At 68.2% G+C, this 56108-nt stretch carries 54 protein-coding genes (2 of these 54 running past the window's edge); 26 read left to right on the top strand and 28 right to left on the bottom strand.

Features of this window, described 5'->3' with window-relative positions:
* The 4 genes from K9D25_RS04455 to K9D25_RS04440 all read left to right on the top strand — a co-directional run.
* A protein-coding gene (locus K9D25_RS04455; protein WP_244379678.1) for a fumarylacetoacetate hydrolase family protein crosses the window boundary here: on the top strand, positions 1-651 show its 3' portion. The gene continues 195 nt to the left of window position 1, outside the view; 651 of the gene's 846 nt are visible here — the last part of the coding sequence; its start codon lies off the left edge, out of view; it ends in the stop codon at positions 649-651.
* A 95-nt stretch (positions 652-746) separates the two neighbouring features.
* Complete coding sequence (locus K9D25_RS04450; RefSeq protein ID WP_244379676.1) at positions 747-989, top strand: BON domain-containing protein; 243 nt, start codon at positions 747-749, stop codon at positions 987-989.
* A 202-nt stretch (positions 990-1191) separates the two neighbouring features.
* Positions 1192-3510 (top strand): propanediol/glycerol family dehydratase large subunit, encoded by a 2319-nt coding sequence (locus K9D25_RS04445; RefSeq protein WP_244379675.1) that lies wholly within the window; start codon positions 1192-1194, stop codon positions 3508-3510.
* Positions 3507-3938 (top strand): diol dehydratase small subunit, encoded by a 432-nt coding sequence (locus K9D25_RS04440; RefSeq protein ID WP_244379670.1) that lies wholly within the window; start codon positions 3507-3509, stop codon positions 3936-3938. The genes K9D25_RS04445 and K9D25_RS04440 overlap by 4 nt, the downstream gene beginning before the upstream one ends.
* A 27-nt stretch (positions 3939-3965) precedes the next feature.
* On the opposite strand, the gene glpK is transcribed toward K9D25_RS04440, so the two are convergent.
* The 8 genes from glpK to glpD all read right to left on the bottom strand — a co-directional run bounded on the left by glpK (position 3966) and on the right by glpD (position 13304).
* Positions 3966-5468, bottom strand: coding sequence for a glycerol kinase GlpK (gene glpK / locus K9D25_RS04435; protein ID WP_244379664.1), 1503 nt, complete (start codon positions 5466-5468; stop codon positions 3966-3968).
* Between the two features lie 199 nt (positions 5469-5667).
* Positions 5668-7425: an ABC transporter substrate-binding protein gene (locus tag K9D25_RS04430; RefSeq protein ID WP_244379663.1), complete on the bottom strand. Its 1758-nt coding sequence runs from the start codon at positions 7423-7425 to the stop codon at positions 5668-5670.
* Positions 7426-7483: 58 nt separating this feature from the next.
* Positions 7484-7801, bottom strand: a complete 318-nt coding sequence (locus K9D25_RS04425) for a DUF2160 domain-containing protein (RefSeq protein WP_244379661.1) — start codon at positions 7799-7801, stop codon at positions 7484-7486.
* An 11-nt stretch (positions 7802-7812) separates the two neighbouring features.
* A complete protein-coding gene (locus K9D25_RS04420) occupies positions 7813-8634 on the bottom strand; it encodes a carbohydrate ABC transporter permease (protein ID WP_244379659.1) in 822 nt (273 codons plus the stop codon).
* The gene (locus K9D25_RS04415; protein WP_244379658.1) at positions 8631-9533 is read right to left on the bottom strand and encodes a carbohydrate ABC transporter permease; all 903 of its coding nucleotides are present in this window, start codon (positions 9531-9533) and stop codon (positions 8631-8633) included. The genes K9D25_RS04420 and K9D25_RS04415 overlap by 4 nt, the downstream gene beginning before the upstream one ends.
* Entirely contained in the window at positions 9533-10636 is a 1104-nt protein-coding gene (locus tag K9D25_RS04410; RefSeq protein WP_244379657.1) for an ABC transporter ATP-binding protein, read from the bottom strand. Before K9D25_RS04410 ends, K9D25_RS04415 begins: the two co-directional genes overlap by 1 nt.
* Before the next feature lie 11 nt (positions 10637-10647).
* Entirely contained in the window at positions 10648-11757 is a 1110-nt protein-coding gene (locus K9D25_RS04405) for an ABC transporter ATP-binding protein (protein WP_244379651.1), read from the bottom strand.
* Positions 11754-13304, bottom strand: coding sequence for a glycerol-3-phosphate dehydrogenase (gene glpD, locus K9D25_RS04400; RefSeq protein WP_244379645.1), 1551 nt, complete (start codon positions 13302-13304; stop codon positions 11754-11756). The genes K9D25_RS04405 and glpD overlap by 4 nt, the downstream gene beginning before the upstream one ends.
* Before the next feature lie 512 nt (positions 13305-13816).
* Here glpD and K9D25_RS04395 point away from each other — a divergent pair.
* The 17 genes from K9D25_RS04395 to K9D25_RS04315 all read left to right on the top strand — a co-directional run bounded on the left by K9D25_RS04395 (position 13817) and on the right by K9D25_RS04315 (position 29964).
* On the top strand, positions 13817-15088 hold the full coding sequence (locus K9D25_RS04395; RefSeq protein ID WP_370874096.1) for an ABC transporter substrate-binding protein: 1272 nt from the start codon (positions 13817-13819) through the stop codon (positions 15086-15088).
* Between the two features lie 214 nt (positions 15089-15302).
* Entirely contained in the window at positions 15303-16271 is a 969-nt protein-coding gene (locus tag K9D25_RS04390) for a carbohydrate ABC transporter permease (protein ID WP_244379642.1), read from the top strand.
* A complete protein-coding gene (locus tag K9D25_RS04385) occupies positions 16268-17221 on the top strand; it encodes a carbohydrate ABC transporter permease (protein WP_244379635.1) in 954 nt (317 codons plus the stop codon). The genes K9D25_RS04390 and K9D25_RS04385 overlap by 4 nt, the downstream gene beginning before the upstream one ends.
* A complete protein-coding gene (locus K9D25_RS04380; RefSeq protein ID WP_244379627.1) occupies positions 17218-17439 on the top strand; it encodes a hypothetical protein in 222 nt (73 codons plus the stop codon). Before K9D25_RS04385 ends, K9D25_RS04380 begins: the two co-directional genes overlap by 4 nt.
* A 4-nt stretch (positions 17440-17443) precedes the next feature.
* Positions 17444-18556 carry an ABC transporter ATP-binding protein gene (locus tag K9D25_RS04375; RefSeq protein ID WP_244379625.1) on the top strand — a complete coding sequence of 371 codons (1113 nt, stop codon included), beginning with the start codon at positions 17444-17446 and terminating at the stop codon, positions 18554-18556.
* Positions 18549-19565 carry an ABC transporter ATP-binding protein gene (locus K9D25_RS04370; RefSeq protein ID WP_244379623.1) on the top strand — a complete coding sequence of 339 codons (1017 nt, stop codon included), beginning with the start codon at positions 18549-18551 and terminating at the stop codon, positions 19563-19565. The genes K9D25_RS04375 and K9D25_RS04370 overlap by 8 nt, the downstream gene beginning before the upstream one ends.
* Positions 19566-19634: 69 nt before the next feature.
* Positions 19635-21269: a dihydroxyacetone kinase subunit DhaK gene (locus tag K9D25_RS04365; RefSeq protein ID WP_244379621.1), complete on the top strand. Its 1635-nt coding sequence runs from the start codon at positions 19635-19637 to the stop codon at positions 21267-21269.
* 24 nt (positions 21270-21293) lie between these two features.
* Entirely contained in the window at positions 21294-21908 is a 615-nt protein-coding gene (gene dhaL, locus K9D25_RS04360) for a dihydroxyacetone kinase subunit DhaL (protein WP_244379619.1), read from the top strand.
* A complete protein-coding gene (gene dhaM / locus K9D25_RS04355; protein WP_244379618.1) occupies positions 21905-22306 on the top strand; it encodes a dihydroxyacetone kinase phosphoryl donor subunit DhaM in 402 nt (133 codons plus the stop codon). Before dhaL ends, dhaM begins: the two co-directional genes overlap by 4 nt.
* Positions 22306-22653 carry an HPr family phosphocarrier protein gene (locus tag K9D25_RS04350; protein WP_244379617.1) on the top strand — a complete coding sequence of 116 codons (348 nt, stop codon included), beginning with the start codon at positions 22306-22308 and terminating at the stop codon, positions 22651-22653. The genes dhaM and K9D25_RS04350 overlap by 1 nt, the downstream gene beginning before the upstream one ends.
* The gene (locus K9D25_RS04345; protein ID WP_244379614.1) at positions 22637-24271 is read left to right on the top strand and encodes a putative PEP-binding protein; all 1635 of its coding nucleotides are present in this window, start codon (positions 22637-22639) and stop codon (positions 24269-24271) included. Before K9D25_RS04350 ends, K9D25_RS04345 begins: the two co-directional genes overlap by 17 nt.
* Before the next feature lie 2 nt (positions 24272-24273).
* On the top strand, positions 24274-24684 hold the full coding sequence (locus K9D25_RS04340; protein ID WP_244379603.1) for a hypothetical protein: 411 nt from the start codon (positions 24274-24276) through the stop codon (positions 24682-24684).
* Between the two features lie 108 nt (positions 24685-24792).
* Positions 24793-25782, top strand: a complete 990-nt coding sequence (locus tag K9D25_RS04335) for a dihydroxyacetone kinase subunit DhaK (RefSeq protein ID WP_244379601.1) — start codon at positions 24793-24795, stop codon at positions 25780-25782.
* A 102-nt stretch (positions 25783-25884) separates the two neighbouring features.
* Positions 25885-28065 carry an FUSC family protein gene (locus K9D25_RS04330; RefSeq protein WP_244379599.1) on the top strand — a complete coding sequence of 727 codons (2181 nt, stop codon included), beginning with the start codon at positions 25885-25887 and terminating at the stop codon, positions 28063-28065.
* A gap of 1 nt (position 28066) precedes the next feature.
* Entirely contained in the window at positions 28067-28300 is a 234-nt protein-coding gene (locus tag K9D25_RS04325) for a DUF1656 domain-containing protein (RefSeq protein WP_244379597.1), read from the top strand.
* Positions 28297-29163 (top strand): efflux RND transporter periplasmic adaptor subunit, encoded by an 867-nt coding sequence (locus K9D25_RS04320; RefSeq protein ID WP_244379595.1) that lies wholly within the window; start codon positions 28297-28299, stop codon positions 29161-29163. Before K9D25_RS04325 ends, K9D25_RS04320 begins: the two co-directional genes overlap by 4 nt.
* A gap of 72 nt (positions 29164-29235) precedes the next feature.
* Positions 29236-29964, top strand: a complete 729-nt coding sequence (locus K9D25_RS04315; protein ID WP_244379593.1) for a GntR family transcriptional regulator — start codon at positions 29236-29238, stop codon at positions 29962-29964.
* Positions 29965-29982: 18 nt separating this feature from the next.
* Here K9D25_RS04315 and K9D25_RS04310 read toward each other — a convergent pair whose 3' ends face one another.
* The 4 genes from K9D25_RS04310 to K9D25_RS04295 form a co-directional block, all read right to left on the bottom strand.
* Positions 29983-31239: a hypothetical protein gene (locus K9D25_RS04310; RefSeq protein WP_244379591.1), complete on the bottom strand. Its 1257-nt coding sequence runs from the start codon at positions 31237-31239 to the stop codon at positions 29983-29985.
* 199 nt (positions 31240-31438) lie between these two features.
* Positions 31439-31597: a hypothetical protein gene (locus K9D25_RS04305; RefSeq protein WP_244379589.1), complete on the bottom strand. Its 159-nt coding sequence runs from the start codon at positions 31595-31597 to the stop codon at positions 31439-31441.
* Positions 31598-31707: 110 nt separating this feature from the next.
* On the bottom strand, positions 31708-31884 hold the full coding sequence (locus tag K9D25_RS04300) for a hypothetical protein (protein WP_244379587.1): 177 nt from the start codon (positions 31882-31884) through the stop codon (positions 31708-31710).
* Positions 31885-31955: 71 nt separating this feature from the next.
* Entirely contained in the window at positions 31956-32111 is a 156-nt protein-coding gene (locus tag K9D25_RS04295; RefSeq protein WP_244379582.1) for a hypothetical protein, read from the bottom strand.
* Between the two features lie 176 nt (positions 32112-32287).
* Here K9D25_RS04295 and K9D25_RS04290 point away from each other — a divergent pair, with 176 nt between their 5' ends.
* Together K9D25_RS04290 and K9D25_RS04285 are read left to right on the top strand one after the other, a co-directional pair.
* On the top strand, positions 32288-33352 hold the full coding sequence (locus tag K9D25_RS04290) for a nucleotidyltransferase family protein (RefSeq protein ID WP_244379577.1): 1065 nt from the start codon (positions 32288-32290) through the stop codon (positions 33350-33352).
* 69 nt (positions 33353-33421) lie between these two features.
* Positions 33422-34741, top strand: coding sequence for an SLC13 family permease (locus tag K9D25_RS04285; protein WP_244379576.1), 1320 nt, complete (start codon positions 33422-33424; stop codon positions 34739-34741).
* Positions 34742-34753: 12 nt separating this feature from the next.
* On the opposite strand, the gene K9D25_RS04280 is transcribed toward K9D25_RS04285, so the two are convergent.
* The 11 genes from K9D25_RS04280 to K9D25_RS04230 form a co-directional block, all read right to left on the bottom strand.
* Positions 34754-37111: a Tex family protein gene (locus K9D25_RS04280; RefSeq protein WP_244379575.1), complete on the bottom strand. Its 2358-nt coding sequence runs from the start codon at positions 37109-37111 to the stop codon at positions 34754-34756.
* 109 nt (positions 37112-37220) lie between these two features.
* Entirely contained in the window at positions 37221-38939 is a 1719-nt protein-coding gene (locus K9D25_RS04275) for a nitrilase-related carbon-nitrogen hydrolase (protein ID WP_244379574.1), read from the bottom strand.
* A 138-nt stretch (positions 38940-39077) separates the two neighbouring features.
* Positions 39078-40070 (bottom strand): acetamidase/formamidase family protein, encoded by a 993-nt coding sequence (locus K9D25_RS04270; protein WP_244379573.1) that lies wholly within the window; start codon positions 40068-40070, stop codon positions 39078-39080.
* Between the two features lie 31 nt (positions 40071-40101).
* Complete coding sequence (locus K9D25_RS04265) at positions 40102-40815, bottom strand: ABC transporter ATP-binding protein (protein ID WP_244379567.1); 714 nt, start codon at positions 40813-40815, stop codon at positions 40102-40104.
* On the bottom strand, positions 40808-41554 hold the full coding sequence (locus K9D25_RS04260) for an ABC transporter ATP-binding protein (RefSeq protein ID WP_244379561.1): 747 nt from the start codon (positions 41552-41554) through the stop codon (positions 40808-40810). The genes K9D25_RS04265 and K9D25_RS04260 overlap by 8 nt, the downstream gene beginning before the upstream one ends.
* Positions 41554-42618 carry a branched-chain amino acid ABC transporter permease gene (locus K9D25_RS04255; RefSeq protein WP_244379559.1) on the bottom strand — a complete coding sequence of 355 codons (1065 nt, stop codon included), beginning with the start codon at positions 42616-42618 and terminating at the stop codon, positions 41554-41556. The genes K9D25_RS04260 and K9D25_RS04255 overlap by 1 nt, the downstream gene beginning before the upstream one ends.
* 19 nt (positions 42619-42637) lie before the next feature.
* A complete protein-coding gene (locus tag K9D25_RS04250; RefSeq protein WP_244379556.1) occupies positions 42638-43510 on the bottom strand; it encodes an ABC transporter permease subunit in 873 nt (290 codons plus the stop codon).
* 460 nt (positions 43511-43970) lie between these two features.
* A complete protein-coding gene (locus K9D25_RS04245) occupies positions 43971-45209 on the bottom strand; it encodes an urea ABC transporter substrate-binding protein (RefSeq protein ID WP_244379549.1) in 1239 nt (412 codons plus the stop codon).
* Positions 45210-45228: 19 nt separating this feature from the next.
* On the bottom strand, positions 45229-45885 hold the full coding sequence (locus K9D25_RS04240) for an ANTAR domain-containing response regulator (RefSeq protein WP_244379541.1): 657 nt from the start codon (positions 45883-45885) through the stop codon (positions 45229-45231).
* The gene (locus tag K9D25_RS04235) at positions 45885-47006 is read right to left on the bottom strand and encodes a transporter substrate-binding domain-containing protein (RefSeq protein ID WP_244450793.1); all 1122 of its coding nucleotides are present in this window, start codon (positions 47004-47006) and stop codon (positions 45885-45887) included. Before K9D25_RS04235 ends, K9D25_RS04240 begins: the two co-directional genes overlap by 1 nt.
* A gap of 215 nt (positions 47007-47221) precedes the next feature.
* Complete coding sequence (locus K9D25_RS04230; RefSeq protein ID WP_244379540.1) at positions 47222-48163, bottom strand: LysR substrate-binding domain-containing protein; 942 nt, start codon at positions 48161-48163, stop codon at positions 47222-47224.
* Between the two features lie 150 nt (positions 48164-48313).
* Here K9D25_RS04230 and choX point away from each other — a divergent pair, with 150 nt between their 5' ends.
* The 3 genes from choX (at position 48314) to K9D25_RS04215 (ending at position 51408) form a co-directional block, all read left to right on the top strand.
* Entirely contained in the window at positions 48314-49255 is a 942-nt protein-coding gene (gene choX / locus K9D25_RS04225) for a choline ABC transporter substrate-binding protein (protein WP_244379539.1), read from the top strand.
* A 64-nt stretch (positions 49256-49319) separates the two neighbouring features.
* Positions 49320-50858 carry a choline-sulfatase gene (gene betC, locus K9D25_RS04220; RefSeq protein ID WP_244379538.1) on the top strand — a complete coding sequence of 513 codons (1539 nt, stop codon included), beginning with the start codon at positions 49320-49322 and terminating at the stop codon, positions 50856-50858.
* A gap of 250 nt (positions 50859-51108) precedes the next feature.
* Positions 51109-51408, top strand: a complete 300-nt coding sequence (locus tag K9D25_RS04215; protein ID WP_244379537.1) for a hypothetical protein — start codon at positions 51109-51111, stop codon at positions 51406-51408.
* 100 nt (positions 51409-51508) lie between these two features.
* On the opposite strand, the gene K9D25_RS04210 is transcribed toward K9D25_RS04215, so the two are convergent.
* The 5 genes from K9D25_RS04210 to K9D25_RS04190 form a co-directional block, all read right to left on the bottom strand.
* Positions 51509-52243 carry a DUF1028 domain-containing protein gene (locus K9D25_RS04210; protein ID WP_244379536.1) on the bottom strand — a complete coding sequence of 245 codons (735 nt, stop codon included), beginning with the start codon at positions 52241-52243 and terminating at the stop codon, positions 51509-51511.
* Between the two features lie 9 nt (positions 52244-52252).
* Complete coding sequence (locus tag K9D25_RS04205; RefSeq protein ID WP_244379535.1) at positions 52253-52951, bottom strand: ABC transporter ATP-binding protein; 699 nt, start codon at positions 52949-52951, stop codon at positions 52253-52255.
* Positions 52948-54774, bottom strand: a complete 1827-nt coding sequence (locus K9D25_RS04200; RefSeq protein ID WP_244379534.1) for an ABC transporter permease subunit — start codon at positions 54772-54774, stop codon at positions 52948-52950. The genes K9D25_RS04205 and K9D25_RS04200 overlap by 4 nt, the downstream gene beginning before the upstream one ends.
* Positions 54767-55603 (bottom strand): branched-chain amino acid ABC transporter permease, encoded by an 837-nt coding sequence (locus tag K9D25_RS04195; protein ID WP_244379532.1) that lies wholly within the window; start codon positions 55601-55603, stop codon positions 54767-54769. Before K9D25_RS04195 ends, K9D25_RS04200 begins: the two co-directional genes overlap by 8 nt.
* A gap of 205 nt (positions 55604-55808) precedes the next feature.
* Positions 55809-56108 carry the final stretch of a substrate-binding protein gene (locus K9D25_RS04190; RefSeq protein WP_244450792.1) on the bottom strand. Its footprint extends 834 nt past the window's final position, so 300 of the gene's 1134 nt are visible here — the last part of the coding sequence; its start codon lies off the right edge, out of view; the stop codon is at positions 55809-55811.

Below are 56108 nucleotides of genomic sequence, written 5' to 3'. Positions count from 1 at the left end.
TGCGTCGGCGCGGTCGGCAAATTCGTCTGCATCGGCCTCAATTATCTCGACCATGCCGAAGAGGCCGGCATGCCGATCCCCGCCGAGCCGGTGATCTTTCTCAAGCCCACCAGCTGCATCAGCGGGCCGAACGACGCGGTGGAGATTCCGCGCGGCGCGACCAAGACCGATTGGGAGATCGAGCTCGGCATCATTATCGGCAAGCCGGCTAAATATGTGGCGGTCGAAGACGCCTATGACCATGTCGCGGGTTACTGCATCGTCAATGACGTGTCCGAGCGCTCCTTCCAGCTGGAGCGCGGCGGCACCTGGGACAAGGGCAAGGGTTGCGACACCTTCGGCCCCATCGGTCCCTGGCTGGTGACCACGGACGAGATCCCCGATCCGCAGGCGCTCGACATGTGGCTGGAGGTGGACGGGGTGCGCCGGCAGACCGGCTCCACCCGCACCATGATTTTCGACGTGCCGACGCTGGTGTCCTATGTCAGCCAGTTCATGAGCCTGCAGCCGGGCGACATCATCTCCACCGGCACGCCGCCGGGCGTCGGCCTCGGCATGAAGCCGCCGGTCTACCTCAGTCCCGGACAGACGATGCACCTGTCCATCACCGGGCTCGGCGACCAGCGCCAGACCACCGTCGCGGCGGGGTGAAGCCGCGCCGGTTGCGGCAGATCAAGGCGCCGCGCGCGCCGCTGTGCTGATCTTTTCCCGTTCACGTCCGCCCGTGGTCGACGTGGGAGGGTGCCATGCCGGATGCCGAGCTTAACCGCCGCCTGCGCGACGCCGTGGAGCGCATTCTGAGGGATGCCGAGGTGGAAGTCGGCATCTGCCGCGACAAGCGCATCATCACCCTCACCGGGCGCGTGCCGACGCGCGGCCTGCAAATCAGCATCGAGGATGCGGTCGGCCGCCTCGCCGGCGGGTTCACCATCGTCAACCAGGTGAAGGTCGAGCCACCGCTCTATTGTCGGACCGTGCGGCTGCATTGAGCGCGGCGCCGATCGACGCGCTCCCTTTGAAGCGTCGAGACGCGGATCGACAGGCAGGCCGGGCAAGGCGACGCAGGCCGTCTCCTTTTTTGTCGATCGCCGCGGTTGCCATCGGACACGCGGCCGCCTTCTCCTTTATCCTGCTCCCCGTCGTCACCATCCTGACGCTGGTCCCGTCGCGGACCATGAGGGACGTCCGAGCATGACCGATATGCCGCCGAAAGCCGAACCCCAAAGCTCCAATCGCTGGCGCCGCTTCGCGGAATGGGACGAGCGCCCGCTGCGTTACGACCTGTTCGCGGCGGAAAACCCCGAGGCCGGCTTCTCCGTGTTCCGCAGCCCCTATGACCCCGCGCCCTCGCTCAGCATCGAAGGCGGCCGGGTGACGGTCATGGATGGCAAGGCGGAAGCCGATTTCGACATTTTGGACGCCTTCATCGCCGCCCATCACATCGACCCCGTCATGGCCGAGACGGCGATGGCGATGGACCCGGGCGAGATCGCCCGCAGGCTGGTGGATATCAACGTGCCGCGTCAGGAACTTGAGGCACTGGCGCGAGGCCTGACCCCGGCGCGCCTTGCCGAGGTCGTGGGCCGGCTGTCCGCGCTGGAAATCGCCTTCGCCTATTCCAAGATGCGCCAGCGCCAGACTCCCGGCAATCAGGCGCATGTGACCAACGCCAAGGACGACCCGCTGCAGCTCGCCGCCGATGCCGCCGTCGCCGTGGCGCTGGGTTTCGACGAGATCGAGACCACGATGCGCGTCTCCTCCAATAGCTGGGCCAATGCGCTGGCCTGTACGGTGGGAGCGGCGGTGGGGCGCGGCGGGGTGCTGTTCCAGTGCTCCATCGAGGAAGCGGAGGAGTTGCAGATCGGCCTTGCCGGTCTCGCCTCCTATGCCGAGACGGTCTCCGTCTACGGAACCGAGCGCGCCTTCATCGATGGCGACGACACGCCGTGGTCAAAGGCGCTGCTCACGGCCGCCTATGCCTCGCGCGGCATCAAGGCGCGCTGCACCTCCGGCGCGGCGGCCGAGCTTCTGATGGGCTTTCACGAGCAGCGCTCGCTGCTTTATCTCGAAGCGCGGTGCCTGTGCCTGCAGCGGGCGATGGGCGTGCAGGGCACGCAGAATGGCGGCATTGACGGCGCCCCGCTCACCGCCTCCATGGCCGGCGGGGTGCGCGAATTGATGGCGGAGAACCTCATCGCCGTCTGGCTCGGGCTCGAATGCGCCTCCGGCAATGATTGCCGCACCAGCGAGTCGGAAATCCGTGTCGGCGCCAAGATCACGCCCTATCTGCTGGCCGGCTCCGACCTCATTTGTTCCGGCTTCGGCTCGATCAAGAAGTACGACAATTCGTTCAACCCCTCGCTGTTCAATGGCGAGGAGATAGAGGACTACCTGCTGCTCCAGCGCGATTTCCAGACCGATGGCGGCCTCACCCCGGTGGAGGAGGACCAGGTGCTGGGCCTGCGCGTGCGGGCGGTGGAAGCGCTGGCGGCGGTGATGGACGAGCTGGGCCTCGGCACCGTGCCGCGGGCGCGGATGATGTCCGTCGTGTTCGCCTCCGGCTCGGAGGAGACGCAGAGCTACAGCGCTGGCGAGGTGACGCCGATCAGCGCCGCCATCAAGGCGCGCGGCATCACCGCGCTCGATGTGGTGCGGGCGCTGGCGCGGCGCGGCTACACCGAGGAGGCGGAAAACCTGCTCCTCATGCTGCGCCAGCGCATTTCCGGAGACTATCTCCAGACCTCCGCTTTGGTGCGCGACGGGCGGGTGCTGAGCGCGATCAACGACCCCAACGATTATCGCGGCCCCGGCACCGGCTACCGCATGCCCGAGCCGCGCTGGCAGGCCGTGCAGGGCATCCGCAACGTGCTCACCCGCGAGCGGGTGCTGGCGGCGGAAAATGTCGTTGGCGAGGCGGTGGGCCAGGCGGCGGGCGAGGCGGACTGGCTGGTGCCGGCTGGCGTCGCGGCGAAGGGCAGCGATCCGCATGAGGTGGTGATCGGCGTCAGCCCGGCCTTCGCCCGGCAGCTGCACCAGACCACGGCCGGCCATGCGCTCGCCGACGTGGTGGCGGCGCTGGTCGGCGGCATCGAGGCGGGAGGCGGCACGGCGCGGCTGGTGCGGATGATGCACACCGCCGATACCTCCTTCCTCGGCCTCGCCGCCGCAAGACTGTCGGGCTCCGGCTTCGGCATCGGCATACAGGCCAAGGGCACGACCGTGCTGCACCAGGCCGACCGCATGCCGCACATGAATCTCGAACTGTTTTCCAATGCCCCGCTGACCGGGTTGGAGCATTACCGTGCTCTCGGCCGCAACGCCGCCCGCCACACCTACGGCGAGGCGCCCGAGCCGGTGATGGTGCCCACCCATGGCGAGGCGCTCGGCGCGCGCTTCCATGTGCGGGTGGCGCTGCTCTATGCCATCGAGACCGGTCTCATCGATCTCACTGTCCACCCCATCGAACTCGACTACCGCCCCGCCCGGCCGGCGACGGAGGCTGCCCAATGAGCGCGAAACCCTTGAGCGATCTCGACCTCTACCCCGTCGCCGAAAAGGCCCCGGAGCGGGTGACGACGCCCACCGGCAAGCCGCTTTCCGCCCTGACATTGGAGGCCGTGCTCGCCGGCGAGGTCGGCAATGAGGACATCGCCATCACCCCTGAGGCATTGATATTGCAGGCGAATATCGCCCGAGCGGCGGGGCGCGCGACACTGGCGGAGAATTTCGAGCGCGCCGCTGATCTGGTGCGCGTGCCGCAGGACCTCATCCTCGACACCTATGAGCTGCTGCGTCCCGGCCGCGCCCGTGATGCCCAGCAGCTTCTCGACCGGGCGGTGCTTCTGCGCCGCGACTACGGCGCCACCCGCGTCGCCGCCCTCATCGAGGAAGCCGCCGCCGTTTATGCCAAGCGCGGCCTCTTCGTGAAGAGATACTGAGCCTTTTCAAAGGCTTGGTAGTGGCGTTCAGGGCAGGGTGAGACGGCGCACGGCGTCGCGCCAGCCGGCGAGCTTGGCCTCACGCGTCTCGGCCGGCATGACCGGATCGAAGCGGTGGTCGAGCCGCCAGGAATCGGCGAAGCGCCCCGGCGCCGGCATGATGCCGGCCTGGTGCCCGGCGAGATAGGCGGCGCCGAGGGCCGTCGTTTCGCGAATCACCGGCCGGTCGACCGGCGCGGCGAGCAGATCGGCTAGGCGCTGCATGGCGAAGTTGGAGGCCACCATCCCGCCATCGACACGCAACACCGGCGTGCGATGGCCGCCGGCCCCCGAGCGCGCCCAGTCGGCATTCATCGCGGCGATGAGATCGGCGGTCTGGTAACAGACGCTCTCCAGCGCCGCGAGGCAGAATTCGGCGGGCCCGGAATTGCGGGTGAGGCCGAACATCGCGCCGCGCACATCGGGGTTCCAGTGCGGCGCGCCGAGGCCGACAAAGGCCGGCACGAGATAGACCTGCTGGGCCGGATCGGCGGCATCGGCCAGCGCTTCGCTCTCGGCCGAGTTATTGATGATGCCGAGCCCGTCCCGCAGCCACTGTACCGCCGCGCCGGCGACGAAGATCGAGCCTTCGAGCGCATAGGTCCGCTTGCCACCGAGCTGATAGGCGATGGTGGTGAGCAGCCGGTTCTCCGAGACGACGGCGGTGGTCCCGGTATTGAGCAGGGCGAAGCAGCCTGTGCCGTAGGTCGATTTGATCATGCCCGGCTGGAAGCAGGCCTGGCCGACGGTGGCCGCCTGCTGGTCGCCGGCAATGCCGCCAATGGCGATGGCGCCGCCGAGCAGACGAGGGGCCGTGGTGCCGAAATCGGCGGCACAGTCCTTCACCTGCGGCAACATGGAGCGCGGCACGCGCAGAAGCGCCAGCAGGTCGTCGTCCCAGCCACCGGTGTGGATGTTGAACAGCAGGGTGCGGGCGGCATTGGTGGCGTCGGTGGCATGCACCGCACCATCCGTGAGCTTCCACAGCAGCCAGCTGTCCACCGTGCCGAAGGCGAGTTCGCCGCGCTCGGCGCGGGCGCGCGCGCCCGGCACATGGTCGAGAATCCAGCCGATCTTGGTGCCGGAGAAATAGGGATCGAGGATCAGCCCGGTGCGCTCGCGCACCAGCGCCTCATGACCTTCCGCCTTCAGCTTCGCGCAGAGTTCGGCGGTGCGGCGGTCCTGCCAGACGATGGCGCGGTGGATGGCCGCGCCGGTCTTGCGATCCCACACCACGGTGGTTTCGCGCTGATTGGTGATGCCGATGGCGGCGATGTCGGCGGCGGTGAGGCCGGCCTGTTCCATGACCGCGCGGCAGGTGGCGAGCGTCGTCTGCCACAGGTCTTCCGCCTCATGCTCGACCCAGCCGGAAGCGGGGAAATGCTGCGGAAACTCCTGCTGCGCCTGTGCCGCGATGGAGGTGTCCGGCCGGAACAGGATGGCACGCGAGGAGGTCGTCCCCTGGTCGATCGCGAGAAGATGGGTTGTCACGAGGCGCTCCGCTAAAAGGCGTCATCCCGGCGAGGACGGCGCGTGCAAGGTGCCACCTCTGCGGAACGTGGTCTATGTCGGGCGGCATGCCGTCCGCGACGGCGGCGGGCGAGACAACGTCCCGGACGGCGGGGGCGTCCGGGACGCAGAAGCCGGGGCGCCCTTTTGGGCGCTCCGGCATTGGATCAGCGGACCCGCATCAGTTCTTGTTCGGCGGGGTGGCCGGCCAGGAGTTGATCAGGGTGTCATAGTCGATGGTCTCGCCCTGGGGCTTCTCGTTGGCGAGCTTGGGCTGCGGAGCGAGGTTGCCGGATTCCTTGGCGAGCTTCACCCAGTATTCCATCGGCTGCTTCGCGTTCAGCTTCGGGCCGCATTCGCCCTGCACGCCGGAACGCTCCAGACGCTCCATCACCGATTCCTGCGCCTGGGCGAGCGAGTCCATGGCCGCCTGCGGGGTCTTGGCGCCGGAGGAGGCGTCACCGATGGCCTGCCACCAGAGCTGGGCAAGCTTCGGATAGTCCGGGACATTGGCGCCGGTGGGCGACCACTGCACGCGGGCCGGGGAGCGATAGAACTCGATCAGACCGCCGAGCTTGGGCGCGCGTTCGGTGAAGCTCTTGTCCCAGATGTCGCTCTCGCGGATGAAGGTGAGGCCGACATGGCTCTTCTTCAGCGAGACGGTCTTGGAGGTGACGAACTGGGCATAGAGCCAGGCCGCCTTGCGACGGTCGACCGGAGTGGACTTCAGCAGGGTCCAGGAACCGACGTCCTGGTAGCCGAGCTTCATGCCATCCTTCCAGTAGGCGCCCTTCGGCGAGGGGGCCATGCGCCACTTCGGCGTGCCGTCGGCGTTCATGACGGGCAGGCCTTCCTTCACCATGTCGGCGGTGAAGGCGGTGTACCAGAACATCTGCTGCGCGATGTTGCCCTGGGCGGGCACCGGGCCGGCTTCGGAGAAGGTCATGCCGGCGGCCTGCGGCGGCGTGTACTTCTTCAGCCACTCGATATACTTGACGATGGAGTAGACGGCCGCGGGGCCGTTGGTGTCGCCACCGCGCTCGACGGTCGAGCCGGTGGGGCGGCAGCCTTCCATGCGGATGCCCCATTCGTCGACAGGCTTGCCGTTGGGCAGGCCCCGGTCGCCGTTGCCGGCCATGGAGAGCCACGCATCGGTGAAGCGCCAGCCGAGCGAGGGGTCCTTCTTGCCGTAGTCCATGTTGCCATAGACCTTCACGCCGTTGATTTCCTTCACGTCGTTGGTGAAGAACTCGGCGATGTCCTCATAGGCGGACCAGTTCAGGGGCACGCCGAGCTCGTAGCCATACTTGGCCTTGAACTTGGCCTTGATGTCCGGGTTGGTGAACCAGTCGTAGCGGAACCAGTAGAGGTTCGCGAACTGCTGGTCCGGGAGCTGGTACACCTTGCCATCCGGCGCGGTGGTGAAGGAGATGCCGATGAAGTCCGCGAGGTCGAGCGTGGGGGAGGTCACGTCCTTGCCTTCGCCGGACATCCAGTCGGTCAGCGGCACGGCCTGCTTGTAGCGGAAATGCGTGCCGATGAGGTCGGAATCGTTCACCCACGCATCGTAGATGTTCTTGCCCGACTGCATCTGCGTCTGGATCTTCTCGACCACGTCACCTTCCTGGATCAGGTCGTGGGTGAGCTTGATCCCGGTGATTTCGGAGAACGCCTTGGCGAGGACCTTCGCCTCATATTCATGAGTGGTGATGGTCTCGGAGACGACGTTGATCTCCATGCCCTTGAACGGTTCGGCAGCCTTGATGAACCATTCCATCTCCTTCATCTGCTCGTCCTTGGAGAGCGTGGAGGGCTGGAATTCGCTGTCGATCCACTTCTTGGCGGCGGCCTCGTCCGCGCGCACGGGCGCGGCGAAGGCGATCAGCGCCATGGCGCTGGCGGCCAGCAGAAGCCGGCCTCGGCTCATTGTCGGCAACATGGGTCTTTCCTCCCGTTCATTCCCAGAAATCACGCGGCTTTCTGCCGCTTAGGCGACTTCACACGAGGCGGAACACCGCCAGCGCGTAGACAAGGCAGAGCGCGAGCGCCCAACCGAGATGAGGTCCCACCAGGGCGAGCCAGGCGAGGTTGATAAAGGCGCTGCCGAGCAGCGTGATGAACAGCCGGTCGCCGCGCGTGGTGGGAATGCCGAGCACGCCGACACGCGCGCGCTCCGGCCGCCACAGCGCCAGCACGGTGAAGATGGCGAGCAGGCCGGCGATGGCGGCGAAGAACGCCGCCGTCGGCCAGGTCCACGCCATCCAGGCCGTGTTCTCGGCGAGCCGTTCCATGAAGGGCGACGAAGCGTTTTCCATGCCGTCCTTCCTCACACCCGCCCGAGGGCGAAGCCCTTGGCGATGTAGTTGCGCACGAACCAGATGACGAGCGCGCCGGGGATGATGGTGAGCACGCCGGCGGCGGCGAGCAGGCCCCAATCCATGCCGGCGGCCGAGACGGTGCGGGTCATCGTCACCGCGATCGGCTTGGCGTTGGTGGCGGTGAGCGTGCGCGCCAGCAGCAGTTCCACCCAGGAGAACATGAAACAGAAGAAGGCCGCGACGCCGATGCCGCTGGCGATCAGGGGCATGAAGATCTTCACGAAGAAGCGCGGGAAGGAATAGCCGTCGATGGCCGCCGTCTCGTCGATCTCGCGCGGCACGCCGGACATGAAGCCTTCGAGAATCCACACGGCGAGTGGCACGTTGAACAGGCAGTGCGCCAGCGCCACGGCCCAGGGCGTGTCGAACAGGCCGATGGCCGAATAGAGATTGAAGAAGGGCAGGGCGAACACGGCCGGCGGGGCCATGCGGTTTGACAGCAGCCAGAAGAAAAGGTGCTTCTCGCCGACGAAGCTGTAGCGCGAGAAGGCATAGGCCGCCGGCAGCGCCAGCGTGATCGAGATCACGGTATTCAGCGCCACATAGGTCAGCGAATTGATGTAGCCCGAGTACCAGCTCGAGTCGGTGAAGATCTTGATATAGTGCTCGAACGTGATGTCGTTCGGCCACAGGGTGACGCCCGAATTGATCTCGAAATTCGTCTTCAGGCTCATATTCACGAGCCAGTAGATCGGCAGGATCAGGAAGGCGAGATACAGCACCATGACAAGGGTGCCGCCGCGCGAGGAGGCGTGGGACGAGGCGCTCATGCCGGGTTCTCCTCCTGCCGGCGCTCGGTGCCGGCATGCGTCATCACGGTGTAGAAGACCCAGCACAGGGCGAGCACGATGAGGTTGTAGACGAGGCTCATCGCCGCCGCCTTGCCGAGATCGAACTGGCCGAGGGCAATCTTCACGAGGTCGATGGACAGGAAGGTGGTGGCGTTGCCAGGCCCGCCGCCGGTGAGCACGAAGGGCTCCGTGTAGATCATGAAGCTGTCCATGAAGCGCAGCAGAACCGCGATCAACAGCACCCGCTTCATCTTCGGCAATTGGATGGTGGTGAAGATCGCCCAGCGCGAGGCGCCGTCGATCCGCGCGGCCTGGTAATAGGCGTCCGGGATCGACTTGAGGCCGGCATAGCACAGGAGCGCGACCAGGCTGGTCCAGTGCCACACATCCATCACCACGATGGTAATCCAGGCCGCGAGCGGGTCGCCCGTGTAGTTGTAATCGATGCCGAGAGCGTTGATCGCCCAGCCCGCAAGGCCGATATCGCCGCGCGCGAACACCTGCCAGATGGTGCCGACCACGTTCCACGGGATCAGCAGCGGCAGCGCCATGATGACCAGCGTGGCGGCCACCTTCCAGCCCTCACGCGGCATGGACAGCGCGACGAGGATGCCGAGCGGCACCTCGATGGCAAGGATGATGGCCGAGAACAGCAGATTTCGCCACAGCGCGTCGAGGAAGCGCCCGCCGAGCTCGGTCGAGGGATCGAGCAGTTCCTGGAACCAGCCAAGACCGTTCCAGAAGAACTGGTTGTTGCCGAACGTGTCCTGCACCGAATAGTTCACCACCGTCATGATCGGCACGATGGCCGAGAAGGCGACGATGAGGAAAACCGGGGCGACCAGCAGCCAGGCGCGGTTGTTGACGGGCTTGTCCATCACAGGGCTTCCTCGCGGCCGGCGGGCGCGCCGGGCACCAGCACGCCATTGGCGTAGATGTGGATCTGCCGGGGATCCAGCGTCAGGCCGGCGCTATCGCCGTCGAGCGACAGCTCTTCCGGGACCATGGCTGCCGCCGGGTTGCCTGAAATCTCGATGCGGGCGATGCGGGCGCGCCCGATATCCTCGATACGCGTCACCTTCACCGGCAGGCCGTGGCCCGGCTTGGCAAGCGTGGCGAATTCTGGCCGCACGCCGAGTTCGATCCGTTCCCCTGCCGGCAGGGAGGGATAGGCCCGTTCCAGCGCGATGGCGGTGCCGCCCACATGGGCGGTGCGGCCCTCGACCTTTGCCGGCAGCACATTCATGCCCGGCGAGCCGATGAAATGGCCGACGAAGGTGTGGGCGGGGCGCTCGAACAGCTCTTCCGGCGTGCCGGTCTGCACCACCGCGCCGTCATGCATGACGACGACGGTGTCAGCGAAGGTCAGCGCCTCCGTCTGGTCATGCGTCACATAGATCATGGTCAGGTCGAGCGCCCGGTGGAGCTCCTTCAGCGACGAGCGCAACTGCCATTTGAGATGCGGGTCGATGACGGTGAGCGGCTCGTCGAACAGGATGGCGGCGACATCCTCGCGCACCAGCCCGCGCCCGAGCGAAATCTTCTGCTTGGCGTCGGCGGTGAGGTTGGACGCCTTGCGGTCGAGCACCGAGCTCATGTCGAGCCGGCTGGCGATCTCCTCGACGCGGCGGGCGATCGCCTCGCGCGGCATCTTGCGGTTCTTCAGCGGGAAGGCGAGGTTCTCGCGCACCGTCATCGTGTCGTAGACGACGGGGAACTGGAATACCTGGGCGATGTTGCGCGCCTCGGTCGGCAGCCGCGTGACGTCGCGGTCGTCGAACAGGATGCGCCCGCGCGTCGGGATGACGAGGCCCGAAATGATGTTCAGCAGCGTGGTCTTGCCGCAGCCCGACGGCCCGAGCAGCGCATAGGCGCCGCCCTGCCGCCAGACATGGTTGATCTCTTTCAGCGCGTAGTCCTGCGGGCCGCGCGGGTCAGGCCGGTAGGCATGGGCGAGACCGTCGAGGGTGATGCTGGCCATGATGCTCTCCCTCAGGCCGCCGCCGCATCGCGGACGGGCGCGACGCTCCGGCCCTCGGCGTCGAACAGCAGGATGTGGCGGGCGTCGATCAGCACTTCCACCGGCGCGTCGGGTTCCAGGCGCCGCACGCCGGGAACCAGCGCGGTGAGGCGTTCCGCCCCCATATCCATGTGCAGGAAGCTCTCCGAGCCGGTCACCTCGGTCACCGCGATGGTGGCGCCGAGCCGGATGAGGCCGTCGCCGGCGATACGCTCGGCGGTGGCAACATCTTCCACTTCGAGATGGTGCGCGCGCACGCCGATCGTGTAGGCGCCGTTCGAGGCGTGAGCCAGCGGGCCATGTGCCGGCAACACGGTGCCGTTCTCCATCAGCACCGTGTGCCCCTGCTTGGTGACGCGCAGCGCATTGAGCGGCGGGTCGGAAAACACCCGTGCCGTGGCGAGGTTGGCGGGGCGGCGATAGACTTCGGCGGTCGGGCCGAACTGGGTCATCGCGCCTTCCAGCAACGTGGCGGTGTGCCCGCCGAGCAGCAGCGCCTCGGTCGGCTCGGTGGTGGCGTAGACGAACACCGCGCCGGTCGAGGCGAAGATGCGCGGCAGCTCTTCGCGCAGTTCCTCGCGCAGCTTGTAGTCGAGATTGGCCAGCGGCTCGTCGAGCAGCACCAGATCGGCGCGCTTCACCAGCGCTCGGGCGATGGCGGTGCGCTGCTGCTGGCCGCCCGAGAGCGCCAGCGGCGTGCGCTGGAGATAGGGATCGAGCTTCAGCAGTTTCGCCGCCGAAAGCACGCGCTCCTCGATCTCCGCGCGCGGCAGTCCGGCCACCCGCAGTGGCGAGGCGATGTTCTCATAGACGGTAAGCGCGGGATAATTGATGAACTGCTGGTAGACCATGGCGACGCTGCGCTTCTTCACCGACAGCCCGGTGACGTCGCGCCCGTCCACCAGCACCCGGCCGGAGGTCGGGGCGTCGAGGCCGGCCATCAGCCGCATGAGGCTGGTCTTGCCTGCGAGGGTGGCGCCCAGCAGCACATTCAGGCTGCCGCGCTCCAGCCGCAGCGACACGTCGCGAATGAAGGGAACGCCGCGCACGCTGCGCGAGACATGGGCGAGTTCGAGTGTCATTGCGCAATCCCCCGCAGCGAGGCCGATGCTGCGGCCGGGGCCACGCATTCGGCCATGAAGGCATCAAGCGCGGCCGTCTCCTCAGCGGAGAAGCGCAGGCCGAGCTTGGAGCGCCGCCATAGCACATCCTCGGCGGTACGTGCCCACTCCTCCCGCATCAGGTAGCGGACCTCCGCCTCGGTCAGGTCGGCGCCGAACACGCGCCCGAGATCGCCAGCCGACCGGGCGCCGTCGAGGATCCGCATGGCGCGCGTACCATAGGCGACGACCAGGCGGCGGGCGAGGCGTTCATCGAGCCAGGGATGTGCACGCAGCAGCTGGGCGACGATGCGCGGTTGGTCATGCACGCCGAAATCCCCGCCCGGCAGCGGCGCCGTGCCGGTCCAGGAGGTCTTGGAGGCGCCCGGCAGATAGGGGGTCAGCTTTTCGATGGCGTGCTCGGCGAGGCGGCGATAGGTGGTGATCTTCCCGCCGAAGACGGACAGAACCGGCACCCGCCCGTCCTGGTCGTCCAGTTCCAGCACATAATCGCGCGTGGCTTCCTGTGCCTTGGACGCGCCATCGTCATAGAGCGGCCGGACGCCGGAATAGGTCCAGACCACGTCGCCAGGCGTCACCGGGCGACTGAAATACTCGCTCGCAGCGGCGCAGAGATAGGCGATCTCCTCTTGGCTGGCGACGGGCCGGCTCGGCGTGCTGCCGAAGTCGCGGTCGGTGGTGCCGATGAGGGTGAAGTCCTGCTCATAGGGAATGGCGAAGATGATACGACCGTCCGCATTCTGGAAAATGTAGGCCCGGTCATGGTCGTAGAGCCGGGGCACGACGATGTGGCTGCCCTGCACGAGCCGGACATTGGCGGGCGAATTGGCACGCAGCACATGCGCCAGCACGTCATGCACCCAGGGGCCGGCGGCATTGACCAGCGCGCGCGCATTGACCACCCGGTGTGCGCCGCCTTCCTCGAACTCGATACGCCAGAATTCCGGCTCGCGGCTGGCGGAGACGACGCGGGTGCTCCGGCGTATGTCGGCGCCGCGCTCGGCCGCGTCGAGTGCGTTCAGCACCACTAGCCGGCTGTCCTCCACCCAGCAGTCGGAATATTCGAAGGCGCGGCGATAGCCCTCGCGCAGCGGCCGGCCGGCAGGGTCGCGCGCCAGATCGAGCGAGCGCGTGGCCGGCAGAAGCTTGCGCCCGCCGAGATGGTCGTAGAGGAACAGCCCAAGCCGGAGCAGCCAGGCGGGGCGCAGGCCGGCGTGGTGCGGAAGCACGAAGCGCAGCGGCCAGATGATGTGCGGGGCAATCGCCCACAGCACTTCGCGTTCGGCCAGCGCCTCGTGCACCAGCCGGAACTCGTAATGTTCGAGATAGCGCAGCCCACCATGGATCAGCTTGGTGGAGGCGGAAGAGGTCGCGCCGGCGAAATCGCCCTGTTCCAGCAGGACGACGGAGACGCCGCGCCCGGCAGCATCGCGGGCGATGCCGCAGCCATTCACGCCCCCGCCAATGATCGCAAGGTCGTAAATCTCGTCCCGAGTGCGAGCGTTCAAAGGCGTCTCTCCCGATGCGCTGCTTTAGGTCAGTAGCGCTTTCGTTTTTATCTTCATATCGACGCTATACGAAAGTGTTTTTGGTCGCAATAGCGTCAAATCGAAAGAAGCGAACCTTCGATTGGGTGCATTGCAGCAATTCCGTGGCATATCGCTGGCATGCCAACCGAGCCGCTGGTCGCCCTCGGCGACGCTGCGCATCGGCGGGGGTGCGACATCCCGGCCTCGTCGCGTTTATCGGCCTGAGGGTGCGCACTTCCTCAAATCATAAGCGAACCTTCGTCCGAGCTGGCGACGGCGGGCGTGCGGTCTCCCGGCACCGCTGCGCTGCAGCAACGATTTGCTCTTGTCATGTTGAGCGATCGGCGCATAACTAAACACAAAGCTAAATCGTTTCGGCGCGTCCTGCGCCACGGTGAGCCATGAAAGGGGCAGAAAGCCCCTCGTTCTGGGAGGAGAGCATGCTGAAGCAGTGGATACCCCTTCTGGGGGCGACGGCCGTTTGCGCGCTGATGTCCGTGCCGCAGGCGGCGAAGGCCGAGCAGCTCACGCTGTGCTGGGCGGCCTGGGACCCGGCCAATGCGCTGGTGGAGCTGTCCAAGGACTTCACCGCCAAGACCGGCATCGACATGAAGTTCGAGTTCGTTCCCTGGACCAGCTATGCCGACCGCTTCCTCAATGAACTGAATTCGCGCGGCAAGCTGTGCGACCTCATCATCGGCGACAGCCAGTGGGTCGGCGGCGCGGCGGAGAACGGGCATTATGTGAAGCTGAACGACTTCTTCGCGAAGGAAGGCATCAAGATGGATGACTTCGTTCCCGCGACGGTCGTCGGCTATTCCGAATGGCCGAAGAACACGCCGAATTACTGGGCCCTGCCGGCGATGGGCGACGTGGTGGGCTGGACCTACCGCAAGGACTGGTTCCAGCGCCCGGAAATCCAGAAGGAATTCAAGGCGAAGTACGGCTGGGACCTCGACGCGCCGAAGACCTATGACCAGCTCAAGCAGATCGCCGAGTTCTTCCAGAAGCGGCAGATCGACGGCAAGACCGTCTACGGTGCCTCGATCTATACCGAGCGTGGTTCGGAAGGCATCACCATGGGCGTGACCAACGTCCTGTACGATTGGGGTTTCATGTATGACAACCCCAAGAAGCCCTATGACATGCAGGGCTATGTGAACTCGCCGGATGCGATCAAGGGCCTCGAATTCTACAAGGCGCTTTACGATTGCTGCACCCCGCCCGGCGCGTCCAACGTCTATATGGTGGAATCGGCCGACGCCTTCAAATCTGGGCAGGTGGCGATGCAGATGAACTTCGCCTTCACCTGGCCCGGCCTCTACAAGGACGAGAAGGTCGGTGGCGACCGCATCGGCTTCTTCCCCAACCCGGCGGAGAAGTATCATTACGCTCAGCTCGGCGGGCAGGGCATTTCGGTGGTGTCCTACTCGGACAAGCGCGACGCCGCCCTCCAGTACATCAAATGGTTCGCCCAGCCGCAGGTGCAGGCCAAGTGGTGGCAGCTTGGCGGCTATTCCTGCCTGAAGGCGGTGGTCGACGCGCCCGACTTCAAGACCAGCCAGCCCTATGCGCCCGCCTTCCTTGAATCAATGGCGATCGTGAAGGACTTCTGGGCCGAGCCTTCTTACGCCGAGCTGCTGCAGGCGATGCAGAAGCGGGTGCATGACTATGTCGTCGCCGGCAAGGGCACGGCAAAGGAGGCTCTCGACGGTCTCGAAAAGGACTGGACCGAGATCTTCAAGGAAGACGGCAAGATTTGAGATCGCGACCATCTGATCCTCTCCCGCCCGGGAGAGGGGCCCGCCAAGCGGGTCGGTGAGGGGGTGACCCGCGCGTTGAGCGCCCCGCACCCCTTGCCCCATCCTCTCCCCGGCGGGGAGAGGGAGTAGGCTCCGCTTCCTCCCGCGGGCGATCCGGCTCATCCCGAGACCCCACCGGATCGCCCCTTTTCCGCCGACGCCAGCGAGGGCGCGCGTGACGACATCCCCACACACTTATGCCGACAAGGCCGCCGAGGCGGCGGTGCGGGCAACCCCGGAACCACTCGCGCGGCGGGTGCGGGCGCTCTCCGACAAGGCGATTGCCTGGCTGTTCATCGCGCCCACCATCGCGCTGCTGCTCGCGATCAACATCTTCCCGTTGTTCTGGGCGATCTACCTGTCCTTCACCAATTACCGCGCCAACCGCCCCAATGCGGAGGTCAAGAATGTCGGCCTCGGCAATTATTCGCGGGTGCTGAACGATCCCGACATCTGGGCCTCGATGCAGACCACGGCGCATTTCGTGTTCTGGACCATCCTTCTCCAGACGGTGATCGGCTTCGCGCTGGCCTATCTCATCGACCGCAAGTTCCGGGGGCATGCGTTCTGGACGACGCTCATCCTCATCCCGATGATGCTGTCGCCCGCCGTGGTCGGCAATTTCTGGCGGTTCCTCTATGAGCCGCAGATCGGCCTGTTCGCCTATGCCGTTTCGTTCCTCACCGGCATCCCCACCTCCGAGATCCAGATGCTCGGCAGCGTGAACCTGGCGCCCTGGGCGATCATCATCGTCGATACCTGGATGTGGACGCCCTATGTGATGCTGATCTGTCTCGCCGGGCTACGCTCCATTCCCGACTACATCTATGAAGCGGCCGAAGTCGATCGCGCGTCGAACTGGCGGCAGTTCTGGTCGATCACCGTGCCGATGGCGCTGCCTTTCATCATGCTGGCGGTGCTGTTCCGCGGCATCGAGAACTTCAAGATGTTCGACATGGTCAACCTGCTGACCGGCGGCGGGCCGGGCTCGACCACAGAGGTCGCCTCCATCGCGCTGAAACGCGACGCCTTCGAAGCGTGGGCGACCGGGCGCTCATCGGCTTTCGCCATCGTTCTCTTCGTCGCCGTGTTCGGCCTCGCCAACATCTACGTCAAGGCGCTCAACAGGGTGAAACAGCGATGAGCTCGGTAAACACCGCCCATTCGGTCGTCGAGCCGAGCGCTCGTTCCAAGCGCATCGCCGCGACGCTGGTCATTCTCTATGCGGTCATCACCATGATCCCGCTGGTGTGGATCTTCCTCACCTCGATCAAGTCCCCGCCGGACTCGATTTCCTACCCGCCGAAGATCCTGTTCACGCCGTCGCTGGAAGGCTACTGCAACCTCTTCACCACGCGCACGCGGCAGACCCCGGAATACATCGCATCCCTTCCGCCGCCGGAGAACCTGTGCGACGCGGTCACGCGCGAGCGCAACATGGTGATCGCCGGTCCGTCCAACTTCCTGCCGCGCTTCACCAATTCGCTGATCATTGCCTTCGGGGCCACCTTCCTCGCGGTCGGGCTCGGCACGCTGGCGGCCTATGGCTTCTCGCGCTTCAAGGTGCCGCTGGCGGATGATCTGCTGTTCTTCATCCTCTCCACCCGGATGATGCCGCCCATCGCGGTGGCGATCCCGATCTACCTCATGTACCGGCAGCTCGGCCTTTCCGACACCGCACTGGGGATGATGCTGCTCTACACGGCGGTGAATGTCTCGCTGGCCGTGTGGCTGCTCAAGGGCTTCATCGACGAGATCCCGCGCGAGTATGAAGAGGCGGCGATGATCGACGGCTATTCGCGGCTGCAGGCCTTCCGCAAGGTGGTGCTGCCGCAGGCGACCACGGGCATTGCCGCTACCGCCATCTTCTGCCTGATCTTCGCTTGGAACGAATACGCCTTCGCCTCGCTGCTCACCTCCGGCAGCGCGCAGACCGCGCCGCCCTTCATCCCCACCATCATCGGCGAGGGCGGGCAGGACTGGCCGGCGGTGGCGGCGGGTACCACCATCTTCCTGGTGCCGATCCTCGTCTTCACCATCCTGCTGCGCAAGCAGCTGCTTCGCGGCATCACTTTCGGCGCGGTGCGCAAATGAGCGATCCTGTCCTCGCCCCCCACAGCCCCTCGCCAGTGAGGCCCCGCCGCCCCTTCTTCCTGCGGCGCGGGCCGATGGAGGCGGTTGCCGTCACCATCATCGGCCTCGGCTTCCTCATGCTGTTCCAGCCCTTCGCGCTTGTGCTCTACACCTATTCCCTCGTCACCCTTCTCGCCGGCACGTTCATGTTCATGATCGTGTCCAAATTCCCGGAGTAGGCGCATGGCCGAGATCAGGGTCGAGAACCTGCGCAAGGCTTTCGGCGAGTTCGTCGCCGTGCAGGATTCGAGCTTCACCGTCGAGAATGGCGAGTTCCTCGCCCTGCTCGGTCCTTCCGGCTGCGGCAAGACGACCACGCTGCGAATGATTGCGGGGCTGGAGCTGCCGACGGGAGGGACCATCCGCCTGGGCGGAGAAGACGTCACCTACAAGCGCGCCAGCGAGCGCGACATCGCTTTCGTCTTCCAGCTCTTCGCGCTCTACCCGCATATGAATGTGCGCAAGAATATCGGCTTCCCGCTCCTCGCGCAGAGCGTGCCGAAGGCGGAGATCAAGGCGCGTGTCGAGGAGACGGCGCGCCTGCTGCAGATCGACCATATTCTCGACCGCCCCGTTTCCGGGCTCGCCGGTGGCGATCGCCAGCGCGTGGCGCTTGGGCGGGCCATCGTCCGCCGCCCGATGTGCTTCCTCATGGACGAACCGCTCGGCACGCTCGACGCCGAGTTCCGCGAGGTGATGGTGCGCGAACTGCGCGAGTTGCATAACCGCATCCACGCCACCACCGTCTATGTCACTCATGACCAGATCGAGGCCATGGCGATGGCCGACAAGATCGCGGTGATGAACCACGGCGTGATCGAGCAGTTCGGCACGCCACAGGAAATCTACGACCGGCCCGCCTCCATGTATGTCGCTGATTTCATCGGCTCGCCGCCGATGAACTTCATCCGCTTCACCGGCGGGCTGGCGCGGGGGGCGCGCACGGCGCGCATCGGCGCGGCCGAGGTGGCGATGCCGGAGCTGCGCGCGGATGTTGCACCCGGCCCGTTGGCGCTGGGTGTGCGTCCCGAGCATGTGCGGTTCTTGGACGCCTCGCCGCTGCGCGGCGCGGTCTATGGCAGCGAATATCTCGGCACCAACCAGATCGTGACCGTGGAGACGGAGGGCGGGCTGGTGCGCGCCCGGCTTGCTGCCGAGCAGAGCTACCGCATCGGCGAGCCGGTCGGTCTCACCTTCAAGAGCGACAGGCTGTCATTGTTCGATGCCGGCTCCGGCCGCGTCATTCCTTCCGCCCTGCACGAGGGCGCGTTGCGCCAGGAGGCCCGCCATGGCTGACGTAACGCTCAAGGGCATCACCAAGAGCTTCGGCAAGGGCGGGGCCAAGCGCGCCGGCGATGGCATCGATCTCGCTATCGCGGATGGGGAATTCGTGGTTCTGCTCGGCCCCACCGGCGCCGGAAAGACCACCACGCTTCGGCTCATCGCCGGGCTGGAGACGCCCGATGCCGGCACGGTGAGCATTGGCGGGCGGCCCATGGCGGGGGTCGCGCCGGCAAGCCGCGACGTGGCTTTCGTCTTTCAGCAATATTCGCTCTATCCGCACCTCACCGTCTACGAGAACCTGGCCTTTCCGCTGCGTTCCCCGGCACGGCGCATGGACGGTGCCGCCATCGACGCACGGGTGCGGGAGGTGGCGAAGATGGTGCGCATTGACCACAAGCTGGAGAACCGCTCCACCCGCCTCTCCGGCGGTGAGATGCAGCGCGTGGCGATCGGCCGGGCGCTGGTCCGCCGGCCGTCCATCTACCTCATGGACGAGCCGCTTTCCTCGCTGGACGCCAAGCTGCGCGGCGAATTGCGGCTGGAACTGAAGCGCATCCAGAAGGAACTCGGCGCGACGCTGCTCTATGTCACCCATGACCAGATCGAGGCCATGACCATGGCCGACCGCATCGGCATTCTCGCCGAGGGGCGGCTGGTACAGATCGGCACGCCCCGCGAGATCTATGCCAGCCCGGCCAATCTCCATGTCGCGGCCCGGCTCGGCCAGCCGCACATCAATCTTCTTCCCGTCGGCCTCGTCCCTGACGTGCCGATGCCGCCGGGCACCCGCACCATCGGCGCGCGGACGGAGCACATCGTCCTCCTTCCCGGAGAGGGCGGCAATGCGCGGGTGGACTGGATCGAGCATCTTGGCGACCAGAACCATCTGCATATCCGCCTTGGCGCGCACAAGCTGGTCACCCTCGCCGATCCCGACATGGCGGTGGCGCCCGGCGACAGCGTCAGCCTGATCTTGAAGAATCCACTCTATTTTGGCCAGGATGGCCAAAGGCTTATCTAAGCCGACAACGTGCGTTGAGGGCGGAAGGCAGCCGTGCCGGAGGCCGCGTCGAACGAAGGGAAGACGGCCATGAAACACTTTTTCAACCGGCGGGATAGCATCGTCACCGAGGCGCTGGACGGGCTTCTGCGCACGACACCCCCCGGTCGGCTGGCCCGGCTCGACACCTATCCCGACATCAAGGTCGTGCTGCGCGCGGACTGGGACAAGTCCAGGGTTGCCGTCATCTCCGGCGGCGGCGCGGGCCACGAGCCGTCGCATGCCGGCTTCGTCGGCCGCGGGCTGCTTACCGCCGCTGTCTCCGGCGAGATCTTCGCCTCACCGAGTGTTGAGGCCGTGCTCACCGCCATCCGCGCCGTCACCGGCGCGCCCGGCTGCCTCCTCATCGTCAAGAACTACACGGGAGACCGGTTGAATTTCGGCCTCGCCGCCGAGCGCGCCCGCACCGAAGGCTACAAGGTCGAAATGGCGATTGTGGCCGACGACATCGCCCTGCCGGACATTCCGCAGCCGCGCGGGGTGGCCGGAACGCTGTTCGTGCACAAGATCGCCGGCCATCTCGCCGAGACCGGCGCGGACCTGGCGACTGTTGCGACCGCCGCCCGAGCCGCAGCGGCCGACATCGCCTCGCTCGGCGTCTCGCTGTCCTCCTGCTCGATTCCCGGCCAGCCTTTCGAGGGGCGGCTGGGGGCGGAGGAAGGCGAACTCGGCCTCGGCATCCATGGCGAGCCCGGCGTGGAACGCATTCCGCTTCTGCCGGCAAGCGACATAGTCGCGCTGATGCACGAACGCCTCGGCGCCCGCCTCGATCCCGCGGCCGCCTATGCGCTGCTGATCAACAATCTCGGTTCCGTGCCGCCTCTGGAGATGAGTCTGATCGCCGAGGCTCTGCTGGCCTCCGATCTGGGGCGCGGGGTGAAGCTGGTCATCGGGCCGGCGCCGCTGATGACCGCCCTGAACATGAACGGCTTTTCGCTGTCTTACCTCAAGCTCGACCCGGCGCGCGAGGCGGCGCTGACCGCAGCGGCCGAGCCGCTGGCGTGGCGGCCGGCTGTGCCTCCCGGCACGGTGGCGATTGAGGCGGCGCCGACCGCGCCGCGCGCGACGGACGTTGCCGCCAGCGCCGACGCGGCCACCGAAGCGGTTATCCGCCGCGTCTGCACGACGCTTGTCGGGCTGGAGGAGGAGTTGAACCGGCTCGACGCCCGCGCCGGCGACGGCGACACCGGGAGCACCGTCGCGACCGGTGCCCGCTTCGCTCTGAACGCTCTTCCTCATCTGCCGCTGGCCGATGCCGCCGCCACGCTGAAGGCCATTGGGGCGGGTCTCGGTACCGCCATGGGCGGATCGAGCGGCGTCCTGCTGTCCATCTTCTTCACCGCCGCCGGGCAGGCGCGGGGGGAAGGAAAGAATCTGGCTTCCGCCCTGCTCGCCGGCCTTGACCGCGTGGTCTTCTATGGCGGCGCGGTACCCGGCGACCGCACCATGATCGACGCGCTCGATCCCGCGCTGAAAGCGCTGGCCGCCGGCGATCTCGCGGCCGCCGCCGCTGCTGCGGCGGCCGGTGCGGAGGCGACGCGGACGATGGCGCGGGCGCGGGCCGGGCGCGCGGCCTATGTCGCCGCGCGGGAGCTAGAGGGATCGCCCGATCCCGGCGCGGTGGCGGTGGCGCGGGTGTTCGAGGCGCTGGCCGCAGGCGCCTGAAGAACCCGGCGAGGGAGGAGAACGATGCCGCTCGACGCTTCCGATCTCTCCCAGCTCATTGCGCTGTGCCGCGCGCAGATCGAGCGGCATTGCGAGCATCTTGGCCGGCTCGACAGCGCCATCGGCGATGGCGACCACGGCACCAACATGCAGCGGGGGCTTGAGGCGGTGTATGGCGAGCGAAGCGAGATCGCTTCCCTGCCGCTGCCGGCGGCGCTGGAGCGGATCGGGCTGGTGCTCGTGATGACGATCGGCGGCGCTGCCGGCCCCCTTTACGGGACGCTGCTGATGGAGCTGGGGCGGGGTCTGGCCGATGAGGGCGGTCGGACCGATTTCGCCGCAAGCCTGGCACGGGCGATCGCGGCGGTGGCCCGGCGCGGCCGTTCCGGGCCCGGCGACAAGACGCTGCTCGACGTGCTCTACCCCGTGCAGGCGGAGATCGCGCGCCACGCCGCGCCCGACCGCATCGCCGCCTGCGCGCGCACGGCCGCGCAGGCGACGGAAATGATGCTGGCGCGGCGCGGCCGGGCGTCCTATCTCGGCGCACGCTCCGTCGGTCACGAGGACCCCGGTGCGTCCAGCTGTGCCCTGCTTGCCATGACAATCTGCCAGTATTTTCAGGAGCATACCCCATCATGACCCCCGCGCGCGGCGCCAATGTGGGCATCGTGATCGTGTCGCATTCGCCCCTCGTCGCCCAGGGCGCCGCCGACATGGTGCGTCAGATGGTGGGGGGATGCGTGCCTCTCGCCTGGAGCGGGGGCAATAAGGACGGCGGTTTGGGAACGCATGTGGAAGGTATTCTGATCGCTATAGAGGCCGCGTGGTCGGAAGCCGGGGTGGCCATCTTCGTCGATCTCGGCGGGGCGGAGACCAATAGCGAGATGGCGGTAGAGATGCTGGAGCCGGCGCGCGCCGCCAAGGTCGCCATCTGCAACGCGCCGCTGGTGGAGGGCGCGGTGGTGGCGGCGGCGGAGGCCTCCGGGGGCTCGTCGCTGGCGCGGGTGGTCGCGACGGCGGAAGAGCTGTCCGCGTGATGGCCGAACCTCTCCCCCTTATCGGGCGGCCTTCCGCCCATCGCTGCCAGGCCGAGGTCGAGGTCACGCACGGCGTCGGTCTGCACGCCCGGCCCTCCGTCGCCTTCACCCGACTGGCCAAGAGCTTTCCCTGCACGGTGGAAGTGGCGCTCGACGGATCGGCCGACTGGCTGAATGGCAAGAGCATCGTCAAGATCATCGGCGCCCGCATAAGACGCGGAACCAGAATGAGAATTCGCGCCGAAGGGGCGCGGGCGCAGGAGGCGGTGGCAGCGCTGAGCGAGCTGGTGCGGCGCAATTTCGACGAGGACCGCAAGCCCGGGCGCGCCGATGGCCGCCCGGTGTGAGCAGCGCGGCCAGCCCGCTTCGCCCGGCCGGGCGGTTGGCCCGCTGTACCGCGCCGGCGAGCTGGCGGAGGCCGCCGGGCTGGCCGGAAGCGCGGGCGAGCCGCGCGCGGCGCTGGCGGCGGCGGTGGCGCGCGCCATTGCCGAATTGCGCGCGCTCGCCGCCGAAGCCGATGCCGAAAGCGCGGGAATCCTCGATTTCCAGATCGAACTCCTGCTCGATGGCGAGCTGCTCGCGCCCGCCCTGGCCCGCATCGAACGCGGCGAAGGCGCGGCCTTGGCCTTTGCCGCAGCGATGAATGAGCGGATCGACGAGGTGACCGGTGAGGCCGATGAGACCGCCAGTGAGACCGACAGGCAGGCCGATGCGGCCGAACCCGATCCCTTCGCCCTGCGCGCCGCCGACCTGATGGACCTGCAGCACCGCGTGCTCGACGCGCTCGCCGGCCGAACCCGCGCCGACTTCCCCTCGGGGTCGGTCTATGTCGGGCGCGACATGCCGCCGAGCGTCTTCCTCGCCCATGACTGGTCCCAGGGCGGCGCCATCGCGCTGGGCGCCGGCAGCGCGGCGAGCCATGTCGCCCTGCTGGCCCGGGCGCGCGGCGTGCCGATGGTGGTCGGCCTCGGCGCCGTGCCGGGGAATGCGGGCGATCCGCTGCTGGTGGACGGCACGCGCGGCCTTGCCTGCCTCCACCCCGACGGCGGGGAGATGGCGGCGGCCCCCGCCCCGTCGCCGGAAAGCGCTCCCGCGTCCCCGGCATCCCTTGCCCCCGCTGCCGGACGGCCCGGCCTGTTCGCCACCATCGACACGCTGGCCGATCTCGACGGGCTCGATCCTGCGCGCGTGGACGGGGTCGGGCTGGTGCGGACCGAGTTCCTCTTCACCCATGCCGCCGAGGCGCTGAGCGAGGAGCGGCATCTCGCCCTCTATCGCCGCCTCCTTGAGCCGCTCGGCGGCAAGCCGGTGACGCTGCGCCTGCTCGATCTCGGCGGCGACAAGGCGCTTCCCGGCCTTGCCGAAGGCGACCCCGCCGCCGTGCTCGGCCTGCGCGGGGTGCGCTTCCTGCTCGCGCATCCCGATCTCGCCCGCATTCAGGCGCGGGCGCTGCTGCGGGCGGCGGCCTTTGGCCCGCTCTCCGTGCTGCTGCCCATGGTAACGGCGCCGGAGGAGCTCGCGGCGATGGTGCTCCTGTTCGAGGAGGAAGCCGCCCGGCTGACGCGGCAGGGGGTGGAGGCCCGCCTGCCGCCGCTCGGCATCATGGTGGAGGTGCCGGCTGCGGCGCTGACGCTGGACCTGTTCCCGCAGGCGGCGTTCTTTTCCGTGGGCACCAATGACCTGATGCAGTATCTCGCAGCGGCGGCGCGCGACAATCCGGCGGTGGCGCCGCTCTGTGCGGGAGCGGAAACGGCGATGTTCCGGTTGCTGGACCATATCTGCGCAAGCGGCCGGGCGCTGGGCCGGCCGGTGTCGCTGTGCGGCGATCTCGCGGCCCGTCCCGAAGCCGCCGGCCGACTGCGGGCGCTGGGCTTCGACGGGCTTTCCGTGCCGCCCGGCCAGATCGAGGCGGTGCGCGCGGCGCTGGCGGGCGCCGCGCCCAATTCCCCGCCGGGGCGGGGCTAGCCATGGCGCGCGAGACCAGCGACGAGGCGGTGATCGCCTACAAGACCCTCTTGTCCGGCATTCTCGACAACCGGCCCTCCGGCACGCGCCAGCGTCTGGCGGCGGCGCTGGGCAAGCACCGCAGCTTCGTCACCCAGGTGACCAGCCCGGCCTATGACACGCCCTTGCCCGCCCGGCACCTGCCGACCATCCTGAGGGTGTGCCATTTCAGCCCGGCGGAGCAGGAGCGCTTCCTTGCCGCCTATCAGGCCGCCCATCCCGGCCGGTTGCCGGATGTGGGCGGCGGCTCCTCCATGCGAACGCTGGCGCTGATGGTGCCGGATTTCGGCGATGACCGGAAGAATCGCAGCTTCGACGATGCCGTCGCCGACTTCGTGGCTAAGATGGCGGTGCTGGTGAATGGGAGCGAGTGAATGCAGGCGAGGACGGGCCGCGCGCCCGGCCCGCAGCGGGCGGGCTAAGCCGGTGCGGCAGCGGGCGGCACAGGCGGCACATGGCGCGCCGGAAGGGGCGAGGGCGCGATGACGCGGCGTCCCGGCACGGCACAGACGCTGGTGGCGGACAGCCTCGCCGGCTTCGTCGCCGCGCATGAGGACCTCGTCGCCTTCGGCCGTGACGCCAAGTTCGTGCGCCGCCGTCGGCTCACGCCCGGCAAGGTGGCGGTGATATCCGGCGGCGGGGCCGGGCATGAGCCGCTGCATTGTGGCTTCATCGGCGCCGGCATGCTGGATGCCGCCTGCACCGGCCATGTCTTCACCTCGCCGACGCCCGACCAGATTCTCGCCGCCATGGACGAGACCGATGGCGGCGCCGGCTGCCTGCTGGTGGTGAAGAACTATGATGGCGACGTGATGAATTTCGAGATGGCGGCGGAGATGGCCGCCGGGCGCCATCATGTGGAGACGGTGATCGTCGAGGACGACGCCGCCACCGGGCCTTCCGTGCGCAGCCGGGGCCGGCGCGGCGTGGCCGGCACGGTGGTGGTGGAGAAGATTCTCGGCGCGGCGGCCGAGCGTGGGGACGATCTTGCCACCCTCAAGGCGCTTGGCGACGGGCTGTCGGGGCGGCTGCGCAGCATGGGCGTCGCCTTGCGCGGGGTGTCGCTGCCGGACACGGCGCGCGACACCTTCGCCCTCGGGCCGGACGAGATGGAGATCGGCGTCGGCATTCATGGCGAACCGGGGCTCTACCGCACCCGCCGCGCCGGGGCGGAAGAGATCGTGCGCCTGCTGTGCGAGCCGGTGCTGGCGCAGCTTCCCCCGCTCGCCGAGGCGCACCCGCTGCTGATCGTCAACGGCTTTGGCGGCACGCCGCCGATCGAGCTCAACCGCGCCCATGCGCTCGCCCGTGCCGTGCTGGGCGAGCGGGGCCTCGTCCCCGTGCGGGCGCTGGTCGGCACCTTCGTCACCTCGCTCGACATGGCGGGGCTCTCGCTGACGCTGGCGCTGCTTACCCCGGCCGAATTCGCGCTGTGGTGTGCGCCGGTGCGCACGGCCGCGCTGGTGTGGTGAGCCCGCCATTGCGCCTCCGGGCGGCATGTTGCTAGGGTCGCCGCGCTTTCGGGCGCGTCCCGCGCCGGCCCGCCGGTGTTGCCCTTGATGCGTTGGAGCGCCATGACCCCTGCCGGCACCGCCTTTCCGGATGTGTGGACATGGCTGCGCGCCGCCGTGCCGGTGGATCTCGGCTGGCGCAACATCGTGTTTTCGCTGCGCACCGCCGCCGCGGCGGTGATGGCGCTGGGCGCCGCCTATTGGCTTCAGCTCGACGACCCGCAATGGGCGGCGCTCACCGTCTATCTCCTCGCCCAGCCCACCGCCGGCGCCGCCGTGGCCAAGGGCGCCTTCCGCGTCGCCGGCACGCTGCTGGGCGCGGCGGCGGGGCTGCTGATTCTCGCGCTGTGGTCGCAGGCACCGCTGCCGCTGGTCGGTTCGCTCGCGCTGTGGCTCGGCTTCTGCTTCACCCAGGCGGGGCTCTCGCGCAACTTCACCTCCTACAGCTTCCTGCTCGCCGGCTACACCGCGCTGCTGGTGGGGCTGGAAGGGGCCTCCGCGCCGGCGCAAGCCTGGCACCTCGCCGTCGACCGCACGGCGGAAATCATCCTCGGCATTGTCTTCGTCACGGCGATGAGCGTGCTGGTGTTTCCGGTCTATGCCGGCGACGTGCTGCGCGGCCAGCTGGCGGTGCTGTTCGGCCGGCTGTGCCATTATGGTGCGGTGGCGCTGCAGCCGGTCACGCCCATAACCGCCTTCGCGCCGCTGCGCCGCGAGATGGTGGAAGCGGTGGTGAAGTTCGACGCGCTGCGCTCCTACACCCTGTTCGAGGCGCCGGAAATGCGCGCCAACGATGCCGGCCTGCGGCGGATGACGCGCGAATTCCTGCGCGTGCTGGCGGTGGCGCGCGGGCTGTATCTGCGGCTCGACGAATTCGCGGTGGAAGGGGCGGGGCCGGTGGCCGACCGGCTGCGCCCGGCCATGGCGGATGTGGCGGCGCTGCTGGAGCGGCTGGCGGCCGACCCTGCCGCTTTCGCCGACACAAAGCGCGTGCGCGCGCAGCTGCTGGCCGCGCGTGTCGCGCTCAATGCCGCCGGCGCCGAGCTGGAGGCGATGGCCGGACAGGTGCCGTTCCTGCCGCTGGCCAATGGCGTGCTGATCCTGCGACGCGCCGGCGACCTGCTGCACGGGCTTTCCATGGTGATGGTGAGCCAGGCGGCGAGCCTGCGCCCCACCGGCCCCCTGGCCCTGCGCGGCCTCGCGACGCTGGCGGCGCCCAAGGCCGCGCGCCCGCCGCCGGTGATGGCGCCGGCGCAGCGCCGGGAGGCGCGGCTCGCCGGGCTGCGCGCGGGGCTGCTCTTGCTGGCGATGTGCGGCTTCTGGGCGGCGACGGAATGGACCAGCGGCTTCAGCGCCGCCGCCGGCCTCGCCGTGCTGCTGTTCTTCGCCGTCAACCAGGACCGGCCGGGGGCGCTCGGCCTGTCCTTCCTGATCTGTGCCGGGCTCGGCATGGTGGCGGCCTATGGCGCCATGGTGTTCGTGTTGCCGCGCATCGAGGGGTTCGACGCGCTGGCGCTGTTCCTCATGGTGGCGCTGTTCCCGGCCGGGCTGATGGCGGGAACGCCGGCGCTCGCCTTGGCGGGCACGGCCTTCGGCGCCTATTTCGTCGCCGAGCTCGGCACCGGCAATGTGTTCCGCCCGGACGAGGCGGGCTTCCTCAACGCCGCCCTCTCCACCCTGTTCGGCATGGGGATGGCGCTGGTGCTGCTGAAGCTGTTTCCCGTCACCTCGCGCGCCTCGCGCCGGCAGCTGTGGAACACGACGCTCGGCACCCGCCTGCCGGAGGCGGCGCGCGGCGAGCGGCACGAGCGGGCGATCCTGCGCGAGATCGTCGGCGCACTGGCCGATCTGCTGCCGCGCCTCGCCCTCGCCCGGCCGGGGGAGGACGAGTATCTGCGCGGCACGCTGGGCGCGGCCTCGACCGCGCTGGAGCTCGGCCGCCTGCGTCGGCTGCTGGGCGCGCCGGAACTGGCGGAGGAAACGCGCGCGCGGGTCGCGCTCTTCCTCGACCGCTTCGCCGCGCAACTGGCGGGCTTTCCCGAGGCGGGGAGCGCGCTGCCGGCGCATGTGGCGGCGGCGGAGGCGCTGGCGCGTGAGACGCTGGCGGGGCTGGCCGGGCTCGCTCTGCCGGCCGGCTCGAAGGCGGCGGGGCTGAACCTGCGCGCCGGGGCGTCGCTGCGCTTCATCGTCGACCGTTTCGAGATCGACCGCGCCTATCTGCTGCATGCTTTCGGGGAGGGCTGAGATGCACACCGCCTGGCCCTTCTTCACCCCCGAGGCGTTCGGCATCTATTTCCCGCCGGTGCTGATCTGGGCGGCCGTCGCGCTGGCGCCGTACCTGCTGCTGCGCTGGGGTCTGGCGCGGGCGGGGTTCTACCGCTTCGTCTGGCACCGGCCGCTGTTCGACGCGGCGCTCTACATCATCCTGTTCGGCATGTTCATTCTGCTGCTGCCGTCGTTGCTGGAGGTTCTGCGATGAAGATGGGCTCCGCCCTGCGCGTGGGCGTCACCCTGCTGGCGACCGCGGCGGCGGTTTTCGTCGGCTGGCGGCTGTGGCTCTACTACACGGTCGCGCCCTGGACCCGCGACGCGCGGGTGCTGGCGCAGGTGGTGGCGATCGCGCCCGATGTCTCCGGCCTCGTCGATTCCGTCAATGTCCGCGACAACCAGTTCGTCCGGAAGGGCGAGATCCTGTTCGTCATCGACCAGCAGCGCTTCACCGCCGCGCTGCGGCAGGCGCAGGCGGATGTGGAACTGAAGCAGCAGGCGCTGCGCTATGCCGGCGATACCGCCCGGCGCGACGCTAATCTGGAGCGCGCCGATGCCGACGCCATCTCGGCGCAGACGGTCGAACTCACCGCCGCCACCGCCGCCGAGGCGCAGGCCGAGCTCGACGCCGCTGAGGCGGCGCTGACCATGGCGCAGATCAATCTGGAGCGCTCGCGCGTGCGCGCCCCGACCGATGGCTACATCACCAATTTCAACGTCGATGCCGGCGATTATGCCCGGGTCGGCGAGGCCATACTGGCGCTGGTCGACAGCCATTCCTTCTATGTCTACGCCTATTTCATGGAAACCAAGCTGCCCTCCATCCGCGACGGCGACCCCGCGCGGGTGGAGCTGATGGCCGGCGGCGTGGTGATCGACGGCGAGGTGGAGGGGCTGAGCCGCGCCATCGCCAATCCCGGCCAGGGGCTGCTGGCGCAGGTGGACCCGAATTTCGACTGGATCCGCCTCGCCCAGCGCATTCCGGTGCGGATCAAGCTCGGCCCGGTACCGCCGGAGGTGCGGCTGGTGGCGGGCCTGACCGCCACCGTCGTCGTCCAGCCGAGGAAGCGCTGAACGCGCCCGCGCATCTTGCGGTTGACAGGGCGGCCGGGCCGGCGATCCTTTCATACCACCTGGGGAGTCGCCGTGCTGGACATCGAACCGATCCGCCGCCGCCGCATCTATGAGGATGTGGCCGAGCGCCTGCAGCAGCTGATGCTCGACGGCACGCTGGGGGAGGGCGATGCGCTGCCCTCCGAGCGTGAGCTGATGGAGCAGTTCAAGGTCGGCCGCCCGGCAATCCGTGAGGCGCTGCTGTCGCTGCAGAAGGCCGGGCTGGTGTCGATTGCCAATGGCGAGCGGGCACGGGTGGCGCGGCCGGACCCCAAGCATTTCATCCACGAGCTGTCGGCCTCGGTGCGGGCCTATCTGGCCCAGCCGGCCGGCATGGCGCATTTCCAGAATGCGCGGCTGCATCTCGAACTCGCCCTGACCCGGCATGCCGCGCGCGAGGCGGGGCCGGCGGACATCGCCCGCATCGGCGATGCGCTGGCCCGCAACCGGCGCGACCTCGGCGACCGGGCGGCGTTCGAGGCCTCCGACATCGCCTTCCATTATCAGATCGTGCTGGTGGCGCAGAACCCGCTGTTCAACGGGCTGCACCAGGCGGTGGTGCAGTGGCTGTCGCAGCAGCGCAAGGTGACGCTGCAGGTGGCGGAGGCGAAGGAACTCGCCCTTGCCTACCATGAGCGCATCTATGACGGGATCGCCGCCCATGACGCGGACGCGGCGGAAGCGGCGATGCGCGCGCATCTCGAAGCGGTGGAGACGTTCTATTGGGAGCGCGCGCCCGGCGGGCTGAGCGCCGCCGGCTGAGGTCGCGGCCGGCGCGGCTCAGGCCGGCGCGCCGGCCAGCAGCCGGCGCAGCACGGCTTCCATGTCCGCCAGGTCGCTATAGGTGACGGCGTAGCGCGGCAGGCGCTCCAGCGCGTCGAAAAAGGCGTCGAGTTCGGCGGCGCCGGCAGGCTCGGCGAGGCCGAATTCGGCATCCATCAGCTCCAGCAGCGCGCGTGCCGGCCCGATCGGTTCGACCTCCGTCGACGATCCCGCTGCGAAGCGGGGAAAGACGAGGCAGGCGAGGCGGTTTTCCGGGCCGTGCGGCGGCATGTGCCGCTCCAGCGGCACCGGCAGATAGCAGCCGCGCTTTTCGCCGCTGCCGATGCGCGGCCGCTCCTTGAGGCCGGGATAAAACGGCGCCAGCGCCTCAAGGCTGCCGGGCTTGAGACTGATCGCCCCCGGGCAGGGCAGCACCACCGCCTCGCCGCCGGAAAAGGCGATGGCCGGGGAATCGTCCGTGCCGAAACGCCAGCCCTGCGCCACGAGATAGGCCGACAGCGTGCTCTTTCCCGCGCCGGAGACCCCCGCCATCATCAGCGCGCCATCGGCGGTGGACAGCACGGCGGCATGAACGAAGATGGCGGGCGGCGGGTCGCGATAGACGAGATCGAGCAGCCAGAGATGCGACTTGCCGACGGCCTGCGATGCCTCCTCGGTGAAGAGCTGGCGGGTGATCGCCCCGCCGCTGACGCAGCGCAGGGTGAAGCCCTCTTCCTCGACAATGACATCGAGCGTGGCGAGCGGCAGGTGATGGGCGGGATCGGGATCGAGAAAGCCGCTGAAGAACCCCATCAGCCTTTCGCCCGTGGCGAGGCGTACGGCAAGGCAGGCGGGAGGCGTCGCCTCCCCGCCCCGGCGCCCGGTGGCGAGCAGGCGCAGCGCCACCGAGGTGCCCGCCAGCCGGACCTGGAACTGTTGCAGCAGAACGGCCGGGCGGCTCTCCGCCTTGGGCGCGAGGGGTCCGGCGGGCGCAGCATCCCTTTGGGAGGGCCGCAGCCGCACCTGGCCGGCCGTATCGCGCTCGATCCAGCCGAGGTCCTCCCAGGCGCCGAAGCAGGCCGCGAGATCATCGGCGCCATCCACCGCCGCCTCCGCGCCGAGGGCAGCGACCGGCCGGAAGCTGTCGGAAAGCGCGAGGAACAGCCGCGCGGCCGGCGCATTCAACGCGTGCGCCATTTCGAGGTGCTGGTCGAAGACGAAGAGCACGTCGTCGAGCACACGGAAATAGAAACGCGGTTCGGCGGAAGGGATCATGGGGGGAGCGTCGCCAGTTCGAAGCGGGACGTGCGCTGCGCGGGCGGCGCGCGCCGGCCGGGGCCTTGCCCGACAGTTCCGGGGGTGAAGCTGTTGTCGCGAGCAGGCCCGTTGACCTCAACGTCGCCAGACCTGCGCAAACGCACGGATGTCAGGCAATTGCTGGCGCAAACCGCCAGCAGCCTTTGCGGGCATGGCTCTAGCTGTCGGCGGCGGCGCGGCGGATCGCCATGAGGCTCAGCGTCGCCGGCGCGGCATAGGTCGCCGCCTTGCCGAGTTTGCGCAGCGCGGCGCGGCGCCGCTCATCGGTCGGTTCCGGGGCCTTGTCACTCGGGCGGGGGGTGTTTTCGGTGGACATTTGGGTCTCCGGCCCATCGGCAGCCCTGCAGGGCCAGCCGGTGGTGCGGCGTGTCATTGTCGATGGGTGGTCAGAGCTTGCCCCACAGATGCGAGGCGGTGAGACCGGCGTCAGCTCGCGCGGGCGGCGCGCGGCATCATCATCAGGCCGAGCGTGGCGGGAACGGCAAAGGCGGCGCCACGGCCCAGCTTCGCCAGCGCGGCGCGCCGGCGCGCATCGGCACCCGACGGCGCAGCGGACACGGCGGGCGATTGCTGCTCGCTTTCCGATGAACGATCCGTCGCCATGCCTGTTCCCTGACTCGCGGAGCCGAAGCCAAAATGGTCAGAGGTAAAAATGCACCGCGCGGGCTGCTCCGTCAACTGGCGGCGGCGGCCCGGTTGATGGTCATGATGGCCAGGGTGGCGGGCAGGGAATAGGCCGCGCCACGGCCGAGCCGGCGCAACGCCGCGCGGCGGCGCTCATCGGTGGGCGCGGTCTTCTCCGGCTCGGGGAGCGAAGGGGTTTGGGCCATGCATCGGCTCGCATCGAAAGGCGTGAAAGGCGACAATAACGCCAGCTGAGTTGCAGGATATCTTTGATGGTCTTATGGCACCAGCGCGAAATGCACCCTTGGGCGCGTGCCTGCCCTTCAGCCTGGGGCTTGCGCGGCGTTTCAACGGCGCCGCGGGCGCTACTTTCGAGGACCCCATGCCGCGCCGGAACGCCTCGCTCGACGGACTGCGCCTGCTCTGCGCGCTGGTGTCGCCCTTTTCCAGCCGCGCGGCGCTGCGGACCGCCGCCGCGGCCGACGCGCCCTGGACGGCGGTGCTCGCCCAGGCCGACCGGCACCGGCTGATCCCGGCCCTGTCCGTCGCGCTCGCCCGTCATGGACTGGGCGATCGCGTCGACGCCGAACTCGCGGATATTCTGGCGGCGGTGGCGGACTGGAACACCGAGCGCAATGAGGGCCTGCGCCGGCAGATGCGGGCCGTGAGCGCCGCCCTCAACGCCGCCGGCATCGCACCGGTCTGGCTCAAGGGGGCGCTCACCCTGCTGCCGCCCGCGGGGCCCGCCGCCGGCCGGCAGATGTCGGACCTCGACCTCTGGCTGCCGGAGGCGGCGGCGCAGCGGACCGCAGGCGCGGTGCTGCGGGGGCTCGGCTATGACGCGGAGGGGCATGAGTGGAAGGAGGGGGCGCATTACCCGCCCTATTTCCACCCCGACGAAATGGCGCGGATCGAGCTGCACCGCACCGTTCTCGACCCCGACCAGAGCGCCCTGCTGCCGCCCGAAGAGGCGGCGCAGGCGGTGGAATGGCTGGACTGGGACGGGCTGCGGATCGGCCGGCTCGATCCGCTGGGGCGGCTGCTGAACGCTTTCGCCCAATGCACCCGGCCGCAGGACCACCTCCTGCGCGTCAGCACCGTGCCGCTGATGAAGGCGCTGGAGTTCGTCGTCCGCATCCATGACGATTTCGGCGGGACGTTACCCCCCGCCTTTGTCGAGCGTGCGGTCGCGGCGGGCTGGGAACGGCCGGCCCAGCGCCTGCTGACCGTGACCGAGCGGTATTTCGGCCTCCCCAGCCCGCTGCCCGCCGACCCCGCTCAGCTGGAGATGCTGGAGCGCTTCACCCGCCATCCCCGCTGGCACTATACGCGCCGGGCATTGCGCACGGCGGTCGGGGCAGAGGGGTGGGGGCTGTGGCGGGAGCCCTGGCGCATTCCCGGCATCGTCGCGGGCTATCTCGCGCGCATGGCGCCCTTGGGCCGCTGAGCGGTTGCGGGCGAGAGCTCTCAGATGCGGGGTGGACCCCGCCGGCCTTTCGCGGGAAGAAGGGGCGACGTGGCGGTTCCTCCGCCCGGCTTCCTGCTGCCGATGGCGCCGGGCCCCGCGCCGCCCGCCTTTCGTGGAGCGCCGCTGATGGCCCTCACTCTCCTCATCTTCCTGCTCGTCTATGTCGCCATGGGTTTCGGCAAGCTGCCGGGCTTCATGGTGGACCGCACCGGCGCCGCGCTGGTCGGGGCGCTGGCGGTGATGGTGGTGGGCGGCATCAGCCCGAAGGCGGCGTGGGAATCGATCGACTATGCCAGCGTCGGCATGTTGTTCGGGCTGATGGTGGTGTCCGCCGCCTTCGTCGTCTCGGGCTTCTATGGCTGGACCGCCGCGCGCGTGGCGCTGCTGCCGGTGAGCGCGCCGGTGCTGCTCGCGGTGCTGGTCGGCGTCGGAGGCGGGCTCTCGGCGCTGCTGACCAATGATGTGGTGGTGGTGGCGATGACGCCGCTCTTGGTCTCGCTCACCCTGGCGCGGGGGCTGAACCCGGTGCCGTTCCTGCTCGCCTTCTGCTTCGCCGCCAATACCGGCTCGGCCGGCACGCTGATCGGCTCGCCGCAGAACATGATCGCCGCCCAGCAGCTCGGCCTGTCCTTCACCGGTTTTCTCGCCGTGGCGGGCCTGCCGGCGCTGGCCTCGCTGCCGCTGGTATGGGGGATCGTGGCGCTGATCTATCGCGGCCGCTGGACGCTGCCGGAGGCGAGCGCGACGCGGGCCGCTCCGGTGGTGGCGCCGCCGGTGACGCTCGACCGGCTGGAGACGGCGAAGGCGGGGGTGGTGACGGTGCTCGTGGTGGTGGCCTTCATCTTCAGCGATTGGCCGCGCGAGCTGATCGCGCTCGGCGCCGCCGGGGTGCTGCTGATCAACCGGCAAATCGCCTCGCGCGATCTGCTGGCGCAGGTCGATGGCGACCTGCTGGTGCTGATCATGAGCCTGTTCGTGGTCAATGCGGCGATGGCGGCCACCGGCCTGCCGCAGCACCTTCTCGCCGGGCTGCGCGCCACCGGGCTCAATCTTGACGACCCGCTCGCGCTCTATCTCGTCGGCGGGGCGCTGAGCAATATCGTCGGCAACAACCCCGCCGTGATGCTGCTCGTGCCCTTCCTCACGCCCGGCGGGGATGCCGAGGCGCTGGGCGCGGCGCTGGCGCTCGGCACCGGCTTTTCCAGCAACCTCATCGTCTTCGGCAGCCTGGCCGGCATCATCGTGGTGGAACAGGCGGCGGCGTGCGGGGTGAAGATTTCCTTCGGCGAATTCGCCCGCGCCGGCGTGCCGGTCACCCTCGCCTGCATGGCGATGGCGGCCGGCTGGATCGCGCTGATCGCCGCCTGAAGCGCCGGGGCTCTACCGCCGCTTCAGCGCGTCCATCAGCGCGGCGCCGAGCGCGCCCTGCGGCGCCTTTTGCGGCTCGCGCGCGGGCGGGCGGGGACCACGCGGGGGCGGGGAGGAATCGCGCGGGCCGCGCTCGCCCTGACCCCGCTCGCCCTGCGCCTTCGCCCCGCCTGCGCCGGCATCGCGGCGCATGGAGAGCGAGATGCGCTTGCGCTTGAGGTCGATCTCCAGCACCCGCACCTTCACCACATCGCCGACCTTCACCACCTCATGGGCGTCCTTGACGAAGCGGTCGGCGAGCTGGGAGACGTGGACCAGCCCGTCCTGATGCACGCCGATATCCACGAAGGCGCCGAAGGCGGCGACATTGGTGACCGTGCCTTCCAGCTCCATGCCGGGCTTGAGGTCCTTCATGTCATCGATGCCGTCAGTGAAGGTGGCGGTCTTGAAGGCGGGGCGCGGGTCGCGGCCGGGCTTGTCCAATTCGGCGATGATGTCGCGCACGGTGGGCAGGCCAAAGCGCTCATCGACGAAGGCGGCGGGGTTGAGGCCGGAGAGCGCGGCGCTGTCGCCCATCAGGCTGCGCAGGTCGCGGCCGCAGGCGGCGACGATCTTGCGGGCGACGCCATAGGCTTCCGGGTGGACGGCGGACGCGTCGAGCGGCTCAGCGCCGTCGCGGATGCGCAAAAATCCCGCGCATTGCTCGAAGGTGCGCGGCCCGAGGCGCGGCACGTCTTTCAGCTGCTTGCGGCTGGCGAAGGGGCCATTGGCATCGCGATGGGCGACGATGGCTTCGGCCAAGGAGGAGCCCAGCCCCGAGACGCGCGCCAGCAGCGAGGCCGAAGCGGTGTTGAGATCGACGCCGACCGCGTTCACCGCATCTTCCACCACCGCGTCCAGCGCGCGGGCGAGGTGGTACTGGTCGACATCGTGCTGGTACTGGCCGACACCGATCGACTTCGGGTCGATCTTGACGAGTTCGGCCAGCGGGTCCTGCAGCCGGCGGGCGATGGAAACGGCGCCGCGCAGCGACACGTCGAGGCCGGGGAATTCCGCCGCCGCCAGTTCCGAGGCGGAATAGACCGAGGCGCCGGCTTCCGACACCACCACTTTCAGCGGCTTCGAGCCCGAGGCGGAAGGGGGAAGGGCGGCGAGGAGTTCCGCGACCAGCTTCTCCGTCTCGCGGCTGCCGGTGCCGTTGCCGATGGCGATGAGATCGACATTGTGGGCGCGGATGAGCCGGGCGAGTTCGGCCTGCGTGCCGCGCACATCGTTCTTCGGCTGGAAGGGGTAGACGGTGGAGGTGGCGAGCAGCTTGCCGGTGCCGTCCACCACCGCGACCTTGACGCCGGTGCGGATGCCGGGGTCGAGCCCCATCGTGGTGCGCGAGCCGGCCGGGGCGGCGAGCAGCAGGTCCTTCAGGTTGCGGGCGAAAACGTCGATGGCTTCCTTCTCCGCCCGCGCCCGCAGCTCGGTCATCAGATCGAGCGAGAGATGCAGCGAGAGCTTGACCCGCCAGGTCCAGCCAGCGATCTCCATCAGCCAGACATCGCCGGGCAGCTTCTCGCCGATGGCATAGGCGTCCGCGATCATCCGCACCACCGGCTTGATCGGGCGCGGGTCTTCGGCGTCGACCTCTATTTCCAGCGCCAGCACGTCCTCGTTGCGCCCGCGCAGCATGGCGAGCGCGCGGTGGCTCGGCACGCCGGACCAGCGCTCCACATGGTCGAAATAGTCGGAGAATTTGGCGCCTTCCTCCTGCTTGCCCTCCACCAGCCGGGCGCGCAGGAAGGCATTGGCGTGGAGATAGGACCGCAGCCGGCCGATCAGCTCGGCATTCTGGGCGAACTGTTCGGAAAGGATGTCGCGCGCGCCTTCCAGCGCCGCTTTCACATCCGCCACCTCCGGCGTGACATAGCCGGCCGCCAGCTCTGCCGGCACGAGGGCGCGGTCGGCGAGGATGGCGTCGGCCAGCGGGCCGAGGCCACGCTCGCGGGCGATTTCCGCCCGGTTGCGGCGCTTGGGCTTGAAGGGGAGATAGATGTCTTCCAGCTCCGCCTTGGTGGTGGCGGCGGCGAGCGCGGCTTCCAGCTCCGGGGTCAGCTTTTCCTGCTGGCGGATGGAATCGAGGATCGCCGCGCGGCGGGATTCCAGCTCGCGCAGATAGACCAGCCGCTCATCCAGCCGGCGCAGCTGCGTGTCGTCCAGCCCGCCCGTCACTTCCTTGCGGTAGCGCGCGATGAAGGGAACGGTCGCGCCCTCGTCGAGCAGGGCGATGGCGGCTTCCGCCTGTTGCGGGCGGGCGCCGATCTCCTGTGCGATCGTCTGCGCGATCTGCCGGGCGGTGGCGGTGGCGAGGCTGTCGGTCATGCGGAACACGGAAATCGCGTGAAGGGAGGCGCGACCATATTCACTCAGCACGCCGAAGGCCACGCCGCGCGCCGTGCGGCGGCGTGGCTTGTGGATGAACGATGCGTGTTCAGCCGATGAGCGGGAGGTAGTGATGCGGCTGGCGCATCGTCACCAGATCCTTCCGCCGCACCACATTGGTCGGGTAGGGCGTGTCGAGATTGCTGGTGTCGATCTCCGCCACCGCGACGCCTTCGCCGGCGCTGAGGATCGCCTCGCGGCGCGGGAATTCGAACGTGTCCGGCCCGAACACGCCGCTCTTGCCGCCATAGCCGGCGGCCTCATCCAGCACATTGGCGAAGGCGAGATGGACATTGTTCTCGCCCGCCCGCGCCCGCATCAGGTGCCAGTGGTGCGGATCGGCGCCGGTGGGGATCGGGTAGTTCTGGGAAATCGCCGTGCCGGCATGGGCGGAGGTGAGGTTTCCGCGCAGCGCCGCCGGGCAGAGCACGAGGTCGCAGCCGCGCAGCGCCAGCACGCGCCCGGCCTCGGGGAAGGCGGCGTCATGGCCGATGAGCAGGCCGATGCGGCCGAATTTGGTGTCGAACACCCCCCACTCATTGCCGGGCGTCGCCCAATTATGGTCGGAGGCGTCGAGATGGGTCTTGCGGTAGCGCCCGATCACCCCCTGCGGGCCGACGAGGACGGCGGAATTGTACAGCGTGCCGCCCTCCTCCTCGGCGAGGCCGGCGGCGAGGTGCAGGCCATGGCGGGTGGCGATGGCGATGAGACGGGCCACCGCCTCGCCGCTGAGCGGCACGGCGGCGGGGGCGTCGAGGCCGGTGATGGCGCGCTCGGGGAAGACGACGAGTTCCGCGCCGGCCGCGCGGGCCTCCTTGGCGAGTTCTTCGATCCGGTCAAGGTTGGCGTTTGCGTCGCCGGAGGGGGCGAACTGCGCCACCGCCACCTGCGAGCGCCTTCCCTTGGGCAGCGGGCGGTGGCCGTACAGGCTGAAGAAGTCGAGCGGGTTCCAGGTGAAGGTGTTGCTCGGCAGCTCCATATAGAGCTCCGGCCGGCGCTGCTCGAACACCGCTTCGCCGAGCATGCGGCGGGCGCGGGCGCGCTCCAGATCGATGTCGACGCAGGCGACACCGTCGCCCGTATCGATCACCGCCTCGATGGTGCCGTCCGGGCCGATGACGCAGCTGCCGCCGGAGAACTGCACCGTGCGCTCCAGCCCCCAGCGGTTGGATTCGATGAGGTAGCAGGAGTTCTCCATCGCCCGCGTGATCCAGTAGGGCGCGGGCGCGCGCTCGGCCAACCAGTTGGAGATGTGGCAGATGATGTCCGCCCCGGCGAGGCCGACGAGGCGCGCGGTTTCGATGAAATGGATGTCCATGCACACCAGGAGGGCGATGCGGCCGATGGGCGTGTCGAACACGGCATGGCCACTGTTCCCCGGCGCCGACCATTTCGGCTCGGCGATATAGGGGTGGGTCTTGCGGTGGGTGCCGACCACACCCTCGGGCCCGATGAGCACGGCGGAATTGTAATAGAGGTTGGTGGTGGCATCGACCTCCGGCATGCCGACGACGATGTAGCAGTCCTGCGCGCGGGCGATTTTGGCGAAACGCTCCGTGGTCGGGCCGGGGATCGGCTCGACGAAGGGGGCGACTTCAGTGCGGTCGAACCAGCAATAGCCAGTCGTGCCCATTTCCGGCGTGACGATGAGCTTCGCGCCCGCGCCGGCGGCCTCGCCGACCAGCGCTTCCAGCCGGGCGATGTTGCGCTCCTTCTCGAACATGGTCGGCTCGAATTGGACGGTCGCGACCTTCAGCGTAGCGGTCATGGCAGGTCTCCGGGCATGGGGGAGCGTTCGGCGCCCGGCCGGTTGCGGCGGGGGGTCCGGGAATGTCGCTCGGATGGCGGGTGTTTCGATGTCAGGCGCTCATGGCCGGGCTGGCCCGGCCATGAGGGTGGGCGGCGCTCAGGCCGTGAGGTAGGACTTCAGGATCGAGGCGCCCATCGTGTATTTCGGGTCCACCATATTGCCGAGGCGGACGCGGCCGCACTGGGTCAGCAGCATGTAGGCTTCCACCTCATCGAAGCCGTAGTCGGACGCCATCCAACGGATGAGGTCGCGATAGGCCATGCGGGTGGCGTCTTCCATCGGCCGGGTCGAGCCGATGGACATGATGAACTCTTCCGTCTCCAGCCGCGGCGTAGAAATCGTCCAGCCCTTGATCAGGTCGATCTGGATGGTGGTGACGGTGGGGTGCTCAAGCGCCACGCCGCACAGTTCGCCATCGCCCTGGGTGGCGTGGCAGTCGCCGAGATAGAGCAGGCCGCCGGCGATGTTGACGGGCAGATAGATCACCGCGCCGACGCCGACATCCGGCAGGTCCATGTTGCCGCCATAGTAATCCGGCTGCAGCGAGGTGATGGCCTCGATTTCCGGCGAGGTGCCGATGGTGCCGATGAAGGGCTGATAGGGCAGGGTGATCTTGTCGCTCCACTTGGTGCCGGTTTCGGCATCGACATGCAGCTTCTTCACCTTGATCGGCAGCGGCGCGTTCAGCATCGCCGTGTCCTTGGTCGGCACCAGCCCGCCGAAATCCGGCATGATCAGCGTCGTGCCCACCGGCTGCGGCCCGCGCGGGACGATGGACTTGATGTAGACCGCCAGCGTGTCGCCCTTTTCCGCGCCATTGACGTAGATCGGGCCGTTCTGCGGGTTGAGATAGGGGAAGTTCAGGATTTCCAGCGGGTTGTCGGTCTCGTGCTTGATCGCGCCCTCGAAGGCATCATGCGTTTCCGCCGCCACGACAGCGCCGGGATCGACCCTCAGGACCGGATCGACATAGGGGCCGTAGACATAGTGGTACTTGCCCTGCACGGCCTCGGTGATCTCGTGTGTGCTGCCCGCCTGGCCCTTGGCGAGACCTTTGCGAGCCATGAGGGAATTTTCGAGCCAGGACATGGTGTTCTCCTTGGGATTTCTGGCTGTGCGATCAGACGGCGAGATGGCGGCGCATCGCCTCGCCATCGGCGAGGTCCTCGCGGGTGAGTTCGGCGACGACGCGGCCTTTGTCCATGACATAGCAGCGCTGAGCCATGGCCCGGATCATGTCGATGTTCTGCTCCACCAGCACGACGGTGACGCCGGTATCGGTGTTGAGCTGCACCATGATGCGGGCGATGTCCTGCACGATATTGGGCTGGATGCCTTCCGAGGGCTCGTCGAGCAGGATGAGCTGCGGATTGGCCACCAGCACCCGGCCAATGGCGAGCTGCTGCTGCTGGCCGCCGGACATGGTGCCGGCACGCTGGCTCCAGCGCTCGCGCAGGATGGGGAAATAGCCGAGCACGCGCTCGCGGTCGGCCTCGCTGACGCGGCCCGCGCGCATGCCGCCGACCGCGATGTTCTCGCCCACGGTGAGGCGGGGGAACACGTCGCGGCCCTGCGGCACATAGCCGATGCCGAGCCGCGCCCGGCGGAAGGCGGAGAGGTGTTCCACCGGCCGGTCGCCGAAGACGATGGAGCCTTCCATCGCCGGCACAAGGCCGATGAGGCTTTTCATCAGCGTCGACTTGCCGACGCCGTTGCGGCCGATGACGGCGACGATCTCGCCCTGGCGCACCTCGATATCGAGGCCCTGCAGCACCGGCTTGCCGCCATAGCCGGCGCGCAGGCCGAGGGTGGACAGCATGACTTCCTTACGCATGGGCGGCCTCGAGAGCGGTTTCGTGCGCCGTGGTCTGGCCGAGATAGATGGCGGCGACATCCTCATTGGCGACGATCTCGTCGATCGAACCCTGGGCGAAGACGCGGCCGAGATGCAGCACCGTCACCTTGTGGGCGACCTGGCGGACGAAGGCCATGTCATGTTCCACCGCCAGCACGGTCATGCCCTCGGCGTTTAGCCGCTTGACCATTTCGCCGGTCGCAAAGGTTTCCTCCGGCGACATGCCGGCGGTCGGCTCGTCGAGCAGCAGCAGGCGCGGCTTGAGGCTGACCGCCATGCCGATTTCCAGCCACTGCTTCTGGCCGTGCGAGAGATTGCCGGCGAGGCGGCCGGCTTCCGGCGCGAGGTTGAGGAAGGCGAGCAGCCTGTCGATCTCGTCGGCCAGCACCGCCGGGTCGTAATGGTGCTGCATCGCGATTTCGAGATTCTGCCGCACGCTCAGCGCCTTGAAGATGCCGGGCACCTGGAACTTCACGCTCATGCCGCGGCGGATGCGCTGGAACGGCTTGAGGCCGGTAATGTCCTCGCCGCCGAACAGGATGGTGCCGCTGCTCGGCAGATGCTCGCCGAGGATCAGCCGGAACAGGGTCGACTTGCCGGCGCCGTTCGGCCCGATGAGGCAATGTACCTCGCCTTCTTCCAGCGTCAGGTCGACATTGTTGGTGACATGCAGGCCGCCGAAGCGCTTGTTGAGGCCTTGGGTCTGGAGCATCGGCATCAGGCGTCTCCCGGCTGCCGCTTGGAGAAGGGGCGGGCGATGAGCCGCGCCAGCGCATAGATAAGGCCGCGCGGCGCCAGCAGCACGGTGAGCACCAGCATGATGCCCATCACCACAAGCGCATATTGGCTGCCATGGATGGTGAGCGCCTGGAACACGGCGAGCACGGTGAGCGTGCCGACCAGCGTGGTGGTGAGGTCCGATCGCCCGCCGACCGCGACCCAGACGATGGGTAGAGCGGCAGCGGTCATGCCCATGGAGGAGGGCGTGATGTACTGGCCCCAGCTCGTGTAGAGCACGCCCGACAGGCCGGCGAGCGCCGCGCCGATGACGAAGGTGCCGAGCTGGTATTTGCGGATGTCGTAGCCGAGCATTTCCGCCCGCTCCGGGTTCTCGCGGATGGCGACGAGCACATTGCCGAAGGGCGAGTTCACCAGGATACGCAGGCCGAGATAGACCAGCACCAGGAGGCCGAGCACGACGTAATAGAGCTGCACGTCGGGGAACAGCACGATGTCGCCGCCGGGCCAGGGCACGGTGAGCGGGGGCATGTTGCTCATGCCGTTGAAGCCGTTGAGCCGGGCGGCGCCGATCTTCCATTCCGGGCCCGCCGTCTGCGCCATGAAGCGCTCCAGCACCAGCGTCACCGACAGCGTCACGATGCCAAGGAACACGCCGGAGATGCGGCCGAAGAACAGGAAATAGCCGAGCAGCGCCGCGAACAGCGCGGCGATGCCGATGGCGATGAGCAGCGCCACGAAGGTGAAGCCATAGGCGGCGCCGAAATTGATGGTGAGGATGCCGTAGCTATAGCCGGCAATGCCGAAAAAGGCGGTCTGGCCGAAGCTGAGCGCGCCGCCATAGCCCCAGATGAGGCACAGGCCGAGCGCCATGAAGATCCAGGTGAAGAAATACACCGTGTTGCCGACGGTGTAGCCGTCGGAGAACAGCGGGTAGGCGCAGGCGCCGGCGAGCACGACGAGGAAGCCGAGCCAGAAGCCGGGGCCCCGGCCCAGCGTCTGCGGGCCTTCGAGGCGGGCGAAGAAACGTGAGAGCGCGTTCATGTCAGTTTTCGTGTCCGGGTCAGGCGCGCTCGCGCAGAAGGAAGCCGGAAATGCCGCGCGGCAGCACCCGGATGACGACGATGACGGCGATCAGCAGGCCGATCTGGCCGGCGAGCTGGCCGTACCAGGAGGTCATGGTCGCCTTGACCACGGCGAGCACGGCCGCCGCCGGGGCGGTGCCGAGGAACACGTCGGCGCCGCCGACCACCACGGTGACGAAGGCTTCCATGATGAAGGTGGTGCCCATGGTCGGCACCAGCGTCATGGTCGGGGCGTAGAGCCCGCCCGCCAGCCCGGCGAGCCCGGCGCCGAGCGCGAAGGTGAGGCTGTAGACGAGGCGGGTGTCGATGCCGAGCGCGGCCGCCATGTGCGGCACCTGAATGGTGGCGCGGGCCATGACGCCGAAGCGGGTCCAGTTGAACAAGGCGTAGAGCCCGGCGATGACCAGCACCGCCATGCCGCACAGAACGAGGCGGTAGAGCGAATAGGAATAGTCGCCGACCGTGAAGCTGCCGAAGGGCGTGCCGACGCCGGCCATGGTGGAGCCGAGCACGATCAGCGTGCCCTGGGTGAAGATGAGGCTGAGCCCCCAGGTGGCGACGATGGTGTCGAGCGGGCGATCATAGAGATGGCGGATGATGAGGATTTCCACCAGCGCGCCCACGGCGGCCGAGACCAGCGCGCCGATGAGGATGGCGAGCGGCAGCGGCACGCCGGCATGGGCGGCGGAGACGGTGACATAGGCGCCGCACATGATGAATTCGCCATGCGCCAGATTGATCACGCCCATCATGCCGAAGATGACGGCGAGGCCGCAGGCGGACAGAACCAGAAAGGCGAAGGCGTCGCCGAACTGGTAGAGCGCGGAGAAGGCGAGGGTTCCGACATCCATGTGCGGTGGGGCCTTTGATCTTTCGCTTCGAGGGGGGCGAGGAAGTGTGGCGAGAGGCAGGTAGAGACGGGGAGTAAATACGAATGGGGCGTGGGACCATTCTCTCAGTTCCTCTCCCCGTCGGGGAGAGGTGGCCCGCGCAGCGGGTCGGTGAGGGGCCTTTGCAGACCTTCCCAAGCCCCCTCACCCCAGCCCTCTCCCCGTCGGGGAGAGGGAGAAGATGGCCGCACGGGGAAGCAGGCGATCGCCCCGGCCAAAGCTGGGGGGTCGGGCCGGGGCGATGCCTCGGGAGCCGCCGAGGGGGGACAGGGCGGCCGCCCGGATGGGGCTTTCCATTACCTCTCCCCATTGGGGAGAGGTGGCCCGCGCAGCGGGTCGGTGAGGGGTTCGGACAATGCGGAGCGTGCGATCCCCCTCACCCCGACCCTCTCCCCGCCGGGGAGAGGGAGCGGTCGACCGCTCAGTTCTTCGGCGGCGGGTTGGAGGGCGTGTACTGCGCGCTCGGGTCGCTCTTGGTCAGGTCGCAGCCGGCTTCGCCCAGCCAGTACGGCTTGATGGCCTGCCACACCTTGGGGAAGCTGATGGAGTGATCGGCGCCCACCTTGGCGAGATAGATGGTGTGCGACATGTGCTGGCTCTTCGGGTCGAGGCAGACCTTGCCCTCGGGCGCGTCCATGCAGACATCGCCCTTGGCGATCTCCTTGCGCAGATCGTCGCGCTTGGTCGACTTCGCCCGCTCCACCATCTGCTTGTAGAGATAGACCGCGAGATAGGAGTTCTCGGCTTCCTGGTTCACATAGGGCTCGTCCGGGAACTTCGCCTTGAACTTGGCGAAGAAGTCCTTCGAGGCCGGGGTGTCGATCTCTTCGATGTAGTTGGTGGTGACGTACATGTCCTTGAGCGATGGCGGCTTGAAGCGCTTGTGCTCATAGCCCTGGCCGACGTTCACGGAAGACGCCATCGGCAGGTTGACGTTGGCGGCGGCGGCCTGCTCGTAATAGGAGGCCTGGGCGGTGCCGACCAGCAGGGTCACCACGAAGTCGGGCTTGGCCTTCTGGATGTTCTGGATGTTCTGCGAGAACTGCGACACGCCGAGCGGGATGAAATCCTCGCCGACCATTTCGCCGCCATGCTCCTTGACGATGTTGCGCACCCATTCGGCCGAGATCTGGCCGAAATTATAGTCGGCGGCGAGCGTGTAGACCTTCTTGCCGTACTTTTCCATCATCCACGGGATGAGGGTGGAGAACTGCTGCTCCGGCACCGCGCCGGTGACGATCATGTTGGCGTCGCAGACGCCGCCTTCATACTGGTTGTTGTAGAAGGCGAGGCCGTCGAACTGGTTGACGATCGGGCGGTAGGCTTCGCGCGAGGCGGAGGAGAAGCCGGCGAACACCACGTCCACCTTGTCGCGCTGCAGCACGCGGCGCATGAATTCCTGGTAGCGGGTGTTGTCGGACTGGGTGTCGTAGATGACCAGTTCGAGCGGGCGGCCATCGATGCCGCCGGCCTTGTTGATCTCCTCGGCGGCAAGCTGGATGGCGTGCACCTTGCCGATGGTGGCGGCGGCGAAATCGCCGGACTGGTCTTCCAGCACGCCGAGCTTGATCGGATCGGCAGCGAAAGCGTTCGCGACGCTGAGCAAAAGCGTCCCCGTGAGGGCTGCGGCACGCAGCCCCCGCATGGTCTTCCCGTTCATCTTACTCTCCTGTGAAAGGTTATCTTTTTCCCGCGCTGGGCTCCGCCGGGCGGAACTGCACGGGTTCATCGAGGGGGCCAGCCCTCGCCGTCACGAACGCCTCGCAATAGGCCTCAAGGGTCTGCCGCGAGCGCATGCTTTCGCGCCGAAGCCATTCATAGGCCTCGTCGTCATCCACGCCCGCCTCATTCATGCGGGCGATGATGGCCTTGACCACCGCGCGGCGACCCCGCCGGCGGCGATCCATGTCGTCGAGGCGGGCCCGGAGGTCGCCCCGCAACAGGAACTGGTTGATGCCGAGGAACAGCGCGGTGTAGACCGCGCCGCCCTGCACCGGCTTGCGCAGGAAGGCGGAGGCGCCGATCTGCACCAGGTGCTTGAGCCGGCTCGGCGCCTCGACACCGACAAGGCCGATGACCGGAACGGGGGGATGATGCGCCCCCGCATCGGTGTCGAGCGCCACCGGATTGTCGAGATCGCCGTCGATGAACAGGATGTCGCGCTCGGGCTGCAGCGCCGCGAGGTCGATCTGCGCCCGCCCGTCGACGAGGGCGGGATAGACGGTGGCGACGCCGAGCTTGCCCAGCGTCTTTTCCAGCGCTTCCACCGCGGTGAGGCTCGACGTGACGATGTGCGCCCGCCCGCCATTGAAGTTCTGCAGCAGCCGAGGTGCCATCACTTCACCACTCTCAGTGTCGCGTTGCGGGCAGCGACCGCGTAACGCGGCGAGGACTGGACGAGATAGGGGTCGGGCCGGACCGGGCCGGGCTCTTCGACCAGAATGTCGAAGCGCGCCTGCGCATTGGAAATGCCGATTCGTGGCGTGAGATAGGCGTGCAGCGTCTGCGGGTCGATGCGCACCTCGCCCTGCGGGGCGAGCAGATGCTGGCGGGTGGCGGCTTCCTTCACCGTCTCCACATCATCCGTGCCGCTCTCCGCCAGCGAAAGGATGAGCAGCTTCATCGCGATATAGGAGGCTTCCGCGTCGGCCGAGGTGGTGGGGCCGTCGGGGAAGGTCTCGTCATAGAAGCGGGTGAAGGCGGCGTTGGCGGGCGAGGCGAGGGAGGAGAAATAGACCGAGGAGGACAGGTGTCCGTCCACCGCTTCCTGGCCGATCTCTTCCAGCTCCGGCTCGGACAGGGTGCAGGAAACCACGGGAAAGGTCGTGCGCTGGTCGATGCCGCGCGCGGCGCAGGCGGCGCGGAAGGCGCGGAAGAAGGCGTAGTTGCTGGTGCCGATGAGATTGTTGAACACGAAGGCCGGGCGCGCTTCCAGAATGGCCTCGACCACCTGGTCGATCTCGGTGTCGCCGACCGGCACATAGCGTTCGGCCAGCACGCGGGCACCGCGCGCGGTCATCGCCTCGCGGAAGATGCGGGTGTTCTCCCACGCCCAGATATAGTTGGAGCCGACGCAGAAGGCGGAAGTGCCGAGCGTCGCCAGCGCGTGATCGACCAGCGGCAGCACATGCTGGTTGGGCGAGGCGCCGGTGTAGATGACATTGCCGGAGCTCTCGAAGCCCTCATAATGCGAGGGGTACCAGAGCAGGCCGTCATGCTTCTCGAAACAGGGAATGACTTCCTTGCGGCTCGACGAGGTGTAGCAGCCGACGACGTGGCGGATGCCGTCATGCAGAAGCTCCCGGCTGAGCGAGGCATAGCGGGGAAGCTCGCCGCCGGGATTGACCACGACAGGCTCGATGGTGATTCCGGGCGCCGGGCGCTCCGCCACCGCCAGCAGGGCGCCGTTCAGCATCGAGCGCGCGACCACATTATAGGGTCCCGTGGTCGAGAACATGACGCCGATGCGGAAGTGCTTCGCCACGTATCGCTCCAATGCCGGGCCGAAGCCCAAAGCAAAAAACGCCCGCCGGCCGTCAGGCCGTGGGCGTCATTGCCACCAACCAGCCAGCGTTGACACGCCGTCGTTGGAAATGTTGACCGAAAGTGCCGCGACAATGGGCATCCTTGCCCGTCGCTCGTTTTCTAGGCTCGCGTGATCTTACCTTCTTGTCAAGAAGCTTTTTCGCGCGCGGGGGTGAGCGGCGGGTCCGGCAGCGGCGCCGCCTGTGCCTCGCGCAGGATCCAGTCGATGAGGTCGCGGGCGGGATCGGACAGAGAGGGGCCGGGCACCAGCCAATAGCCGGTCTCGCCCCGCGCCAGAGGCGGGCCGACCGCCACGAGCGTGCCGTCGACCAGCGCGCCGTCGATCAGCCCGGCCCAGCCGAGCGCGACGCCCTGGTCCGCCATCGCCGCCTGCACCACGAGGCCGTAGGTGTTGAGGCTGAGATCGCTCGCCGCCGGGCCGCGCGCCAGCCCCATCGCCGCAAACCAGTCGCTCCAGCCGAACCAGCGCGGGTGCGGCGTGCTTTCCAGATGCAGCAGCGGCAGATTGCCGAGGCGCGCCGGATCGCCGCCGAGGCCGTGGCGGGCGGCGAAGGCCGGGCTGCACACCGGCCAGATGCGTTCCTCCACCAGATGCACGCTCTCCAGCGGAAAGTCGCGCCGGGCGCCGAACAGCACGGCGACATCCTCCGCCCCGTCGAGCCCGGGATCGGCGCTGGTGGAGGCGATGATGTGCACATCGGTTTCCGGCCGCACCTGCCGGAAGGCGGCGACGCGCGGCATCATCCAGAACGAGGCGAAGCCGTAATCGGTGAACAGCCGCACCACGGGGCGGCGGCTGAGCCGGCGCACCGCGCGGGCGGCGCCGTCGATTTCCGCCACCGCCGCCGCGCTCGCCCGGTGCAGCACCTCGCCGGCGGGGGAGAGCGTGCTGCCGCGATGGCCGCGCAGCAGAAGCGGCGTGCCGAGCTGGGTTTCGAGCTCGCGCACCACATAGCTCACCGCCGGTTGCGACAGGCCGAGCGCGCGCGCCGCGGCGGTGAGGGAGCCGAGCCGCCCCACCGCCTCGAACACACGCATCCAGCCAAGGTCGAGAGGTCGCTCAGACATAGAGTGAGTTTATGTCAAACATCGAAAATATCGGGCTTCACAGCCTCCTACATTTAACTGCCTGATACCCCTCAGGCAAGGAAAGCCGCCGCTCGACAAGGCGGGCCCTTGAGCATCTCACCTGTCTCAATGCTTCCAGAGGTGACCCCGATGACCCGTACGACGCTGGCCGCTTCGGCCCTTTCCCTGCTCCTCCTCGCCGGTCCCGCTGTCGCGGCCGACGCCCCCGCCTGCAAGACCATCCGCATGTCGGACCCGGGCTGGACCGACATCACCTCCACCAACGCCATTGCCGGCGTGCTGCTGGAGGGGCTCGGCTATGCCCAGGACGTGAAGACGCTGTCGGTGCCGATCGGCTACGAGTCGATGAAGAACGGCAATATCGACGTGTTCCTCGGCAACTGGATGCCGGCGCAGCAGAAATTCATCGACGCGCTGAACGAGGCGAAAGCGGTGGACGTGCTGGCCACCAATCTCGAAGGCGCCAAGTTCACCCTCGCCGTGCCGACCTATGTCGCGGAAGGCGGCGTGAAGGACTTCAAGGACCTTGCCGCCCATGCCGACAAGTTCGACGGCAAGATCTACGGCATCGAGCCCGGCGCGCCGGCCAACCAGAACATCCTCAAAATGATCGACGCCAATGATTTCGGCCTGAAGGGCTGGAAAGTGGTGGAATCGGGTGAGCAGGCCATGCTGGCGCAGGTGAAGCGCGCGCAAAACGGCAAGGGCTGGATCGTCTTCCTCGCCTGGGCGCCGCACCCGATGAACGAGACCTTCGACCTCACCTATCTCTCCGGCGGCGACGCCTATTTCGGCGCCAATTTCGGCGGCGCCGATGTGCGCACCCTCGCCCGCGCCGGCTGGGCGGGCGAGTGCCCGAACGCGGCGACGCTGTTCAAGCAGCTGAAGTTCGACCTCGCCATGGAGAACACCATGATGGGCAAGATCCTCGATGACGGGCAGGACCCGAAGGCGGCGGCCAAGGCGCTGCTGAAGGCCAAGCCCGACGTGCTCGGCCGCTGGCTCAATGGCGTGACCACCATTGACGGCAAGCCGGGCCTGCCGGCGGTGAAGGCCTCGCTCGGCCTGTGAACCCTCAATGAGGCCGGCGGCGGTGCTGCCGGCCCTCCCTTAAGCCTGCCGCGTGGACCCTGCCATGACCGCGACGCCGACCGCTTCGCCCGCCCGCCCGAACATTCTCATCCTGATGGTCGACCAGCTGAACGGCACCTTTTTCCCCGACGGCCCGGCGGACTTTCTCCATGCGCCGCATCTGAAGGCGCTGGCGGCCCGTTCCGCGCGCTTCGTCCACACCTATACGGCGAGCCCGCTCTGCGCGCCGGCGCGCGCCTCCTTCATGTCCGGGCAATTGCCGAGCCGCACGCGGGTCTATGACAATGCCGCCGAGTTCACCTCGGACATTCCGACCTTCGCCCACCATCTGCGCCGCGCCGGCTATCACACCGCGTTGTCGGGCAAGATGCATTTCGTCGGGCCGGACCAGCTGCACGGTTTCGAGGAGCGGCTGACCACCGACATCTACCCCGCCGATTTCGGCTGGACGCCGGACTACACCAAGCCGGGCGAGCGGATCGACTGGTGGTACCACAATCTGGGTTCCGTCACCGGCGCCGGGGTGGCGGAGATCACCAACCAGCTCGAATATGACGACGAGGTGGCCTATCACGCCGCGCGCAAGCTCTACGACCTCGCGCGCGGCCATGACGCGCGCCCCTGGTGCCTCACGGTGAGCTTCACCCACCCGCACGACCCCTATGTCGCCCGCAAGCGCTTCTGGGACCTTTATGCGGACTGCCCGGCGCTTGACCCCGTGGTGGCGCCGATCCCTTTCGCGCAGCAAGACCCGCATGCGCAGCGGCTGATGCTGGCGAGCGACCATGCGGCCAGCCATGTGACGCCGGAGGATGTGCGCCGCTCACGCCGGGCCTATTTCGCCAACATCTCCTATGTCGACGAAAAGATCGGCGAACTGCTCGACGTGCTGGAGCGTTGCCGGCTAAGTGACGACACGATCGTCGTCTTCGTCTCCGACCATGGCGACATGCTGGGCGAGCGTGGGCTGTGGTTCAAGATGAACTTCCTGGAGGGTTCGGCGCGCGTGCCGCTGATGATGGCCGCTCCCGGCCTGCCCGCCGGCCGCGTTGAGCGTGCCGCCTCCACGCTCGACGTGCTGCCCACTTTGGCGGAACTGGTTGGGCTCGACCTCGGCGGCGTGCTGCCCTGGACCGATGGCGAAAGCCTGGTCGGGCCGGCGCGGGGGGAGGGTGAGCGCTCGCCGGTGCCGATGGAATACGCGGCGGAAGGCTCCTATGCCCCGCTGGTGGCTTTGCGCGACGGGCCGTGGAAGCTCATTCTCTGCGATCTCGACCCGCCGATCCTGACCAATCTCGACGAGGACCCGCACGAACGCGTCAACCGCGCGGCGGACCCCGCCTGCGCCGACGTGATGGAGCGGATGACGGCGGCGATGCGGGCGCGCTGGGACCTCGCCCGCTTCGACGCCGAGGTGCGCGCCAGCCAGGCGCGGCGGCATGTGGTGTATGAGGCGCTGCGCAACGGCGCCTATTACCCCTGGGATTTCCAGCCGCTGCAGAAGGCGTCCGAGCGCTATATGCGCAACCATATGGACCTGAACGTTCTCGAAGAGAACCAGCGTTTTCCGCGCGGGGAATAGCGGAGCCCCGCGCTCGGGTGGCTCGCCCTTGCCGCAGTGCCGCGCAGGTGCGTTGCGCCGCATCACGCGCTTGCGATGTCGCACGCCCGGTTTCGAGGAAACAATCGCGGCTGGCCTACGTTGTACCAGCAGATTCACCGGCCGGGCCGTGGAGATCCGGCCAGGTGAATGCGTGTCGAACCCGAACGCGTGACCTGTTCTGATGCTGACTATCGTGTCGAAATGTCGCGCTCTTCAAAGGATGTTGATGATGAAGAAGACCGTTTCCCTTCCGGTGCTTGGTGCTGTTCTTGCCGCTGCTTTCGCTGGTCCGGCTCTCGCCCAGGGCTACAACACCGGCACGGGCGCTTCGTCCGGCTGGTCGCAGAGCCACAATGCAACGCAGCAGGGTGACTGGTCGCAGCGCGGCACCGTTACCGAGGGCCGCAACGCCGCGACCATGTATGAGGGCGGGATGTATGACGCGCGCAGCATGCGCGGCCCGAACACCCAGGGCGTCGAGCCCTATATCGCCAACCAGATCGAGCAGAACGCGCGCAGCACCGACTGAGTGCGGCCTTAAACACAGCGTTCCTCGATGCGACTTTGCGGCGGCTCCTCGCGGGGCCGCCGTTTTTTCAGGTTAAACGGCGGCTTCCGCCGCCGACTTCTTAGGTTAAGCGGCGGCTTCCGCCGCCGCCCGGCCGATCCGGCGGGGCGAGCGCCAGCATGGAGGTGACGCTCTCCGGCGCCGGCCCGGCGGCAATGCCGCGCCGGGGCATGCCCGCGACAAAGGGCACAAGCTGCAGCCGGGCGATTTCCAGCACCCGCCGAAGCTCGGTAACGGGCTGGGCGTGCTCGTCCACCCGCAGGTCCAGCGCGCAATAATCCTCCTCGCCCTGCACCCGAAGGCTGGCGGATTGCCGCCCGCGCTTGTCGCCGCCGGCGGCGTCGCCGGCTTCCAGCGCCCGCATCAGCCTTTCGTCCAGCGCGGCACCCACGCTGGCGCGGAACGCAGCCGCCATGGCGTCGATCACCTCGGGGCCGGTGAGCATGTTGCCCTGCACCGCGAAACCGTCGCCGATTTCTTGCCCGCACCAGGGCGTGCACTCCGCGCCGGTGAAGGCGGCGGCCTCGCCCTTCGCGTCAACCACGCCGATCTGGCGCAGTTCACGCGCGTCATCCGCCGCCAGTGCCGCTTGAAGCGCCGCGCGGGCGCCATGCCCGGCGGCGATGGCGTCGAGCACGCCGAGCGCGAGATAGGGATTGACCCAGGACTGGGTCGAAGCCGCGCCCACCTTCGCCCGCGAGAACGGGCACATGGAGCCGACCGCCGGCACGGCGGTGGCAACCGCGACGCCGAACAGGCCGGTGGACGGGCAGCGGGCGACGATGGAAAACGTCATGGCCTCACCTCACACGCTCAAATGTTTCAGCACCCTGGCGCGGGAATCCGGCTCGGAAGTGGCGCCGGTCTCGGCGATCTCGCCGCGGTCCAGCACCGCCCAGCGGTCCGCCACCGCCAAGGCGAAGGGCAGGTGCTGCTCGACCAGGAGCATGGTGGTGCCGTGCCGCTCGCGGGCGCTGCGGATGACGCCGGCCAGCCGGTCGATGACCGAGGGCTGCAAGCCTTCGGTGATCTCGTCGACCAGCAAGAGCTTCGCCCCCGTCGCCAGCGAGCGGGCCATCAGCAGCATTTTCTGCTCGCCGCCGGACAGCGTGCCGGCACGCTGCTTGAGGCGCTGGAGCAGGAAGGGGAAGGAGGCTTCCACCTCGGCCAGCGCCGCCTCGAAATCCGGGCGGCGCACGGCGAGGCGGAGATTTTCTTCCACGCTCATATCCTGGAACAGCGCCTTTTCCTGCGCGACATAGCCGACCCCCAGCCGCGCCACGCGGTGCGGGGCGAGGCGCGTGGCCTCCGCGCCGGCAATACCCACGGTGCCGGTCATTTTCGGCAGGAAGCCCATGACCGCTTTGAGCAGGGTGGATTTGCCCATGCCGTTCTTGCCGAGCACGGCGAGGATTTCGCCCGGCGCGATGGCGAGGCTCACCTCGCGCAGCACCACCGCGCCGGCATAGCCGCTGGAGAGGTTGTCGACCGAGAGGACGCTCATGCCGGCATCTCCTTGGGCGCGGGGGCGGTTTCGTGGTCGATGCCGGCATGGCCGGAGCCGGCATAGACCTGCTTCACGAGTTCGGACGCGACCACCTCCTCCACCGAGCCATCGAGCACGATATGGCCCTGGTGCAGGACGATGACGCGCGAGGAAATCTCGCGCACGAAGTCGAGATCGTGCTCCACCAGCAGCACGCACAGGCCCTGCTTCTTGGTCAGCTCGATGAGGATGGCGCCGATCTGCATGCGCTCGGTCTTGGTGAGGCCGGCGGTGGGCTCGTCGAGCAGCAGTACGCGCGGTTCCAGCGCCAGCACCATGGCGAGTTCCAGCGCCTGCTTCATGCCGTGCGAGAGCAGATGCGCCGGGGTGGAAAGCTGCTTGTCCAGCCCCGTGGTGGCGATGACATGCATCGCCGCCTCGGGGAGCGGCAGGACCTGCGCGCGCCGCCACAGTGAGGGGCGGGCGTGGCGCACGCGGGCGATCTGCAGGCACTGGGCGACGGTGAGCGTTTCGAACACATTCGCCATCTGGAACTTGCGCCCGACGCCGAGCGCGACGCAGGCTTCCGGCGGCTTGCGGCCGATGTCGTAGCCATTGACGGCGATGCGGCCGGCGGAACGTTCCGCGCCATCGGCGATGCAGCGCATCAGCGTGGTCTTGCCGGCGCCATTGGGGCCGACAAGGCTGACGAGTTCGCCGGCACGCGCCTCGAAATCGATGGCTTCCAACACGGTGAGGCTGCCGAAGCGCTTGGCGACGCCGGAAACGCTCAGCGCCGGCCCCTGGCCGGCCTCGACGCCCTGCGTCTCCGCCGCGTCGAGGGTGGAGAGCCGCACGCTGGCCGCCGGGGCGGGGCGGCGCGGGCGCAGGAGGCCGATGAGCTTGCGCGGCAGGTCGAACACGACCGGCAGCAGGCCGCGCGGGAAGGCGACGATGACCAGCACGAACAGCACGCCGATGATGAGCTGCCAGACGAAAGGATAGTCCCCGGCGAGCTGCGCGCTCTCATAATCGACGATCAGCGCGCCGAACACCGGGCCGAGCAGCGTTCCGCGCCCGCCGAGCGCGGTCCAGATGACGAGTTCCGTGCCGAAGACGAAGCCGGCGAGTTCCGGCGCCACCACCATCGCATAGCCGGCATAGATGTAGCCGGCGATGGCGGCGATGGCGGCGCAGGCGAGATAAACGAGGATCTTCAGCCGCGACGTGTCGAGGCCGAGATATTTGCAGCGCTGCTCGTTCTCGCGCACGGCTACCAGCAGCTTGCCGGCATCGCTCTTGACGAAGATGTAGGCGACCGTGGTCACGAGGACGAGGAAGCCGCCCGCCAGCCAGAACCAGGCTTCCATCGACAGATCGAAGCTCATGAAGCCGGACAGGCCGCTCGACGAGCCGGTGAAGGTGCCGCCGGAATAGAGCAGCTGCGTCGCCACGATGGGCAGAACCAGCGTGATCACCGAGGCATAGAGCGCCGAGGCGCCGTGCCAGAAGGCGAGCCAGCCGACAATCGCCGCCACCAGCAGCGCCCCGCCGACGCCGAGCCCGAGGGCGAGCACGGCATTGCCGGTGGAGAAGTCGAGATGGGTGAAGACCAGCCCCGCCGCATAGGCGCCGCAGGCGAAGAACACCGACTGGCCGAAGGTGAGGATGCCGAGGAAGCCCCACAGCAGGTCCACCGTCAGCGCCACCGCCGCATAGAGCAGCGAGCGGGTGAGCACGTTCACCGAATAGGTGTCGAGCACATAGGGCCCGGCGACGATTGCCGCCAGCGCGAGCAGGGCGACGGCGAGGATGAGGGAGAGGCGGCGCGCTTCAGTCACGGGCGAACCCCTGAGGCCGGATGCGCAGAATGATGGCGGCGAGCACGGCGATGGTCAGGCCTCCGAGAACCGGGCTGAAATGGGTGGCGACCAGCACCTGTGCCCCGCCCAGCACCAGACAGGCGAACAGCAGGCTGACCAGCGAGGCGCCGGAGACCAGCACCAGCATGAAGGCGTTCACCAGCCAGGGAACGCCCATGGCGGGATCGACGCTCGACAAGGGCGTGATCAGCGCGCCGGCGATGCCGGCCAGCGCCGAGCCGAGGGTGAAGGTGAGAAAGCGCACCAGCCCGCTATTGATGCCGAGCCCGCGCGCCAGATCCTCGTTCATGATCACCGCCCGCGTCTCCAGCCCCAGCCGCGTGCCCTGCAGCAGGGCGGTGAGGGCGAGGCCGAGCAGGGCTGCGATGCCGACAAGGGCGAGGCGATAGGCGGAATAGCCCTCGCCGAGAATGTCGATGGTGCCGCTGAGCGGCGACTGGGTGAACTGCACGCCGCGCCCGAAGGCGAGGGTGATGAGCTGGCCGATGATGATCGACAGGCCCCAGGTGGCGAGGATGGCGTCGAGCGGGCGGGAATAGAGCGGGCGCACCACGAAGCGCTCGATGGCCATGCCGACCACGCCGCCGAACAAAGCGGCGAGCGGGATGGCGAGCCACGGGTTGAGCCCGGCCTGGGTGGTGACGAGCGCGGCATAGCCGCCCAGCGTCATCAGTCCGCCATGGGCGAAATTGATGATCTTCATGACGCCGAACACGAGCAGCAGCCCGGTCGCCACCGCATAGAGGATGGCGGCGGTCGTCACGATGTCCAGCGTCTGGGCGATCATGCGAAGTCCTTTGGGTTTGGAGGCACGGCGGGTCGGTAAGTGAAGCCGAGGGCGCATCATCCTGAGGTGCGCGCGTAGCGCGCCTCGAAGGATGACGTCGCAGGGCGGGCCGCAAGGGTCGCGCCATCGGTGGCGGGCAAGCCCTCTCCCCGGCGGGGAGAGGGTTGGGTGAGGGGCCCGACGGGGAGAGGCGCCAGCGCGTCGCTCACTTCAGCTTCGGGCACTGCTCGCCGGGGTCCACGTCCTTGAAGGTGGAGATGATGCCGACCGAGCCATCGGCCTTCACCTGGCCGAGATACATGGTCAGCGGGGCGTGGCGCTGCTTGTTCATGACGATGGTGCCGCGCGGGCCTTCCACCGCGACTTCCGCCAGCGCCGGGATCACCTTGGCGGCATCCGTCGTGCCGGCCTTCTCCACCGCCGCCTTGTAGGCATAGACCGCCTCATATTCCGGCACGGAGAGGTCGTTCGGGGTCTTCAGGTCCTTGCCGAACTTCTTCTCCAT

The sequence above is a fragment of the Ancylobacter polymorphus genome (genome assembly GCF_022836935.1).
Classification (GTDB): Bacteria; Pseudomonadota; Alphaproteobacteria; order Rhizobiales; family Xanthobacteraceae; genus Ancylobacter; species Ancylobacter polymorphus_A.
This window is presented reverse-complemented; position numbering and strand designations above follow the sequence as displayed.

Coding starts and splice junctions, on each gene's coding strand:
- K9D25_RS04450 (WP_244379676.1), top strand. CDS start 747: ATGCCGGATGCCGAGCTTAACCGCCGCCTGCGCGACGCCGTGGAGCGC.
- K9D25_RS04445 (WP_244379675.1), top strand. CDS start 1,192: ATGACCGATATGCCGCCGAAAGCCGAACCCCAAAGCTCCAATCGCTGG.
- K9D25_RS04440 (WP_244379670.1), top strand. CDS start 3,507: ATGAGCGCGAAACCCTTGAGCGATCTCGACCTCTACCCCGTCGCCGAA.
- K9D25_RS04430 (WP_244379663.1), bottom strand. CDS start 7,425: ATGTTGCCGACAATGAGCCGAGGCCGGCTTCTGCTGGCCGCCAGCGCC.
- K9D25_RS04425 (WP_244379661.1), bottom strand. CDS start 7,801: ATGGAAAACGCTTCGTCGCCCTTCATGGAACGGCTCGCCGAGAACACG.
- K9D25_RS04420 (WP_244379659.1), bottom strand. CDS start 8,634: ATGAGCGCCTCGTCCCACGCCTCCTCGCGCGGCGGCACCCTTGTCATG.
- K9D25_RS04415 (WP_244379658.1), bottom strand. CDS start 9,533: ATGGACAAGCCCGTCAACAACCGCGCCTGGCTGCTGGTCGCCCCGGTT.
- K9D25_RS04410 (WP_244379657.1), bottom strand. CDS start 10,636: ATGGCCAGCATCACCCTCGACGGTCTCGCCCATGCCTACCGGCCTGAC.
- K9D25_RS04405 (WP_244379651.1), bottom strand. CDS start 11,757: ATGACACTCGAACTCGCCCATGTCTCGCGCAGCGTGCGCGGCGTTCCC.
- K9D25_RS04395 (WP_370874096.1), top strand. CDS start 13,817: ATGTCCGTGCCGCAGGCGGCGAAGGCCGAGCAGCTCACGCTGTGCTGG.
- K9D25_RS04385 (WP_244379635.1), top strand. CDS start 16,268: ATGAGCTCGGTAAACACCGCCCATTCGGTCGTCGAGCCGAGCGCTCGT.
- K9D25_RS04380 (WP_244379627.1), top strand. CDS start 17,218: ATGAGCGATCCTGTCCTCGCCCCCCACAGCCCCTCGCCAGTGAGGCCC.
- K9D25_RS04375 (WP_244379625.1), top strand. CDS start 17,444: ATGGCCGAGATCAGGGTCGAGAACCTGCGCAAGGCTTTCGGCGAGTTC.
- K9D25_RS04370 (WP_244379623.1), top strand. CDS start 18,549: ATGGCTGACGTAACGCTCAAGGGCATCACCAAGAGCTTCGGCAAGGGC.
- K9D25_RS04365 (WP_244379621.1), top strand. CDS start 19,635: ATGAAACACTTTTTCAACCGGCGGGATAGCATCGTCACCGAGGCGCTG.
- dhaL (WP_244379619.1), top strand. CDS start 21,294: ATGCCGCTCGACGCTTCCGATCTCTCCCAGCTCATTGCGCTGTGCCGC.
- dhaM (WP_244379618.1), top strand. CDS start 21,905: ATGACCCCCGCGCGCGGCGCCAATGTGGGCATCGTGATCGTGTCGCAT.
- K9D25_RS04350 (WP_244379617.1), top strand. CDS start 22,306: ATGGCCGAACCTCTCCCCCTTATCGGGCGGCCTTCCGCCCATCGCTGC.
- K9D25_RS04345 (WP_244379614.1), top strand. CDS start 22,637: ATGGCCGCCCGGTGTGAGCAGCGCGGCCAGCCCGCTTCGCCCGGCCGG.
- K9D25_RS04340 (WP_244379603.1), top strand. CDS start 24,274: ATGGCGCGCGAGACCAGCGACGAGGCGGTGATCGCCTACAAGACCCTC.
- K9D25_RS04335 (WP_244379601.1), top strand. CDS start 24,793: ATGACGCGGCGTCCCGGCACGGCACAGACGCTGGTGGCGGACAGCCTC.
- K9D25_RS04330 (WP_244379599.1), top strand. CDS start 25,885: ATGACCCCTGCCGGCACCGCCTTTCCGGATGTGTGGACATGGCTGCGC.
- K9D25_RS04325 (WP_244379597.1), top strand. CDS start 28,067: ATGCACACCGCCTGGCCCTTCTTCACCCCCGAGGCGTTCGGCATCTAT.
- K9D25_RS04320 (WP_244379595.1), top strand. CDS start 28,297: ATGAAGATGGGCTCCGCCCTGCGCGTGGGCGTCACCCTGCTGGCGACC.
- K9D25_RS04310 (WP_244379591.1), bottom strand. CDS start 31,239: ATGATCCCTTCCGCCGAACCGCGTTTCTATTTCCGTGTGCTCGACGAC.
- K9D25_RS04305 (WP_244379589.1), bottom strand. CDS start 31,597: ATGTCCACCGAAAACACCCCCCGCCCGAGTGACAAGGCCCCGGAACCG.
- K9D25_RS04300 (WP_244379587.1), bottom strand. CDS start 31,884: ATGGCGACGGATCGTTCATCGGAAAGCGAGCAGCAATCGCCCGCCGTG.
- K9D25_RS04295 (WP_244379582.1), bottom strand. CDS start 32,111: ATGGCCCAAACCCCTTCGCTCCCCGAGCCGGAGAAGACCGCGCCCACC.
- K9D25_RS04290 (WP_244379577.1), top strand. CDS start 32,288: ATGCCGCGCCGGAACGCCTCGCTCGACGGACTGCGCCTGCTCTGCGCG.
- K9D25_RS04280 (WP_244379575.1), bottom strand. CDS start 37,111: ATGACCGACAGCCTCGCCACCGCCACCGCCCGGCAGATCGCGCAGACG.
- K9D25_RS04275 (WP_244379574.1), bottom strand. CDS start 38,939: ATGACCGCTACGCTGAAGGTCGCGACCGTCCAATTCGAGCCGACCATG.
- K9D25_RS04270 (WP_244379573.1), bottom strand. CDS start 40,070: ATGTCCTGGCTCGAAAATTCCCTCATGGCTCGCAAAGGTCTCGCCAAG.
- K9D25_RS04265 (WP_244379567.1), bottom strand. CDS start 40,815: ATGCGTAAGGAAGTCATGCTGTCCACCCTCGGCCTGCGCGCCGGCTAT.
- K9D25_RS04260 (WP_244379561.1), bottom strand. CDS start 41,554: ATGCCGATGCTCCAGACCCAAGGCCTCAACAAGCGCTTCGGCGGCCTG.
- K9D25_RS04255 (WP_244379559.1), bottom strand. CDS start 42,618: ATGAACGCGCTCTCACGTTTCTTCGCCCGCCTCGAAGGCCCGCAGACG.
- K9D25_RS04250 (WP_244379556.1), bottom strand. CDS start 43,510: ATGGATGTCGGAACCCTCGCCTTCTCCGCGCTCTACCAGTTCGGCGAC.
- K9D25_RS04245 (WP_244379549.1), bottom strand. CDS start 45,209: ATGAACGGGAAGACCATGCGGGGGCTGCGTGCCGCAGCCCTCACGGGG.
- K9D25_RS04240 (WP_244379541.1), bottom strand. CDS start 45,885: ATGGCACCTCGGCTGCTGCAGAACTTCAATGGCGGGCGGGCGCACATC.
- K9D25_RS04235 (WP_244450793.1), bottom strand. CDS start 47,006: ATGTTCTCGACCACGGGACCCTATAATGTGGTCGCGCGCTCGATGCTG.
- K9D25_RS04230 (WP_244379540.1), bottom strand. CDS start 48,163: ATGTCTGAGCGACCTCTCGACCTTGGCTGGATGCGTGTGTTCGAGGCG.
- choX (WP_244379539.1), top strand. CDS start 48,314: ATGACCCGTACGACGCTGGCCGCTTCGGCCCTTTCCCTGCTCCTCCTC.
- betC (WP_244379538.1), top strand. CDS start 49,320: ATGACCGCGACGCCGACCGCTTCGCCCGCCCGCCCGAACATTCTCATC.
- K9D25_RS04215 (WP_244379537.1), top strand. CDS start 51,109: ATGAAGAAGACCGTTTCCCTTCCGGTGCTTGGTGCTGTTCTTGCCGCT.
- K9D25_RS04210 (WP_244379536.1), bottom strand. CDS start 52,243: ATGACGTTTTCCATCGTCGCCCGCTGCCCGTCCACCGGCCTGTTCGGC.
- K9D25_RS04205 (WP_244379535.1), bottom strand. CDS start 52,951: ATGAGCGTCCTCTCGGTCGACAACCTCTCCAGCGGCTATGCCGGCGCG.
- K9D25_RS04195 (WP_244379532.1), bottom strand. CDS start 55,603: ATGATCGCCCAGACGCTGGACATCGTGACGACCGCCGCCATCCTCTAT.